Source organism: Flavobacterium sp. HJJ, from assembly GCF_015351475.1.
GTDB classification, from domain to species: Bacteria; Bacteroidota; Bacteroidia; order Flavobacteriales; family Flavobacteriaceae; genus Flavobacterium; species Flavobacterium marginilacus.
Genome location: NZ_JADKPR010000009.1, coordinates 115344 through 173014, shown reverse-complemented (window position 1 = coordinate 173014; position 57671 = coordinate 115344). Strand labels below are relative to the sequence as shown.

Genomic DNA, 57671 nt, shown 5'->3' with positions numbered 1-57671 from the left:
CTTGCTCCGGGCGATTATGTTTTTAAAGTAAAATCTGCAAATCGGGGAGGGGCCTGGAGTCAAAAGCCATTGGAATTAAAAATCACAATTCTGGCTCCATGGTGGAAAACATACTGGGCATATTTAGTGTATTTAATTATTGCAGTTTTGGGAGCCTATTATGTTATTACTTACTATCAGAATAAATTTAAGGCAAAACAGGCAATCAGTTTTGAAAGAGACAAGAGAATCCAGATTGAAAAACTGAATAATAAAAAACTGCAGTTTTTTACAAATATCTCTCACGAATTCAGAACACCGCTGACTTTGATAATGAATCCGCTGGATGATTTGCTTAAAAATAATGTATACAATTTAAATGGTGAGGTTCTAAACAAACTGAAGGTAATTCATAAAAGTTCTGATTTATTGTCAAGACTGATTAATGAGCTGATGGATTTTAGAAAATTACAGTTTAATCAGGTACAGCTTCAGGTTCAGGAAATTGAAGTAATCAGTTTTGTGAAAGATATTTTGAGTCACTTTGATGAAGAAGCTAATTTTCGCAAAATAGAGCTAACGTTTTCTTCTCCCCTTAAAAAATTAAACGATTGGGTTGATCCTAAAATGTTTGAAAAAATAATATTTAATATTTTGTCTAATGCTTTTAAGGTTACACCAGATTATGGAAGCATTAATGTAAGGATAAAAGAAAGCAATAAACCTGTTTACTTTCCTTTGGTAAATCTCGGGAAAGAAGTTAAAAGCTATGAAATAACTATTGAAGATACAGGATCTGGATTAGATAAAAAAGAACTCAAACGAATATTTGAACGTTTTTATCAGGTAAATAATTTAAACAAAACCTATTATGGAAGTACTGGTATTGGCTTAGAAGTTGTAAAAGAATTTATTGAATTAAATAAAGGAAAAATAGAAGTCGACAGTGTTTTGGGTGACGGTACAACTTTCCGAATTATATTTCCTTTGGGCAAAGATTTTTTTGAACCAGATGAATTTGCTAAGGTTTCCAATAAACCGGCATTGGAGAAAAAGAAGATATTGAGGGATATGACAGCAATGGAAAGCAATTCAGAGCTGCCTGCCAATGAGGTAAACCCAGAGAAGCCCCATACTGTACTGATTGTAGAAGACAATGCAGATTTAAGGAGTTATCTAAAAGCAGAACTAAAAAAGGAATATAAAGTAATCGTTGCCGAAAATGGACAAAAAGGATATGATTTAGCAGTGCATAAGCTGCCCGATTTGATTTTGACAGATGTCATTATGCCTGTTATGGACGGTCTTGAAATGTGTAAAAAGATAAAAGGAAATATTAAAACCTCCCATATTCCTTTGTTAATGCTCTCTGCAAAAGCATTAGTAAAAGACCGGTTGGAAGGCATAGATTCGGGTGCAGATTTGTATCTGAGTAAACCCTTTAATATGGATATTCTAAAATCAAGTCTTGCTCAATTAATAAATAGCAGACAAATTATCTTTAATAAGTTTTATGACGGCATAACTAAAAAAGCACAGCAGAAAACTACAACAATAGATAATGATTTTATGCAGAAGATATTAAATTATATTCATGAAAACATTAGCGAACCTGAACTTAGCGTTGAGCTGCTGGCTTCTATTGTTTTCTTAAGCAGAAGTCAATTGTATCGAAAAATAAAAACACTTACAGGAGTTTCTGTAAATGAGTTTATAAGAAATGTCAGGCTGGAGAAAGCTAAACAGTTTATAGAATTTGGGAATGATAATATTAATGAAATAAGCTATAAAGTTGGTTTTGCAACTCCTTCCTATTTTACTAAATGCTTTAAATTGAAGTTTGGTCATCTGCCAACAGAAGAGAAGAAAGTATAATTACTGAAAAGTAATTTAATAATTAACTATACTTTATTAAACTAAAATAGCTGCCTTAGTTTTAAAATTGAGGTAGATATTTTGGTTTTTTTTTGCTTTTGGGCCACTTCATTCTGTCCCAATTTATCCATCTTAATAAACAGATTCTGCATTTTAAAAAGCTTAATTCTTTTAATCAACAAGCAAAAATGTGTAATACTACAAAACCCTCTGCCTGTTTATTCATTCTTATATTTTAAAGAAAACATTTTATTGACCAAATTCTAGCTAAACCTTAAATTTTGTCAATTTTGATAAGTTTAAAATTTTAACATATTAATTTTTTATATCAAAAATTAAGTAAAATTTTTTTATTGATAATATATTTTTTAATTATTTAATGAATTAACGTAACATTCGGTAAATAGTAGGATTTTTGGTGTTTTTTGCAACATGCGTGCGGTAATATGCTTCATTTGTTGTATAAATACAACGTCCAAACAGAATAAATTTGTTAAAGTTTTTGTAAAAATTGTTTGATCATTTATTTTAAAGTTATGAAGAAATTTTATGCAAAAAAGAATGCATTTAATTTATCCTAAAATTATTTAATTGATAAACAAGACATAAAAAAAACTAATGAACACTTTAATTATTATAAACTAAAATCAATTTAAATGAAGAGAACCGCCTACTTCTAAATGTGAATTTAATATTCAAAAGAATTTTAAAAGATTAAAAACCAATTTTAAAAAATTAACCAAACTAACTATGAAATTAAAAATGAAATTCGCAATTATTGCACTGCTGTTTTTTTGTGCACAAGCTGTCTTTTCTCAGAGCAAGACAATAAATGGTGTTGTTTCTGACAAATCGGGTTTACCCCTAAGTGGTGTAAGTGTAAGTGTGCAAGGAAAATCTAGCAGTGCTATTACAGATTTTGACGGGAAATATGTAATTAATAATGTCGAATCAGACAATAAATTAGTATTTGCATATATAGGTATGATTTCTCAGGTTGTTGCTGTTGGAAGCAATAGTTCGATAAATATCACTATGCAGGATGCTTCCCAAGATTTAAAAGAAGTTGTTGTTGTTGCATATGGTGTTCAAAAAAGAGGAAATGTTACAGGTGCAATTTCAACAGTAAGCTCTAAAGACATAGCTGCCTTGCCTATAACAAATGCTGAATCTGCACTTCAGGGCAGAGCCGCTGGAGTTACGGTAATTAATAATGGTTCACCAGGATCTACTCCAGAGGTAAGTATTAGAGGTTTAGGAAGTCCAAATAACAATAGTCCATTGTATGTAGTGGATGGTGTTATTGTTGGGAATTTATCAAGTATCAGCCCAAATGACATTGAAAGTGTATCGGTTCTTAAAGATGCTTCTACAGCGGCACTTTATGGATCTCGCGGATCAAATGGTGTTGTTATTGTAACTACCAAAAAAGGTAAAAGCGGTGTAGGTCAATTATCTTTTAATACTTATACTGGTTTTCAGAAAGTAGGAAAAACATATGACTTGCTTAATTCAGAGCAATATCAGCAATATGCTAAAGATTGGGGGGTAACTATTAATAGGCCAGCAGATTTCTTGAAGAATAATGTAAATTATTTGGATGAAATTTTTACAACTGGAGCTATGCAGGATTATAATTTAAGTTATTCTAGTGGTACGGATCATTCTACTAACCGTTTTTCTGCAGAATATTTAAAGCAAGATGGTGTTATTGTTGATTCAGGTTATGAGCGTTACACCTTTAGAGCAAATAACACCCAGAAAATTGAAAAATTAAGATTAACAGTAGGTAGTAATATGGGGCTTTCTTTTGGAAAGCAAAATCCTGAGCGTATATCTGGCGGACGTACTTTAATCGAGCACGCTATAAAAGCTGCTCCTTATCTGCCGGTATATAATTCGACTAATTTGGGAGGTTTTCAAGGACCAAGTAATGCAGCAGACGGACAGGATGCTGAAAACCCTGTAAGAGTACAAAGTTTAGGTTATACAATCAATAAAACATTAGGTATAACGGGGAACATTTTTGCAGAGTTTGAAATTATTAAGGACTTGAAATTCAGATCACAAGTTTCTTTAGATTATTATGATCTTGATAATAGAAATTTTATTCCTTCTTATGATGATGATAGTGTTCCTAATGGTTCAACGCATTCTGCGGCTTATTCAGCTACAACAAGAGTTTATGGAAGCGGTCAGACTATCATGTTTAATAATAGTTTAAGCTATAAAAAAACAATAGCCGAAAAGCACAATTTTGACGCAGTAATACTAGTTGAAAATAATAAATCTAAAGGCGAACAAGTTAACGCTGGGAGCCGTTACTCAATATCTGATGAAATTGATCAGTTAAATAGTGCAACAGTAACAGCTTTAAGCAGTACTTCATTTGAAGATTATAGAGTTGGATATGTAGGAAGGTTGAATTATAATTATGATGAAAAATACCTTTTTGCTGTTTCTGGAAGAAGAGACGCTTCGTCTCGTTTTGGCAGCAATTACAGATGGGCCAATTTTTATTCTGTTGCAGGGGGCTGGAATATAGCTAAAGAAAATTTTCTTCAAAATACTCAAGTAAGTACTTTGAAATTAAGAGCCTCATATGGTACTACTGGTAACGATGAAATTGGACGTTATGCATATAGTGCTGCCTTGGTAGGGAATTTAATTTATCCTATAGCAGGTAATGCAGCTGTTGGTACTACAGCTGGATCATTGGCAAGTCCGGATTTGCATTGGGAATCTAAAACAATGAAAAACATAGGTTTAGATTTTGGGTTTTTAAATGATAAAATTACAGGTAGTTTTGAAATCTATGATAATAGAAGCGATGATTTATTATTAAACTTACCAGTTGCACCTTCAATTGGATCTTTTTCAGGAAGCCAGCCTAAAAATGTTGGATCAGTTAGTACCAAAGGGTTTGAAGTTGTACTAGGTTATAATGATAATGAAGGTGATTTTAGATGGTCTGCTAACTTTAATTTAGGTACTAGCAAAAACGAAGTGTTAGATTTAGGAGGAATTGATAAAATAGCTGGAGGAACTGCATTTAGAGCTGGAGGTGACGCCATTTCACAAACTACTGTTGGTGATCCGTTATTCTATTTTTATGGTTTAGTTGCAGACGGCATCTATAAAAATCAGGCCGAAGTTGACGCCGTTTTTACAGCCACACCAGGGCAGACTACAGTTAAACCAGGTGATATAAGATTTAAAGACTTAAATGGTGACGGTAATATAACATCAGCAGACAGAACTAAAATTGGTAATCCTCTTCCGGATATTACTTATGGGATGAATTTTAATGCTACTTATAAACAATTTGATTTTAATTTCTTCATAACGGGAGTTCAAGGAAATGACATTTTCAATACCAATCGTTATGATTTAGAAGGTATGGCAAAGTTGTTTAACGCTGGTACAGCCGTATTAGACAGATCAATTGTTGCAAATGGAGTCGTAACTAATCCGGATTCTACAATACCAAGACTTAACGGGGCAGTACAAAATACAGCTGTAAGCAGCCGTTTTGTTGAAGATGGTTCTTTTGCAAGATTAAAAAACATAAGCATCGGATATACATTACCAAGCAGCATCAGTAAATATTTTTCTAAGCTTAGAGTATATGCAAGTGGTCAAAACCTTGTAACAATAACTGATTACTCTGGATTGGATCCTGAAATAGGGAATGGAAATTCTAGTATTATTGGAGGGACTAATTATGACAAAGGTATTGATAGAGGAAACTATCCGCAGCCAAAATCGGTGTTACTAGGACTTGAAATTTCATTTTAATAAAATAAAACAAACATGAAAAATATAAAAAATATAAAATTTATCTTGGTAATATTCGCAGGAATATACATAATAAATTCTTGTTCAGATAAAGATTTAGAATTGACAAATCCTACTACTTTATCTCCTGAAACGTATTTCAAAACTAAAGACCAAGTAGAGTCATCTGTAAATGCAGCATATGCTAATTTGCAGACTACGGCACTTTATACGCGTTTGTATTTCTTTGAATTGGATAATATGTCTCATGAAAATGCAGGCAATCCACAGTTGGAAGCTGATAAAAAAGAATTTTTAGAGTTTTCTTTTGATTCAGGCTCTGCTGATATTTCAGATTATTGGACAGTTTGTTATTTGGGAATTAACAAATCAAATTTTGTAATTTCTAATTCAGACAAAATAAATGCAATCGATAATTCTATTCTGAATCAGGTTACAAAAGATAAATACATCGGTGAAGCAAAATTCATGAGAGCATTTTACTATTTTCTATTGGTTAAACGTTTTGGCGGGGTGCCATTATATGATGCACTTCCAAAAGGAGCAGATGATGTTAGGGCTAGAGCTACCGTAGCTGAAGTTTATAACTTAATCGTTTCAGATTTAAAAACTGCTGCTACTACTTTATTAAGCAGAACTGCTGAACAAAAAGGAAGAGCAACTAAAGAGGCTGCACAGGCCTTATTGGGGAAAGTTTTATTATATCAAAAGAAATATGATGAATCATTAGCTGCACTTAATGGGGTTACTGGATTTTCGCTTGAACCTGTTTACTATGATAATTTTGTTGAAGAAAAGGAACATGGAGTTGAATCTATTTTCGAAGTTGAGTTTGATGCAAAGCTGGGCACAGGAAACCTTTGGGGTGCAGGAAATGGAGCTCAAGGCGGTAATGAATCTACTTTAAGAGGTCAGGAATATGGTAATTTGAACTGGTTTAACGTGTATCCATCGGACAATATATTAGATGAATTTGAAGCTAATGATAAAAGATTTGCAGCAACATTTTATGTTGTAGGTGATAAGTATAATAATGGAAATAATACAATGGTAGCTGCCAATTTTGGATCTGGTGGCGGAACGAGAAGAGCGGGCTGGAAAAAATATTCAAACTACTATAAGAAAATTGATGAGGCAATCGACTCGGGAATTAACTTCAAAATCATTAGATACTCTGATATTCTGCTTATGAAAGCAGAATGTGAAAATCAAAGAGCAGGTGGTGATCAAGTTGCAGCTATTGGTTACATCAATCAAGTTCGTGCTAGAGCAGGTGTACCAGCATTATTAACTACTCTTACAAAAGATCAAGTATTTAAAGCTATCATTCACGAACGCAAAGTGGAGTTTGCAGGTGAGCAAAGCCGTTTTGACGATATAATCAGATGGGGTAATGCTGCTACAGAATTAGTTGGAACAAAGTTTAAAGTAGGTAAAAACGAACTTTGGCCAATTCCTAATAATGAGACAGGTAAAAATTCTTTGATTACAGGAAACAATCCAGGCTGGTAATTTTATTATTATAGTTTTTCTAAAATTAGGTTAGGTTTTGTTGTTAGGACAGCGTATGAAAATACGCTGTTTTTACTACTTAATTTGAGATTACGTTTTTTGTTTTCTTAAAGCAGTTTATGAAATTTTAAAATTACTTTTCTATTTGTTAATCTTCCATTTTTAGCTTATTACAGTAATAAAAAATTAGAAGCAGAATCCCAATTTGAAATTAAAACTTGATGGCTTCTGAACAGCCATTCTATGTTAATCCCAATTTCAGACCAATAAAAAAAATTGATAGAGACAGGCATGCATTTTAATATATAGTCAATAATGTTTCCTCTTTTTTGCCCAAAAATAAAATTATCAGAAAAAATAGATTCTTGAAATACTTTAAAAAAATAGCTGTCTTTTTTTTGCTCCTGACATTTTTCTATAATGTTTTAGGAGTATATGTGCTGGTTACTGCTCAGAAAGAGCAGACATGGGTGGCATCTATGGAAAATGCAGATGATTCTAAATTTCAGATAATTGAATTGAATATTAATCCTTATGCATATGTTGTAGATTCTGGTTTTGAAGAAGTAAATGAGGATATAATAATCGATCACACAGTGTATCATGTTTTTAAAAACAGAATACAAAATAATGTTTTAAAATTATATTGTTTAAAAAATACCCATCAGGCTGTTGTAAATAAAAAGTTAAGGGATCTTGTAGATAATCAGTTAATCGACACAAATTCAAATAAAGAAAATCCAGCAAAAAAACTTTTAAAATCATTTGAAAAAGATTACATCTCAAATGATGCTGCTGTTTATGAATTCAATTCTGAATTTATCCCTGATTCAATATCATTTTCGTTTGTTTTTAAAAATGATTTATTAGATGGGTTTTTTACTTCCCATTATCCCCCTCCAAATGTGGCTTAGATACTTTTTATGTTTCTGAAAATCATTATGCTTAATGATTATTTAGTGTGAATTAAATGCTTTGCTTCTGCAATTGCATGTCTTTTTACGTACACGATTTTTAGAACATTTTTCAATAATCAGCTTTATTGAAAAACAAATCATCTATTATCAACCACATTTAAAACTATCAAAATGAAGAATTCTTTTTCTTACTATATAATTGTTCTATTGCTTGTTTTCACTTCTAGTTTATATTCCTTTAATCCGGAAAAAAATATAAAAACACTTCCAGAACCTCTTGGTAAAGATAACATGGCCTATAGATGGGGGCAGATGGCAATACAGGCAACAGCAAATGATACCGAAAAATTCAGACCAAGACCCACAGTAACTTCCCGTCTTTTGGGACTTACTTTTGTTGCCATTTTTGATGCATGGAGCCGTTATGATAAAGCTGCAGTTCCTGTATATTTAACTGATACTGCAAGAAGACCTGATGAAGAACAAATCCTTAAAAATAAAGAGATCGCAATTAGTTACGCCGCTTATAATGCATTATGTGAGTATTTTTATTCAGACAAAGCATTATTTGCATCTTTTATGACTGAATTAGGATTTGACCCAAATAACAAGTCGCTTGATCCGTCAACTCCAGAAGGAATTGGCAATTTAGCTGCAAAGGCAGTAATTGAAGCCAGAAGACATGACGGGTCAAATCAATATGGAGATGAAAGCGGTTCAAACGGAACTCCTTATTTTAATTATGTTAATTATAAGCCAGTTAATTCTCCAGATGTAATGGTTGATATTAACCGCTGGCAGCCAAAATATTTCTCTGATGGTAAGGGAGGTAAATTTTCACCAAACTGTCTGACTCCTTTTTGGAACAAAGTAAAACCAGTAGGAATGCTGTCAGGCGATCAGTTTCGTCCGGTTCCTCCGCCGTTAGTTGGTTCAGAGCAGCTTAAGAATGAAGTAAAAGATCTTATTGACCTGCAGAATAATCTAACAGATGAACAAAAGGCATTAGTAGAATTTATGCGTGACGGCCCAAAATCGGTGCAGCAGGCAGGACACTGGTTAAAATTTGCTCAAGTTGTTTCAATACGTGATAATCATACATTAGATCAGGATGTAAAAATGTATTTTTTAAATCAGGTAACAGCTATGGACTGTTTTATAGCCTGCTGGGATGCAAAAATGTTTTATGATTTTGCCCGTCCTTATGCTCTTGTTCATTATTATTTTAAAGACCAGACTATAAAAGCCTGGGGTGGTCCAGATGTTGGCTACAAAGAAATGAAAGGACAGGAATGGAGACCTTATTCTCCGGATACTTTTTTATGTCCTCCTTTTCCAGGTTACGTTTCGGGACATAGCACCATAAGCGGCGGCTGTGCCGAAGCATTAAAATTATGGACAGGCAGTGATACTTTTGGCGATTCTGCAACTTGCATTCCGGGAGCAATGACTGAGCCAAATAACATTGGAAAACCTGTAGTTCTAAAATTCCCAACTTTTACTGAAACAGCTGAAATGGCAGGTATCTCAAGGGTAATGGGCGGTTATCATATTCAGGCTGATAATTTGGAAGGTCTGAAACTTGGCAGAAATGTAGCCCATGAGGTTTGGAAGTTTTATAATATTCATATTGGAAATAAAATAGTTGACTAAAAAGAGAGCTTTTATTTTTAGTAAACTCGAAATTTCGTTTTAAGATTAAAAAATTAAAAATATGAAAATAAAACTGTTATTGCTGTTATCCGCAGTATCCTTATTGATGCAGTCTTGTGACTTTTTTTCTAATCCAAATGACAAAATGGTTAAGGTCTTGGAAGCTAGAAGCAAGATGTATGATGTAAAAGACAATGTTTTTTCTCCAAAAGCAGAGATTGTTTTTTATGATTCAATCATTTTAAATTCATCTTATGGTCATTTTAAACTGCTGTATGAATTAAAGAAAGGGGAAAGTCTGCTGAAATTAGGGGATGAATATGATGCCGTAAAAATATTTGAGACGATGTCAAACTCACCAATAGTAAGCGGTGCTGAAAAATTTGAGATTTCCAAAAAATTAGCAATTGCCTACATGCGGCTTGGCGAGCGTCAAAACTGCTTAAAATCCCACGTTTCAGAATCGTGTATCATGCCGATAGTAAAAGCTGGAATTCATGAAAAACAATTAGGATCGCAAAAAGCTATAGAGGTTTATAAAAAGCTCTTAATCAATGATCCTGGAGATTATGAATCACAATGGCTGCTCAATATTGCTTATATGACACTGGGCGGTTATCCGCTAAAGGTTCCAAGCCAATGGCTGATACCAAATCTGGACAAAGATAATTCAGGATATTCCATAAAACCTTTTACTGACATAGTTTCGAATTTGGGCATAGTGAAAAAAAACATGGCTGGAGGCGTTATTTTGGATGATTTTAATAATGATGATTATTTGGATATAATGACATCTGATTGGAGTCTGGACGGGGTTATGCAATATTATCAGAATAATAAAAAAGGGGGATTTACTAATTTATCTAAACAATCTGAGATAGGACGGTTCAAAGGCGGACTAAACATGATTCAGGCTGATTATGATAATGACGGTGATACCGATTTATTTGTTTTAAGAGGAGCCTGGATGAATGTTTACGGAGTACAGCCCAATTCATTACTGCGTAATAATGGAGACGGCACTTTTACAGATGTAACTGTAAAAAGCGGTTTGTACTCAGAATTACCAACTCAAGCCGGAACTTGGAATGATTTTAATAATGATGGTTATCTGGATTTGTTTATAGGGAATGAATCAAGGCCTCAGGATAATTTTCCCTGCGAATTGTATATAAACAATCAGGACGGAACATTTACAAATGCTGCCAAAAAAGCAAATTGTGAAATAGTCACTTTTGTAAAAGGAGTCACTTCTAGTGATTATGACAATGATGGAAGAATTGATCTGTTTTTGTCCGGGATGAATAATCGAAAAACATTATTGAAAAATATGGGTTCCAAAAACGGCATTCCACAATTTATGGATGTGACCGAAAAAGCAGGACTGGCTAAGCTTAATGTCATGACTTTTCCAACTTGGTTCTGGGATTATGATAATGATGGCTGGCAGGATCTTTTTGTGTGCGGTTATCAGTTTGAAGGTTCTATTGCAGGAACGGTTGCCAAAGAGGCATTAAATATTCCGAACGAAGGCAGTAAAATGTATTTGTATCATAATAATCACAATGGTACTTTTTCGGATGTTTCAAAAGCAGCCGGGCTGAATAAGTGTGTATTTGCTATGGGTTCAAATTTTGGAGATATTGATAATGACGGATTTTTGGATATGTATCTTGGTACTGGAAATCCAGATTATAAATCGCTTATTCCAAATAAATTATATCGAAATATGGGAAATGGCAAATTTGCTGATGTTACTGTTTCTGGGCGTGTAGGAAATCTGCAGAAAGGTCATGCTGTTGGTTTTAGCGATATGGACAATGATGGAGATTCCGATATTTTTATAGAAGTTGGCGGGGCTTATATCGGCGATTCTTATACCAACTCCTTTTATCTTAACCCAGGTCAAAACACAAACCGCTGGATTGGTATTCAGCTCGAAGGAACTGACACTAACAAATCGGCAATTGGCTCAAGAATTAAGCTTAGTTTCAAAGAAAAAGGTGTTTCTCGAAATGTTTATCTCGAAATAAACTCAGGAGGCAGTTTTGGTTCATCGGCTTTAAGAAAAGAAATAGGAATCGGGCAGGCATCAGTAATTGATCAAATAGAAATTACTTGGGCGAAGAGCCATAAAAAACAATTTTTTAAAAATGTTAAACCCAATCAGTTTATTAAAATAAAAGAAGGGGATGAAGAATTTGTGAAAACGAATATTAAAAAGATTGTTTTTCCGACTGCCAAAATGAAATCTGCAATTTGTATTTAAAGAAATTTATTAAAATTTTAAAAATGAAAATTATAAAAATAAGAACTGTTTTTTTTAGCATTACATGCTTATTACTGCTTGTTAGGTGCTCCACAAAAGAATCAGAAAAAAAGATATTTACTGCTTTAGAACCTTCAGACACTGGAATTGATTTTAGCAACAATCTCACAGAAAATGATTCTCTGAATTATTTTACCTATTCATACATTTATATGGGCGGGGGAGTTGCTGCTGGAGATGTCAATAATGATGGATTGACAGACATTTTTTTTACTGGAAACCAAGTGTCTAATAAGCTGTATTTAAACAAAGGAAACCTTAAGTTCGAAGATGTTACCAAAAAAGCAAAAGTAGGAGGAGATTCCAGATGGTACACCGGAGCTACGATGGCCGATGTTAACGGGGACGGTTTCCTAGATATTTATTGCAGTGTAGGAGGAAAATTTGGTCCCCGAAACAATGAACTGTATATCAATAACGGGAACGGCACTTTTACCGAAAGAGCCAAAGAATATGGCATCGATGATGCCGGAAACAGTGTACAGGGCACTTTCTTTGATTATGATAAAGACGGAGATTTAGATTTATATGTAGCCAATTACCCGCCTACTAAGTTTAATATACCAACATTTGTTTACGTACAGCTGATGCGGAATGTAAAAGATGATGAATCCGGACATTTGTATAGAAATGACGGAAATCATTTTACCAATGTGACCAATGAAGCGGGAGTGAGAGCATACGGCTTGTCATTAAGCGGTACTATCGGGGATTTAAATAATGATACCTGGCCGGATATTTATGTGTCCAATGATTTCAATTCTCCTGATTTTATGTACATAAATAACCATGACGGCACTTTTAAAGAAGTTATAAAAGATGCTGCAAATCACACTTCTTTTTATGGAATGGGTGTGGATATCTCCGACTTCAACAACGATGGTTATTTAGATATTTTTCAGGTGGATATGGATGCCAAAGACAACCGTCGTAAAAAAGCAAATATGTCAAGCATGAATCCGCAGTTATACTGGGATATTGCTGATGCTGGATTTCAAATTCAGTACATGCACAACTGTATGCAGATGAACACTGGAATTGTTGAAAACGGAATTCCGCAGTTTGAAAATGTTTCGCGTATTACAGGAACTTCTTCAACGGACTGGAGCTGGGGACCATTGTTTGCTGATTTTGACAATGACGGTAAAAAGGATTTGTTTGTTACCAATGGAACCAGAAGAGAAATAAATAATAATGATTTCTTTCACAATATTGAAAGACAAAATTTGAAGCCTAAAGATTTACTAAAAGTAGCATTGGAAATTCCCAGCGAAAAAATCGACAATTTTATGTTCCAAAATAAAGGAAACTTTAAATTTGAACAGGTTAATAAGCAATGGGGAATTGAGTTCAAAGGATTTTCTAACGGTGTTGCTTATGCTGATTTGGATAATGACGGAGATTTAGAAATTATCATAAATAATATAGATGATTACGCTTCAGTTTTTGAAAATACCAGTTCCGAAACCAATAATTATTTGAAGGTAAAGTTCAAAGGAAGTTCAAAAAACAATCAGGGATTAGGAAATCGTGTGTACATAAAAACAAATGGTGATGTTCAGATGCAGGAACTTACTCTGACACGAGGATTCCAGTCGTCTGTAGCTCCAGAACTGCATTTTGGAGTTAATAAATTAAAGACAATTGATGAAGTGAAAGTGGTTTGGACCAATGGAAAAGTTCAGAAATTATTCAATGTAAAAGCAAATCAGACATTAACTTTCAAAGAACAGGATGCTAAAGAAGATACAGAAAAAACAGCTGTTTCAAAACCATTATTTACTACAGTAACATCCATTTTTCCAGTTTTTAAACACGAAGAAAATAAATATGATGATTTTAAAGATCAGGTTTTACTGCCACACAAGATGTCCACTTTTGGCCCTCCTATTGCTGTTGGCGATGTAAATAAAGATGGATTAGACGATTATTTTATTGGCGGTTCATCTACTTTTTCAGGGAAACTGTTTTTGCAGACAGCCAATGGATTTGTGGAGAAAAAAACGGGAGCTTTTGAAGCAGATAAAAAAAGTGAAGATGCTGGAGCTGTTATTTTTGATGCGGACAATGACGGCGACAATGATTTATACGTTGTAAGCGGCGGTTATGAATTTTTATTAAATGATCCCGCACTGCAGGACAGACTGTATATCAATAATGGCAAAGGTGATTTTACAAAGGCATCCAAAGAAGCACTGCCTGTAATGCTAACCAGCGGTTCCAAAGCATATCCTGTTGATTATGATAAAGACGGTAAACAAGATATTCTGGTTCTTGGCAGACAAGTACCTGGACAGTATCCTTCACCAGCAAATACTTATCTGCTGCATAATATAAGTACGGTCGGTCATGCACAATTTGAGATTTCAAAAAATGCTCCTAAAGAATTCAAAAATATTGGAATGGCAACAAGTGCTGCTATAACTGATTATAATAATGATACTTTTCCAGATATAATAATTGTAGGTGAGTGGATGCCGATCCGTGTTTTCGAAAATGTAAAAAACGGATTCAAAGAAGTATCTAACGGTTTAGGCTTGTCAATAGATACCACTGGCTGGTGGTGGAGCATTCAGCAGGGGGATTTTGATAAGGATGGCGATATGGATTATATCGTTGGTAACAATGGGCTTAACTATAAGTACAAAGCCACACCCGATGAGACTTTTGATATCTTCGTTAAGGATTTTGACAATGATAAGCATAAAGATATTGTATTGAGTTATTACAATGACGGTAAGCAATACCCTGTACGCGGTCGAGGCTGTTCTTCACAGCAGATTCCAAGCATAAAGAAAAAGTTCAAAAATTATGAAAGTTTTTCTCAGGCAACGCTAGTTGATGTATATACAGAGAAATCACTTAAAGAGGCTCTGCATTATAAAGTGAAATCATTTGCAAGTGTATACATGGAAAATAAAGACGGGAAATTTATTCTGCACGAACTTCCTGTTGAGGCACAGCTGTCCTGTATCAATCAGATTATAGTTGATGATTATGATAAAGACGGCAGTCTAGATGCTTTGATTACCGGAAACATGTTTAATTCAGAGGTTGAAACTCCAAGGAATGACGCTGGTCATGGCTTATTTTTGAAAGGGAATGGCAAAGGTAAATTCAAGCCGGTTTCTATGGTGAAAAGTGGATTTTTTACTCCTGGAGATGTTAAAAACATGGAAGAAATAAAAGTAAAAGACAAAAGTTATTTCTTGGTCACTAAAAACAACTCGTATCTGCAGAGCATTAGAATTAACTAATGTTTTTTAGAAAAAGTACCTATAACTGGGCGTTATGGCTCTAGAAATTACTTCCCAATAAACTGTAACAGATTATTTTGGAAAGGATAATTTTAGAGCTGTACACTCAGAGTCTTTCTAACGTGATAAAAAAATCTAAAATTTCATTCTCAAATATTGTTTCATCAGTTTTTGAAAACAATCAAGGCGGGTATTTTATGAATTAGAAAAATCAATCCATCATTTATGTCTTATGGGACGAATCAGAATTTATAAAAAACTGATTTGCAATTCTGTTTGGCAGTAATCAATACAAATATTTTGAGCTTTTTTATTGTAATGACTTTCTATAACTAAAATAGATATATCAATATTTATGCTCGTTCAAAATAAAACAAATCATGAAAAAAATTGATTCATTTTATACCGCATTCATTTTTATAATATTCATTTTAACTGCTTTTCAAACAGAAATAATTACTGCTCAGGGCTGTGTGGCAGTCCGGCAGATGGGCGGGCTTTATATGAATTCTGCCAGTTCTTATAATTTAGACAAAGGCGAATTTCAAGTAGGAACAAATTACCGTTATTTTCATTCCTGGAGGCATTTTATAGGTAAAGAAGAACAATTGGAGCGTCAGACGACAGGCGGCGGACATGATGCAAATGGAGTAGAGCAGGGCAATGCCGTAAACATTTATTCACATGCTGTAGATTTTAATTTTTCTTATGGAATAAGCAATAGAATCCAGATAAATGCCACTTTGCCTTATGTACACAATGAGCGCTCTCAGGTGCTGAGACAAACAAGCCCTGTAAAAGATACTATAAGGTACAGCGTTTATGCCCAGGGTTTTGCAGATGCAAGGCTTAGTCTAAATTACTGGTTTTTTGATCCAAAAACGGCTCATAAGGGAAATGTAATGTTAGGACTGGGATTGAAATTAAATACAGGAAGTCATGAGGAAATGGATGAAGCACCACAAGCTGACGGAACAACAAAAAGTGTGATAATGGATCAGGCTATTCAGCCTGGTGATGGCGGAGTTGGAATTTCGTCTGAGGTTCAGGTATTCAGACAATTAACAGGACGTCTTTACGGATTTGCAAATGGATATTATTTATTCAATCCAAAGGAATCAAACGGCACATTTAAATCAGCACCAAAAGCTGGTTTAGAAGGATATGAAATTTATGCCTGTCCCGACCAGTATTTTGCAAGAGCAGGATTATCTGCTGCAATTGATAAAAAAGAAAATTTTAATGTTTCGCTGGCAGGAAGAATCGAAGGTATTCCTGCATATGATGCTTTTGGAGGTCAGGTCGCTTATCGCCGTCCGGGATATGTTATAGCAGTAGAGTATGGTTTTTCATATCACATAGGGAAGCACACTTTGAGTTTATTCATTCCTTATAATATCGTAAAAAACCGCATTCAGAGTGCTGCAGATATTGCCAGCCAGGATCTGCAGAATTCTGTAATCACTAATCCTGCCAAGTATGTTCATGTACAGGGAGATGCCGCTTTCGCAGATTATTCTATAAATCTAGGATATTCCTATAGATTTAAATTGGGTAAAAAAATGACCGTAATGATGCCTAAATAGTTACTATTAAAAATTTTGAAACAGATGAAAACTATTTTTAATTCTTTCTATTTTTTATTAAGTAAAAAAATGGAAAAACACAGTATTAACTTGATGCGTATTGCTCTTGCGATTGTCTATATCTGGTTTGGTGCTTTGAAAATCTTCGGATTGAGCCCGGCAGGTGACTTAGTAGAGAAAACCGTTTTTTGGTTCAGACCAGAAATTTTTATTCCGATTCTTGGAATATGTGAAGTCCTGATTGGATTTGGGTTATTGATAAAAAGAATGATTCCGCTGACAATAATTTTTTTATTAGTGCATATGTCTGCAACCCTTTTTCCTTTTTTTATTTTAAAATCCAGCTGTTTTGACGGTTTCCCTTATGAACCGACTTTGGTTGGCCAATACATTATCAAAAACATTGTTTTGGTTGCGGGAGCGCTCGTTATTGCGGGAAAATATAATGAAGATTATTATGCAGAAATGAATTTTAAAAAAAGAATAAAAAATTCTGCAGCAAATGAAAACATTTCAACAAAGTATATTACCGATATAATAAAATGATAATTACAATTAATCCCCAAATCAGATTTTAATTTTTAATCAAAATATACAATATGTTACCAGAAAAATATATAAAATTACTGTTCTGTTTTCTCTTTTTGCTTACTGCACAGTCGTATGCGCAGCAGCAAAATTTGAAAGGGATAATAGTAGATGCCAAAACCAATTTGCCATTGGGCGGAGTGACGGTTAAGTCGGATGCTGAAGAAGTTACCGCCAATGAAAATGGTGAATTCGTTATTCAAAATCCAAAATTACCAATTACATTAAAATTGAGTTATATCGGATATAAAACACAGAAAATTGTGGTTCAGTCTTTTGATTTATTAACAATAAAATTGATTAATGACTCCAGTCAATTAGATGAAGTCCTTATTTCAAGCGGGTATTTGACCCAAAGAAAATCGGAGTTTTCGGGTTCAGTATCAACAGTTTCAGCAAAACAACTGCAAAATAGACCTGCCGCCAGTTTCGATCAATTATTGGGAGGACAAGGAACAGGAATAGATGTTATTCAGTCTTCGGCTGTACTCAATAATACGCCTGTTATCCGTGTCCGCGGTTTAAACACTATTACTTCAGGTCTTTTTCCTTTAATTGTTGTTGATGGAGTAGCCGTTTTTTCCGGTTCTTTAGGAGGATTTATTGGGAATAATCCATTGTCAGCGATTAATCCAAATGACATACAGTCTATAGATGTTTTGAAAGATGCTTCGGCAGCAGCAATTTACGGTTCCAGAGCTACTAATGGTGTTATGGTGATTACTACCAAAAAAGGTAAAAAAGGAGCAACAAGATTTAATTATAATAGCTGGTACAGCAGAAGCACGCCTTATAATTTGCCCGAATTATTGAATGCAGAAGATTATACCGCCATAAAAAATGAAGCTTTGGTCAATGCAGGAAAAGCGCCAGGTTTTTTCCTGTCAAAAAATCCGGATGGAAGTACAGTAGACACAAGCTGGTATGATGTTGCCTATGAACCGGGTTTATCGAGTAATCATAATATAAATATCTCAGGAGCAAATGAATCAACACAGTATTATTTTTCGGCAGACTACAGCAATCAAAATAGTTTTATAAAAAACAATACGTTTCAAAACTATATGGCACGATTAAACATTGGTCATGAAATTAATAAATACATTCGCGCTGGTGTTAATTTTTCTTATAGTAACGCCAAAAATGTAGGTCCAAATACTGGAGCCGTTGCTGGGAACACTATGTCGGCTTCTACTTACAATACAGAATATATTACCAATGAACCTTTGGGAAGAATGACCTATGTTTTGCCTCCTAATGTTCCTGTTTACAAACCAGATGGTTCTTATAGCATTCAAAACGGAATAAGTGTGGGTTACGGAAACAATATTCCATCCATTATTGGAACTATCAATGCCTACAATCTTGCAATGGTACAGGTTCTTGATTTAACAACTTCAGTGAGTAAATCCATTTTAGGAAATATCTACGGTGAGTTTGATATTTTGAAAAATTTGACTTTCAGAACTAGTTTTGGATTGAACAATATTGGCGTTGAGAACAAATTATTTTTAAACCCAACCCACGGCGGCGGGTATGCCTATAATGGTGTAGCAACAAACATAGAAACCGATCTTCTAAGAACCGATTGGGTAAATACACTTACTTATAAAGCTTCTTTAAAAGAGAACCACAATTTTGTAATGCTTTTGGGTTATGAGCGCATCAAAACGACGGTGGATAGCTGGGGAGCTTCGCAAAGTAATATAACTGACCCTTATTATACCAATTATCAAGGGAGTTATGCCAATATATCTCCAATAGGGAATGTATTAATGGAAAATGCCTTATTGTCTTATTTTACCAACCTAAACTACAATTACAAGAACAAATATTTTTTGAGTCTGAATTATAGAATCGATGGACTTTCCGCTTTATCTGAGGGAAATAAATATGGTGATTTTGGAGGAGGAGCTTTGAGCTGGAATGTTTTTGAAGAGTCTTTCTATAAAAATTCCGGTATTACTAAATACATTGATAAATTCAAAATCAGAACGAGTTACGGTATTGTTGGAAACAGCGAAATAGGCAATTATCCATCAATAGGAACTTATGATTCTTCTACTTATGCGGGGACTCCTACCTTGGGATATTCACAAACTGCTAATCCCAATTTAAAATGGGAAACCAGTTCAAAATTTGATTTAGGAATCAATTTTATACTTTTAAATAATCGTATTTCAGTCGAAATGGATTATTACAAAAACACCATAAAAGATTTAATTCTTAAAGCACCGCAGTCTCTTTCGGCTGGAATTCCAAACAATTACATCAATGAAAATGTTGGGGGAATGTACAATACTGGTTATGAGTTGGGTGTAAATGCTCTTGTTGTCAGTTCAAAAGATTTTGGTTGGAACTTAAATTTAAATCTTTCGACACTCAAAAACGAGGTAACTTCTTTGGTAAATGATGTTTTTGTTCCCAGCGTATTTGGAGTGCAAAACATGACAAGGGTAGGGTACTCAGTAGGTTCTATTTTCGCTGTTCCTTCTCATGGTGTAAATCCTGCTAACGGTCAGATGATTTTTGTAAACAGTGAAGGAAAGGAAGTTCAATACAATCATATTGGTTCTCCAAAATGGACTTATCTTGATGGATCAGCAGCTCCTGCGATAGACAATTACAAAGATGGAAGAATGCAGGGTTCGTCACTGCCTAAGGTTTTTGGCGGATTCAATAATACATTCAATTATAAGAATTTTGTTTTGGGAGTTAATTTGACTTTTTCAGAAGGAAATCAGCTCTACAATGGGACTAGAGCAACAATTTCGGATCAGCGTTATTTTAACAACGGAACTTTTATCAAAAACAGATGGACAACACCCGGTCAGATTACCGATATTCAGAAATTGTATTATGGGGACAATGTTTCGGCTGGATTTTCATTTTCGAGTACTTCCAAAGTGGAAGATGGCTCTTATCTGAAATTCAAAAATGTTTCTTTGGGTTACAATGTACCTGTTAAAGAGACTTTCTTGAAAAATGCTTTTACTTCGGTCTATGTTTATCTGCAGGGAAATAACCTGTATACGTTTACCAAATATAGAGGTTCGGATCCAGAGGTTTCCATCAACGGGAATTCTATCAATTCTGGGAAAGATCAAAACGTGCCGCCCAATGCACAGGTTTATACAGTTGGTTTAAATGTTGGGTTTTAATTTTAAAAGTATACAAAATGAAAAAATATATTCTAATCAGTTTGTTCTTTCTTGTGGCGATGACAGCCTGCAATGATGATATATTGGACACCGTTCCTGAGACAAGCATCCCAGAAGAAGCAGCATATAGTACACCTGGCAAAATTTTGGCACAGACCAATAATTTGTACAAACAGTTACAGAATCAAAATTATTACGGAGGAAGATTCATTATTTTTAATGAACAGAGAGCCGATCAGTTTGGGCAGAATGACGGTAATGCAGCAACAGGATCAGCTGTGTGGAATCAAAATGTGGCTTCGACAAATGATTTTGTAAACAATGTTTGGTCAGTTTGTTATACCGCTATAAATGCTTCTAATATTTTAATTAGCAAGCTGAACGGCACAACAGTAGTTTCAGAAGTATTGGCAAAAAACTACATAGCCGAAGCTAAATTCATCCGCGCTTTCTCTTACTTTAGTCTGATTCAGACGTATGCCAAACCATATAATTTGGACAAAAACGGATTGGGTTTACCATTGCGTCTGACGCCTATTACCACATCAGGGAACAATGATTTGGCGCGCAGTTCTATTGATGTTATTTATACCCAGATTCTAAAAGATTTGGATGAGGCCGAAATTGATCTTCCTATTGAATATACAACTCCGCTGTTAAATGTTTCCAGAGCCAAAAAAAGTACGGCAATAGCATTGAAAATCAGAGTGTATCTGGTGCAGGCCAATTATGATAAAGTGCTTGTGGAGTCTCAGAAAATAGTATCCGCAACAGCTCCTTTTCAATATAAGGCTGGAAATTTAACGCATAAACTCGAAGCTAATTTCGCTGTAATTTTTGGAGGAAGTTATACGGGAACAGAAGCTGTTTTCAGTATCCCTTTTGCGAATACCACAACCGAAACTCCTGCTTCTCAGTATGCATTGGCATTTAACTATCTGGCACAGCCAATTATATTTTTGACAGCAGCTGGCATTTCAAGTGATCCGGCCTTGAATTCAAGTGACGATGCTCGTTCGGGTTTGATTGGTATCAATTCAGCAAATCAAAAAGTGCTGAAAAAATTCAGTATTACAACTGCTCCGTTTCGTGACTATGTGCCGGTGATTCGATATGCCGAAATTTTATTGAATTACGCCGAAGCTGCTGCCAATAAGAATGATTTAGCTGCTGCGACAGCTTTATTGAAAGCGGTTAGAAATAGATCTAATCCGAGTTATGTATTTTCAAATGCTGAGGTTGGCACCAAAGATGCATTGCTGGCTTCGATATGGAAAGAAAGAGATATTGAACTTTTAGGCGAAGGTTTCAGACTAATGGATTTGCAGAGAAGACTACAAACTTTGCCGGCCAAAAAAGGGTCTATTGGTACAGCTCCATTGGTTTTGGTATCAAGCAGCAATTATATCTGGCCAATTCCTAGCGGCGAGATTTCAGCCAATAAATTGACGGTGCCTAATCCCTAAAGATATAATAAAACTTAAATTAAATTAAAATCTATAAAAATCAGCCATTAATTAATAAAGAAGTATTGGAGGAAAAGAATCAGTAGTTTGGGCTGTTTTATATATGTAAATGATATAAAATAGTTGTCTTTACTTTAAAAAAAGGGGAAGTGTAAGCCTGGCAGTTATTTTTTCTGCTGGGCTTTGCTTTTACTGTTATTTAGAAATATAAAATAATCCAATTTTACGTCTTCCTTTGTAGCCGCTATCTGGAAACACATCTAAAAAATAGAACACAGATTGAACGAATTTAAACAGATAGGATTCGTATATTCAAAGCTGACTATTTTTTTAGTACTAATTTTTTACGCATAAAGAATCCGTGTCATCTGTTCAATCTGTGTTATAATTTAACGCATAGCTATTTGTCCACACGACAGTCTTTGGAGAAGGCTAGGATTGAGCTTGAATTTTTAATACTGCAGTTTTGAAACTGCTTTTATAACATCAGTTTCTGGGAGTTTGCAGGCTCCTTCTACACAAATATAGATGTAGGTTTCATTTGGCATAAATCGGTCTTCCATGATGGGTAAACTGCTTTCTTTGGCTGATCCGGCAATCAGAATATTTGGCAGATAGTACGTTTGTAAGGTGTTAATTTTTGACAATGCTTCTTTTCCTGATACGGCAACTTCAAAATAATTTCCGGTGTAATTTATCATTAAGTTCAGCCAGTTGTAGTATTCTGTTGGAGATTTTACAGCATCATCAGCTACATTATGAAGCATTTGTCTGGCTGTTTTAGAATACAAAGCATTAGAATAATAATGTCCCAGAAGAAATAGATTTTGTGCAAAAACCGAGTTGGATGCCGGAATGACATCATCTCTTACTTCCATTTTTCGTGCAATCAGATTTTTAGAGCTGTTGGAAGTAAAATAAAGCATACTGGTTTTTTTATCGAGAAAATGGCGTAATGAATAATCAGTAAGTTCTTTGGCTTTTGTCAGCCATTTTTCGTCTAAAGTGATTTGATAAACAGCAATAAATGCATCAATAACATTTGCATAGTCTTCTGAAAAACCATTGATACTGCTTTTTCCGTCTTTATAGCTATGGTATAAACTGCCGTCTTTTTGGATTTGATTATTGAATAGGAACGAAGCATTTTTTATTGCTATTTCTTTATAATGCGGGTTTTTAAAACTGCGGTATGCATTAGTATATCCTTTTATCATTAAAGCATTCCAAGACGTTAGGGTTTTGTCATCAAGATGCGGACGAGATCTTTTTTCCCTTTGCTGTAAAAGAGTCTGTTTCCAGTTTTTGAGTTTAGTATTAAGTTCGATTATTGATATATTGTTTTCTTTTGCAAAATCAATATCTGATTGGGTTTTAAATAAGATGTATTTATTGTTTTCCCATAATCCGGTGGCATTGATATTGTAATACTTTTGAAAAAGCGTAAAATCGGATTTCAATATTTTCTGAAGTTCCGCTTTTTCCCAAGTGTAGTAGGCACCTTCTTCTAATTTGCCTGATTTGTTTCTGCTGTCAGCATCGATTGAAGAGTAAAATGCTCCATTGGAAGCCATCAGTTCCCGTTCTACAAAAGTAAGGGTTTCATCAGCCTTCTTTTTATACAATTCATTTTTGGTCACAAGATATGCATCCGAGTATAAGCTAACGAGCTGTGCATTATCATAAAGCATTTTTTCAAAATGAGGAATATGCCATTTTGAATCTACTGTGTATCTGTAAAAACCTCCGCCGATAGGGTCGTTAATCCCCCCGTTTGCCATATTTGTTAATGTTGTATTAAGATATTTTTGCAATTGCTTATCATTGTTTTGAACACTGTAACGCAATAAAAAGGGCAGTGCTTTTGGCATCGGAAATTTAGAATCACTTACTAAACCCCCATATTGAAAATCCAGTACTTCTTTCCAGTTTTTTACAGCTGTATTTACATTCGAAGCTTTAAAATCAATTGCATTAGTATTCAATTGAATCAGATCTGATTTTTTAATTCCTTCGATTAATTTGTCTGCATAGGATATTACTTTTTGAGGATTATTTTTGTATAAAGCAGCAATGTCGGTCAGCATTTTTGTCCATTCCTGTTTGGTAAAATAAGTGCCTCCAAAAATAGGACGTCCGTCAGGAAGTGCGATGCAGTTTAATGGCCATCCGCCTTTACCAGTCATCAGCTGTACCGCATTCATGTATATTTGGTCTATATCCGGACGCTCTTCTCTGTCCACTTTTATGCTGATGAAATTATCATTCATCAATTTGGCTACCGAATCATTTTCAAAACTTTCTTTTTCCATGACGTGGCACCAATGACAGGCAGAGTAGCCGACAGAGATGATAATCAGTTTGTTCTCAGATTTGGCTTTTGCCAGGCTTTTGGTATTCCAGGCCGTCCAGTTTACAGGATTGTGGGCATGCTGTAAAAGATAGGGACTTGATTCATTTATTAATTCATTTGTATGTTTGAACTGCTGTTTTTCTGCTGTTTTTTGATTACAGCTAATAAAAAAAAACACTGACAATAAAAGTAAAAGCTGACGAAGCATAGTATATTTGAAATTGAATTTTTATTAGGAATAACTAATATAAAGTATTTTCAGCTGTTACTGCTTATTTTTAAAAATATTTTCTAGTGCAAATAAAAACAATCCAAATAGCATTTTACAGATTTAAAATGGAGATCCTAAAATAAAATCCATATACAATAAAAGAATTCTCTAGTCAGATTACTCATTGAAAGAATAATATATACTGTTTTAGCAAATCAGCAGCAGACGGTTTTCTCCTTCATTCTCTACGGGGGCTCTATGAATACAGGCTGCGACCTGCTGTTCGGGATGATCTACCGCTAGACGCCAAAGATGTCTTAATCCTAAATTAACAGGTGATGCATTGGGTTTCGCCTGATAGTGCAGATCAAAATAATTTTCTTCCAGAAAGCTTTCAAAATCCTCGGATGATTCATCGTGCAGTTCTTTCAGCTTTTTCCGAATTTCAGGAATCAGAATTTTTTGTTCTGCCTGGTCATTCGAAATAATATCGCTTGCCACTCCGTGATAGGTACACAAAAATGTATCCGTTGCGATGGGTGACCGGTCAACATGGAACGAATACACATCAGTAGAGATAAAATCAAATTCATGATCCCGTTCGTAGCATTTAAGTAAATTAAGAGAAGGAGAAGCTCCGAAATCGGTTAATAACTGTAAATCATTTAAAATAATTTCCCTTGCTTTATTTCCCTGATCGGATAGTTGAAGTGCCAGTAAATCTTCAGAAGAAACCGCAGTTATATTTTCTTTTAGCTGCAGTTTTTCTGCAATCTCTTTAAAATCGCCTTCCAGTTCTCTAAACCAGCACAGGGCATTCATTTCTCCCTTAAAATCGGTATTAACAAGTTCCAAAAAAGTGTTTGCAATACCTATTTGACCGCTGTTAGAAAATATATTATTCATTAGTTGATTGTTAAGAAGCTAGTTGCTTCATCATTGCAAAAATAGGGAATTGCATAGAGCTGCAGAGTTATAATTGTTTTTACTTTACAAAACCAATATTATTTTCAATTGAAGTGTTTTCAGGAAGGCTCAGGCTTGCCAGTGTTATATAGAATAAATGGAGCCATTTCCTTTTAGTACTGAATAAAAAAAACACGTTCGGTAAAAGAACGTGTTTTTTGAAATGCGGATGATCTTTTTATTTGTCGATAGACCCTAAAACCCGTTTCATAAACGCATTAAGGGCTTCTTTTTTGTCAGTTCCCTGCTGTATCATTTTGTGAACTTCTAGGGCGCCGTACATATTCGAAATTAATTCGCCTATAACATCTAATTCCTCGTCTTTCAATGAAGGGATTTCAGTCATGGCTTCCAGTACTTCGATGGTTTCGATGAGGTAATCCTGATCGTTTTCTTCGATGAATTGGGTTAAGTGTTTTATTACGGGTAGCTTCATGTTTTGTTGTTTATTTGTTTAATCGTTTATGCGTTAATTCGTTTATTCTTTTGTCAATGATTTATTAGTACATTAAACGAATCAACGATTGACCGACTTAACGGTTAAACTATCTCATTAACCAATTCGATCAAAACTTCCTGCTTATTGGTTTGGGTTTCGTTTACTAATTTTCCGTTTACAAAAGTGGCAAATGTAGGCAGGTTGCTAACGTTAGCCAGTTTTCTTGATTCAGGAAAATTTTCAGCATCAACCAAAACAAATGAAATACTTTCGTTTTCTGAAGCTAGTTTTTTGAATTTTGGTTTCATGATTCTGCAGTTACCGCACCATGAAGCCGAAAATTGAACTACCACTTTCTCATTCTGAGCTACTACGGTTCCTAATGTATCTTCGTTTAATTCGATTAACATGTTTTTTGAGTTTCTAAGTTACTAAGTTTCTGAGCTTCTAAGTTTTTGATTATTCATGTCTTAGTGACTTGGAAAATCAAAAACTCAGAATTTTTGCTTATGTTTTTAAATCTTAGCGACTTGGAAACTTAGCGACTCAGAAACTTAAAAAAAATTAGTTTAGACTTAAATATTCTGCAGTACTTTTTCTGTCAGCATTCATCGCTTCTTTACCAGCTTCCCAGTTTGCAGGGCAAACTTCACCTTTGGTCTGTATGTGCGTGTAAGCGTCAACCATTCTTAAATATTCGTTTACGTTACGTCCTAATGGCATATCGTTTACGCTTTCGTGGAAGATTTTTCCAGTTTCATCGATTAGGTAAGTAGCTCTGTAAGTTACGTTTGAGCCTTCAATGATTACTGAATCAGTATCTTCACTGTAGCTTGTAGATTCGATATCAAGAATTCCTAAAATGTTAGCTAAGTTTCTGTTAGTATCTGCAAGAATTGGATACGTTACACCTTCGATTCCTCCATTGTTTTTTGGTGTGTTTAACCAAGCAAAGTGAACTTCGTTTGTATCGCAAGAAGCTCCGATTACAATTGTGTTTCTTTTTTCAAATTCCGGTAAAGCAGCCTGGAAAGCGTGTAATTCTGTTGGACATACAAAAGTGAAATCTTTTGGGTACCAAAACAAAAGTACTTTTTTGTTGTTTTTTACAGCTTCTTCGAAGATGTTGATTTTTAAATTATCACCCATTTCTGAGATAGCATCTACTGCAATACTTGGGAATTTTTTACCTACTAATGACATATTTATTAATTTTAGTTATTTAAATTTTTATTGGTGCAAATATAAGGCTGACACTCAGTGATAATGAATAAGTTTTTATTATAAATATTTATAAAGCAATAACTCTTGATTATTGCATGTTTTAAACGCCTGTAATCGAAACTGGTAAGATTCCTTTTCCTTTTTTATCTTCCAATAATTGTTCGGCTGCACTTATTTGAAATTCATTAAAATCCTGATACATCTCTACAATTCCAATAGTTTTTTCCAAATTTGGAATCACTTGTAAAGCATATGGATTTCCAAAAACATAAAGCACACATTTTTTGGTTTCAAATAATTCACTTAAAAATGCCAAAACAGTATCTTCTAAATCAAATTTATTAAGCGGTTTTGCTTTTGGGATAAATAATGAAATGAGTATGGTGTCAAATGAAGCCAGATCTTTTTTTATAGTTGTTTCTATTAAATCGGCTGCGTTTTCAACAGCATATTCAGGAGCTGGTAAAACCGTTGCCAAAGTTTTAAAGAAAGAATTATTAATCGATTTATAAATGCTTAATTTAGCAAGACGCTCTCTGTTTTTGGCATCAAAAAGAAGTATAGAACTATTTTTATCTTTGATTTCGGTAATGCAGTAGTCAGCAATTTTACGATTCAATTGTGAGCTGATCTCAAAATCAAAATTCTGGACTGCGGCTGAATCTGTGTCAAAAAGACCTGCTTTTTGTTTGCATTTCATGATACGGTCCAAACTAGCATCAATACGTTCAGGTGAAGCATTTTTTAGAATCTCCTGAATGCCTTCGGCTACGTTTTCGGCAAAGCAGAGCACATCATTTCCAGCGTTAAAAGCTTCCCATTCCAGCTGGCCTTTTACATCATACAATTTAGAAACGCTGTGCATGTTCAAAGCATCTGAAATAACTAGACCATCATATCCCAAACGCTCGCGTAAAAGAGACTCGATAATGTTTTTTGATAATGTAGCCGATGTTTCTTTTCCATCATTCAATGCGGGAACAGCCAAATGGCCTATCATAATAGAATCGACCTGATTTTCTATTCCTTTTATGAAAGGGACTAATTCATTTTCGAGTAGCTGTCCTAAATTTTCTTCTAGAACTGGCAGTCCCAAATGTGAATCGACACTCGTATTTCCATGTCCGGGAAAGTGTTTTAAACATCCCAAAATGCCCACGTCAGACATACCGCGGAGATATTCTAATGCGTACTGAGCCACTTTTTCTTTGTTGGAACCAAAAGAGCGATACCCGATTACAGGATTATGAGGGTTATTGTTAATATCTGCCAAAGGAGCCAGATTATAATGAATCCCCGCCGATTTTAAGTCTAGTCCAATTTGTTTTCCTACTTCATATACCAGATCTTTTTTTCTTTCAGGCAGTGCGCCAAGAGTAATGGCATAAGGATATTGCGGTGTTTTTTCGACACGCATGGCTAAGCCCCATTCGGCATCGATGCTCATTAGTAGGGGAGTAGATGCGCATTTTTGGTAACGAACAATCAGGTCTTTCAAACGCTGAAAGCTATCGTCGTTAAATTCTACTTTTTTCTTAGACTCATAATTGGTAGCAGCACTGGCCCGGCTGTGAAAAAATGTCAGTCCGCCAATGTTGTATTCTTTTATTAAACGCTCCATTTCCTGAATATTTTCTTCAGTGTCGTTGATAAAAACGGCAGGAAAAAAGAATTGTCCTATTTTTTGTTCTAGTGTCATTGTCTGCATATTAAGCTTCTGTTTTCTTTCCATAATCTTTTGGAAAAACTAAAAATCGAGATAGGATTATACCTGGAATAGTGGCTAATAATACCCAGATAAAAAAGTTGCCATAGCCCAAATATTGCTGGATATAACCGCTTAGCATGCCGGGAAGCATCATTCCCAATGCCATAAATCCAGTTGCAATAGCATAGTGAGATGTTTTAGATTCTCCCTCAGCTACATAAATTAAGTACATCATAAAACCAGAAAACCCAAAACCATACCCGAATTGCTCAATGATTACTACAGCACAAGTATAGGCATTAAGCGATGAATCTATTGCAAAATATTTTAAATTCAAATGTACATAGATGAGCTCATCTGGCTGAAAATGGGCCAGCATTACAAATCCAATAATGGGCAGATGCATAATCAGTATCATAGGCAATAGCCATTTAGTCAATCCATGTCTGGAAATCGCAATACCGCCAAAAATACCGCCAATAGTAAGTGCAATAAGCCCAAAAGTGCCATAAATGATTCCGACATCTTCGGTTCTTAAACCCATGCCGCCAATAGCAGTTTTATCTACTAGAAAAGGAGTAAGCATTTTCAGCAGCTGCGATTCTCCTAAACGGAACAAAAGAATGAAAGCAAGGACTATTCCGATTTGTTTCTTCTTGAAAAAACTGGCAAAAACAGTGGCGAAGTTTTTTTCTTCCTCTTTTCCTTCCGCAATAGGCAGCTCCGTTTTTGGAGTAGCAAAATAGTTGTAAATCGTTAAAAAACACATTACCAATCCAACAAAAATCATTGTATAGGACCACGCTTGCTTATTATCACCAAATTGATCTTCCAGATAGCCAGCCAATAGAATAACTAATCCATTTCCAGTGAGCATCGACGCTCTGTAAAAAGTACTTCGGATTCCCAAAAAGAAAGACTGCTGCTCTTTTTCCAAAGCAAGCAGATAAAATCCATCACTCGCCACGTCATTAGAAGCCGAAGCAAAAGCAGCGACCCAAAAAACAGCTAAGCTCAAGATGAAAAAATGGCTGGTTGGAATAATAAAACCTACAATTAGAAAGGCAATTGAAATAAATAACTGCATCGCTAGAAACCATTTTCGCTTAGTTCCGTGCAGATCTATAAATGGACTCCATAAAGGTTTTATAACCCAAGGCAAATACAATAAGCTGGTATAAAGCCCGATGTCTTCATTGCTTATTCCTAAATTTTTGTACATCAATACCGAAACGGAAATTATAATCACATACGGAAATCCCGAAGCAAAATTCAATAGCGGAATCCAATACCAAGGCTTGTTGTCTTTCATTATTTAGGGAGGTTTTTAATTGTTTTGTTTAAGGTTTAATTGTTTAAGGTTTAATTGTTTAAAGTTTAAAATTGTTTAAAGTTTAATTTTTTTGTAGTTAAATCATATTTAATCAACTTTAAACAAACTTTATTTCATTTGCGTTTCAGTTTCAAGATCAACCCCAGTTTCAGGACTTTCGTTGGCATAATAATCGATGTAAGTAAATGCAAAAGCAGCTTTACCAATCATTTTGTAAGCAGGGACTTCAATGCTGAATTCGTTATTTTCTTCGGTAACAGCAATTTTTTCTATGATTTGAGTGGCATCATTGGTTTTTATTTTGGACGAATTTTTAGCGCCATATACAACAATGTAGCGTACTTGTGCTGGAAGATTCGGTTTTTTAAAAGTAATATAATAATTGTCAGAATCCTTGGAGATTGAATTAATCAGCAAAGTTTCGGTAAGTGTTTTTTTAAAGTTGGGAACAGGCAGCGGCAGGGCAGGATATTTGTATTGGTTCTCTTTGAGATATTTTACCACATCCTGATTTTTATTGATAAACCATTTGGCACTAAAAAAACCATTTCCCTGCACATTTGGATAGTTTCGGGTAAGGTCAATCTGATTCGTAATTTCGTACATGTTATTCCAGTGTTTATCTGAATCTGATCTGATTTTATAAGAACTGTTTCCAATGTATAAGGCAGTATTGACAGGTACATTCTCAGACCACCATTTCATTAATTTGGCATACGAAGCTGTCTTGTGGTCAATACTCCAATACAATTGCGGAATAATATAATCGATCCAGTTGTTATTCATCCAGTCCACAGGATCAGCAAATAAATCATCATAATTGGTTTGTCCTGATTGTGTATCGGAACCTTTTGGATCAGCCGATTTATTGCGCCAGACACCAAACGGGCTGATACCAAACTGCACCCACGGTTTTAGTTTTTTAATACCAAAAGAAATATTTTTGACAAAAGCGGTTACATTCGAACGTCTAAAGTCTTCCAGAGAAAGACCGTTGCCATATTTTTGGTACGATGCTGTATCATTAAAATCAAGCCCTTTTATTTTGTATGGATAGAAATAATCATCAAAGTGTACAGCGTCAATATCATATTTAATTACCACTTCTTCCACGATTGCAGTTAAATGTTTTTGAACTTCTGGCAGCGCAGGATCGTAGTAATATTTACCGCCATACTCAATCATCCAATCGCGATGTTTATTATAATCATGATCAATACTTAAGTTTTCGGTTTTTAAATCCATTGTAGCGCGGTACGGATTCATCCAAGCGTGAAATTCAAAACCGCGTTGGTGGCTTTCTTCGATCATCCATTGGAGAGGATCAAAATTTCCGGCTGGGGCTTTTCCTTCAGATCCAGTTAAATAACGGGACCAAGGTGCTAATATGGTAGGATATAAAGCATCGCCTACTGAACGTATCTGTACAACGACTGCATTATAGTTAAGTTTTTGATACGTGTCTAAAATCTGGATAAAATCAGCTTTTTGCTTTTCTACCGAATCGCCGCTGCTTTTTGGCCAGTCAATATTGACAACGGTAGCAATCCAGACAGCTCGAAATTCATTTTTAGGATGCATCTCTCTTTTTTGGGCAAAACCAAAGACAGTAAAAAACAGGAGATATATAGTTGGAAATAACAGAGATTTCTTCAAAATCATTTTAATCTTTTTATAAAGAAATCAAAAGTAGTTTTTTTAGCTAAATTTATTAAATTAATTGCCAATAAATTTGGATTAGCGCTCATGTTTTGGATTATCTCTAAAATGAATAATAGTAATGTGCCTTATCCTGCTATCCGCTGTAGCTCTCCATTAGAACCCTTTTTTTACTTTCCCGTACAGGAGCTTCCGCTGGCCGCTCTGTAAAGGAAGTAAAAAATAGTGTTTTAATAAAATGAAAGCACTTACAAAAAAGTATTTAATTTTTGTAATTTAATTGCATTGCAATTAGCCAGCTGAACTTCAAAATTGGCATTGCGTTTCTAAAAGATTATTGTTTTCTATTAAAGTTTTTACAGCTGTTTCAGTATCTAAAGATATTTAAGAGAAAATAATGTTTTTTATATGATTAATTACAATTTGTATGTTATTTAATACTGCTTTTTTAAATTCAAAAATAAATTATATTTTATTTTAATGTTGGTTTTAAATATGTATTTGACTTTTTTTGGATTTAAAAAGGAAAATATTTTTTTTAGATCTCAAATATTGTAAAAAAATGAAATTTTGATTTTAAAGATTAAAGTTTTTATATTTGGACTTTATTGTTTTTTCTTTTAGATAGAAAAAATGTTGAAAAAAATGCAGCTTAACAGTGGTTTCTAACGATAAAATTAACAACATGGCATTAAAAGGACTTTTTAGAAAAAAAACAGTTCAGGATATTTTAAAGCAGGTCGAGAAAAATAATTTAGAAGGGCATGAAGCGCTTGGAAAACATCTGACTACGAAAGATTTAACTGCTTTTGGAATTGCCGCTATTGTAGGTGCCGGTATTTTTAGCACGATTGGGAAAGCCAGTTTTGATGGAGGCCCAGCTGTAATTTTTCTGTTTTTGTTTACTGCTATTGCCTGTAGTTTTGCCGCTTTTGCTTATGCTGAATTCGCTTCGATGGTTCCAGTTTCGGGGAGTGCCTATACGTATTCGTATGTAGCTTTTGGAGAATTAATTGCATGGATTATTGGCTGGGCTTTGATAATGGAATACTCCGTAGGAAATATAACCGTCGCCATATCTTGGAGTGATTATTTTACGGGACTGCTCTCCAGCGGAGGGATAGATTTACCGCAATGGGTACAGATGGATTATTTAACTGCTTCCAATGGTTTCAAAGATGCTGCTGCTTTGATGGAAGGAGGGAAGTCTTTTGAAAATTTAAGTGCAGGACTTCAAAATGCATATACTGCTTGGACAACATCTCCAGTAATTGGTTCTTTTCATTTTGTTGCCGATTTGCCCGCACTTTTAATCATCGTTTTGATTACAGCATTGATTTACCGTGGAATGAAAGAATCCCGGAATGCCAGCAACATAATGGTTGTAGTAAAACTTTGCATTGTTTTATTGGTAATCGCCGTTGGTATATTTTATGTTGATACAAAAAATTGGCATCCGTTTGCGCCAAATGGAGTTTCGGGAGTGCTAAAAGGAGTTTCGGCAGTGTTCTTTGCTTATATTGGTTTCGACGCTATTTCGACTACTGCCGAAGAGTGCAAAAACCCGCAGCGTGATTTGCCAAGAGGGATGATGTGGGCAATTATTATATGTACCGTTCTTTACATCGCCATTACATTGGTGCTTACCGGAATGGTAACTTATGATAAACTGGATGTTGGCGATCCATTGGCTTTTGTTTTTGATCAATTGGATTTAAAATGGATGTCGGGAATTATTGCCGTAAGTGCTGTGGTTGCAATGGCTAGTGTTTTGTTGGTTTTCCAGATGGGACAGCCGCGTATCTGGATGAGCATGAGCCGGGATGGTTTACTGCCTAAGAAATTCTCTAACGTGCATCCGAAGTTTAAAACGCCATCTTTCGCAACAGTTGTGGTTGGTTTTGTTGTTGCCGTGCCAGCATTGTTTATGAACCTGACGATGGTTACCGATTTATGCAGTATCGGTACTCTGTTTGCCTTTGTTCTGGTTTGTGCAGGTGTTTTGGCTTTGCAGAACAGAACTGATATTCCGAGAGGAAAATTCAAAACGCCTTATATTAATTCAAAATATATCTTTCCATTATTGATTGGAGTTTCTTTGATCATAGCTTTTACTTATAACAAAAAAGCAACTATGGATTTTATTACCAATGAAACCAAAATCAATGCACCAGAATTTATCATCACTTCCATAAATAAAGATGAAACTCAAAAAGTATATGATTACTTGCTGCATATTGAAGGAAAAACAAGTGTGACCGAGAAAATGGATGCTGAGCATTTGTTAAGCCAATATCAGGAAGATGATGCTAAATATGCTACTGTAGTTGCTGGCTTGCCAATTTCGGATTCTATAAAATACGAAAGCGGTTTTGATTTATTCAAGCACAAAATTCCGATGTGGATTTTCTTATTTGTGGTAGTTGGATTGGTATTTTGGTCTTGGAAAGAGAACTTGTCTTTGATTCCGCTTTTGGGTTTAATCTGCTGTTTGTATATGATGGCTGAACTTAGTGTTTGGAACTGGATTTACTTTACCATTTGGTTGATAATTGGATTGGTAATTTATTTCGGTTTCAGCCGTAAGAATAGTAAATTGAATTTAGATAGAGAGTAGGTTTTTTTAAAGAATATAGATGATAGAGGAAAGAAAATAGACTTTGACTTTGGGAGAGTATTATAAAACGCTGCTGGAAATGCTTTTCAGCAGCGTTTTTGTATTATGGAATTGCTAATTTATTAAGGAGATATAATGGAATGGTACATCTGTTTATTGTGGTGAATTTATCTTGAATATTTTAAAATCACTCCGCCTGTTGTAAGCTGTTGGGTTGAAACAAGAGATAGATTTTTAGGAACAATGCCTTCTCTGAATAGTGGCTGTCCATTGCCTAAAAGAACTGGTGCAATGCAAATTCGGTATTCGTCAAAAAGATCGTCATTTATAAAAGTCTCTGAAAGGTTTGCACTGCCAAAAACATACATGTCTTTTTCTCCTTGTTCTTTAAGTTTTTTAATTTCGGCAGCAGCGTTCTCACTGATAAGCGTTGTGTTGTTCCAATCGGCAGATTTTAATGTTTTGGAAACAACAATCTTTGGAATTCCATTCATCAAATCGGCAACTTCGCCTTCTTCGTTAGTCCAATAGGCTGCCATTCCTTCATAGGTTACTCGCCCGAATATAATGCAATCCGCAGCATTTAATTGTTCAATGCTTAATTGTTCAAGCTCTTCTCCATAAACAGTACCATTAAAGAATAAATCCCAATTTTGGTTTCCTTCAAAGCAGCCGTCGAGGGTCATTACGTTCCACATTATCAGTTTTCTCATTTTGCTGCTTTTTTAGAAATAGCTTTTTGCTTGTATATTTCTATTTTGTTTGAAAATGAATATCTTCACCTTTTGCCCTTGCCTTTCTGACCATTTCTTGTAAATCATTTGGCAATTCATATATAGAAACAAAAAAATCATCTACCGCTACCATTTCGTTAAAATCATCAAACATTGTTGTTATTTGATTGAATGGGTGTGATTCCATTATATTTTGTGTAGAAAACTCAGAATCAAAATGAGACAGTTTCAACATATCCCTAATTTCACGGGCTTTATTAGATACTGTTGCGTTTTTTGTTCCAAAGTAGTCGCTGATTTGATTTGCAGTGACATACGGTTCAAACGATTTGTCAAATAAAAAATTTATTGACCCTATGGCATAAATGACAGCTGCTGCCCAAATCTCAATTTTTCCTCTTTGAAAAGGGACATCTCTTTTTCGTCCAAGTTTTTTGATTAATTTTTCACATAGCTGGAAGTAATCGTCATCTAATTTTTGAGCGCAAAACGCTCCTGTCAGTTCTAGAAGTTTTTCTTCTATTTGTTTTATTTCTTGTTTGGTCATATTGTTCTTGCGTATTTTTCAATATTTTTAAAAGTATAAAACTAATAAAAGTCCTGACTTTTTCAGGTAAATTTTATTAAAAATGTGACTGTGACTTTTTTTAGAAAGAATTGAAATTAATTGGTTTGCAAAGGTTTTGCGAAAAGAGTCGGGAGACTTTTTGATTGATTTATGTTATTAGGTGCATTAAAAAAAACGCAAAGTCAGTCCCGAAAGCTTTCGGGATTGTGGAGTTTTTGATGACGACTTTTGTACATTTGGAAGAGTTGGAACCCGTTTTCGAAAGGGTATTTTGTTTGCCCACATCATTTATCCCAAATAAGCCCATGGATTACGTTTTGAACCCCATTTTTGGGGTTGTACAACCCCAAATTTTACGTCTCGAACTCTAAAATTGGCGTTTTGAACCCCATTTTTTAGGTTGTATAACCCCAAATTTGGCGTCTCGAACCCCATCGATGGGCTCTTTGACGTAAAATTTGGGGTTTTTTACTGTTTTTTTGCGTGATACGCATACTTGGTGGGGTGTGAGAACACTTCCTATTCTAAATCATTCACTGAAAAAGTCGGGAGACTTTTGACGGTTTTCTTGTTTTGGCTTGTTTTAATTGCTCAACTTTGTGGGAACGGATTGCAAATCCGCTCTATCGTTGCCGACATATCCGAGCGATAGGGCTTTTTATTTAATAATCCCAATATATCCTACTTCTCCATTCAATATTACCTCTGCTCGTCCATTATGAAAACTTTCCGCTTTGTTAAATTCAGGTTTAATAATCCATTTTCCGGTTGTGTCCATAAAACCCCATTTTCCGTTTTGCTCCACTCCTGCAAGACCTTCAGAAATAGTCAACACGCAATCATAAATAATTGGAACTATACAATTGCCTTTTCGATTTATAAATCCCCATTTATCATTTTTTCTTACTCTCGCTAAACCCTCAGAAAAACTATTAGCAAAATCATATTGGAGTGGTATTACTTGATTTCCTTTCCTATCAATAAATCCACAGCTTTTATCTTGACTAAAACCTTGGGCATTTTTGTTTATATGTACAGTTGCCAATCCCTCGGAAAATTCATCTATCCAATCATATATTGGTTTGATTACCCACTCCCCAGACTTATTTATATAGCCAAACTTATAGCCCTCCAAAGCTCTTGCTTTCGCCAATCCGTCTTTAAATTTATACGCAATACCCCGAAATTTTGGCTTGATTCGCCATTCTCCTTTTTTATTTATATAGCCAACCAATCTGTTTTTTGCAACACCTGCCAATCCCTCAGAAAATTTTACATAACAATAATCAAATGGAGGATTTCCATCAAATACAGGTTGAATGACCCATTTTCCCTTTTTATCAATGAATCCTAATTTATTATTTTGTTGGGCTGCGGCTAAGCCTTCAGAAAATTCTCCTATAATTTCAAATTGAGGTGGTATTACCCATTTTTCAGTAGTGTCAACCCCCCCCCATTTGCCATTTTTGTCTCTCACTCCGGCAAGCCCTTCAAAAAAAGGAGTGCGTGAAAATCCGCATCCAAAGGTTATATTCATAGTAGTTGATGGTGTTGTTACCCATCTCCATGTTACATCTCTTTGCGATCGAGCAATGAATCCGCTAGATAAGAGAATAAAAAAAATAGTGGTTTTGAGTATTTTCATAATACATATTTTAAAAAATGACACGTCAAAAGTTCTTCCCAAATTTTTTGATAAATATTTTTCTTTTAAACAACTGCAATTTATATAAATAACAACTTATATCAGTATAATAGAACCAAAATTGGATAGATTGTACTCCTTTGGAACAAAAACTAAAAAACTATATAGTTATTGTTTTTATTAGAAATTATCATGCAGACTTTTAATATGTTAACTTTTTGAACTTATTTAATTGGTTTTGTTATGAAATACAAAAGCTCCTAATCTAGCCCCGAAATGCAAATCCTTATAAACCGGGGTTCGGTTTATAAGATTGTAATGTAAAGCGGGACAAATCTTGTGATGAAAAGCCAAATTTCTGCTCCTAAAAATAATTAAGAATCGGTTTACTGAATTTGGTTGAGTTATTTAAAGGGTTTGTGGGGAATCCTTGAAGAAATCGTTATAATTCGAACAAAAAAGCTTAAATTTTAAACTTTAAACAAAACATTATTCCTTACTTTTGCTTCACTAAAAATATAAAAAACATACTATGAGTTCATTTGACGTAGTCATTATAGGTTCTGGGCCAGGAGGATATGTTTCGGCTATCCGTTGTGCACAATTGGGTTTCAAAACTGCAATTATAGAAAAATATTCAACTTTGGGCGGAACTTGCTTAAATGTAGGCTGTATTCCATCTAAAGCGTTGTTGTCGTCTTCACATCATTATGCTGAAATTAAGCATTTTGCCGATCACGGAATTGAAGTTTCTGGAGAGGTAAAAATCAATTTGGAGAAAATGATTGCTCGAAAACAAGCAGTTGTAGATCAGACATCTGGAGGAGTTAATTTTCTGATGGAGAAAAATAAAATTACCGTTTTTAATGGTTTGGGTTCTTTTGTGGATGCGACTCACGTTGCTGTTGCAAAAGCGGATGGAACGTCAGAAACTATTGAAGCTAAAAATATAATTATTGCTACCGGTTCGAAACCATCTTCTTTGCCTTTTATCAAAATAGACAAAGAAAGAATCATTACTTCAACAGAAGCTTTGGCACTTAAAGAAGTTCCGAAACACCTTGTTATCATTGGTGGTGGTGTGATCGGGATTGAATTAGGTCAAGTGTATTTACGATTGGGAGCTGCCGTTTCGGTTGTGGAATTCATGGACAGAATTATTCCAGGAATGGACGGTGCTTTGTCTAAAGAATTGACTAAAGTGCTGAAAAAACAAGGAATGAAATTCTATACTTCGCACAAAGTACAATCGGTTGAGCGCAAAGGTGATGCCGTAATCGTTCAGGCTGAAAATGCAAAAGGTGAAGTGATTACTCTGGAAGGAGATTATTCTTTGGTTTCTGTTGGCCGTCGTCCTTATACTGATGGTTTGAACGCAGAAAATGCAGGAGTTAAAATTTCGGATAGAGGGCAAGTAGAAGTGAATGACCATTTGCAGACTTCTGTTCCAAATATTTATGCTATCGGTGACGTGGTTCGTGGTGCAATGCTGGCTCACAAAGCGGAAGAAGAAGGAACTATGGTTGCTGAAATTCTTGCTGGTCAAAAACCTCATATTGATTACAACTTGATTCCTGGTGTGGTTTACACTTGGCCAGAGGTTGCTGCTGTTGGACAAACTGAGGAGCAATTGAAAGCTTCGGGAACAAAATACAAAGTGGGAAGTTTTCCTTTCAAAGCTTTAGGACGTGCTCGTGCGAGTGCCGATCTTGACGGATTTGTAAAAATCCTTGCTGATGAAAAAACAGATGAAGTTCTTGGTGTTCACATGATTGGTGCCAGAACTGCTGATTTGATAGCAGAAGCGGTTACTGCGATGGAATACAAAGCTTCTGCCGAAGATATTTCCAGAATGTCACATGCGCATCCAACATTTGCGGAAGCCGTAAAAGAAGCAGCATTGGCAGCAACGGACAACAGAGCTTTGCACGTATAATAGAAATGCACTGAGGATTTTTACAGCGGTAAATCTTTATAATTTTGCACAAAAAGCGACTCGATTTAAATCCGAGTCGTTTTTTTTGTTTTTAATCAGAGGTGAATTGTTTTTTGCATAAAAAATCACCTTATCTATTAATTTTGAGATGGATGATTTCTTTTATAAAAATGCTAATTACGCTTTGAATAAGCTTTTATAATTTTTCCAATAACTGTAGATTAGAAATAAATTACCCGAGAAAACAAAGATAGCTAATGGTATTCCGTTTGGATTTAGGAAAAAATTTATGAATAGTATATTTATGCTGACGGGGAGAACCATAATATTTGACAAAGTAACATACTTTCCTGTGATAAATGAAATGCCGCATAATAATTCCACCGTTTTAACCATTGGCATTAAATAGACTGCAGAAATTAAGCCCAATTGAAAAGCTTTAAAATCTCCGCTGCTTGAGAGATCTGGCATTAAATTAAAAAAATAGGCGAGGGATACTAAAACTAGCAATAAGCCAATTATTGTACGGATAAAGAAAGTAGCAGTTTTCATATTTTTTATTTTTTTTGGTTAAATGTTTAAGTGATAACTCAAGGGCAGCGGGAGTTGCTGCTGTAATGCCTTATTCATCCATTTACCATTGATAGTTTTTAGAGGCGGAAAAACTAAGTCCTTAATCTTCATAACAAATTTAGTTAATTTTTTTATTAATCTTTAATTTTAGAGTCTTTTTATTGTGAATAATATCTTAAAATTGAAGGTGTTATGTTTTTTGTCATTGATTTCTTGTTTAGCAGTTTTGTAAAACTTCTGCTTGAGAAGCGATATTTTTTGTTGTAATTTTGAATTTCATAAACAGATTGATTTTTGAGAACTTCTATTTACAAATTTATTGAGGATCCAATAGCTTTTAAGCGAAAGCTGGTGAGCTGGGGACAGCAGTTTCGGGAAATAACTTTTCTGGATAGTAATTCATTTTCCGATGAATATTCCAGATTTGATTGTGTTCTGGCCACTGATGCTTTTACTTCTATAAAAACCGATTATGATAATGCTTTTGATGATTTAAAGCAATATCAGCAGACAGCAAAAGACTGGTTATTTGGTTATTTGGCATATGATTTAAAAAATGATACAGAGCATTTAAAATCCGATAATTTTGATGGTCTGGATTTTCCGGATTTATTCTTTTTTCAGCCTAAAAAATTATTTCTGCTAAAGGAAGATCAGCTGGAAATTCAGTACCTCAATATGTGTGATGATGAAATTGAAGAAGATTTTGAAAACATCATTAATTACAAAATTGAGACAAATGTTCCTGCTGATGCCGTTTTGATACAGCAACGGATCTCAAAGCAGCATTATTTAGATAAAGTTTCTAAATTATTAGCTCATATTAATCAGGGAGATGTTTATGAGGTTAATTTCTGTATGGAATTTTTTGCAGAAAATGCCAATATAAATCCTTTGGAAAAATTTCTGAAACTTAATGAAATTTCGCAGGCACCGTTTACCGTTTTCTTTAAGAATAACAAGCAGTTTCTGCTTTCTGCCTCTCCTGAAAGATATATTAAAAAAGAAGGCGATATTCTCATTTCCCAGCCTATAAAAGGAACTTCAAAACGTTTTTTAGATCCTGTTGAGGATGAACTGTCTAAAAATAATCTGGCACAAGATCCTAAAGAAAGAGCAGAGAATATCATGATAACCGACTTGGTTCGTAATGATCTGTCGCATACCGCTCAGAAAGCATCTGTTATTGTAAAAGAGCTTTGCGGAATTTATTCTTTTTTGCAGGTGCATCAGATGATTTCTACGATCACTTCCAAAATGGATCCGAAATATGCACCCGTCGATGCACTCAGAACTACATTTCCTATGGGGAGCATGACTGGTGCTCCTAAATATGCTGCTATGGAAATCATAGAAAAGCTGGAGGAGACCAAACGCGGTTTGTACAGCGGTGCAGTGGGATATTTTTCGCCCAATGGAGATTTTGATTTTAATGTTGTAATCCGCAGTATTCTGTATAATCAGGAAAAGCACTATGTGTCTTTTTCGGTTGGAAGCGCAATAACTTCGCTGTCTATTCCTGAAAAAGAATATGAAGAGTGTCTGCTGAAAGCAAAAGCGATGCATGAGGTTTTGCAGTGAATGGCTTGATATGATATCTTATAGCTCTTTAGTGTATTTGTCTTTCACGTTCTAAGAAAGCTATCTTGAATTGCATAAACCAACACTAATTAATTTGTGCAATTTGTGGCAAATAAATACGCTCAACAATCTTTGCAGGCTTTATGTAAGCTAATCATATTATAGAATTTAAAATTCATAATTCATAATGGTTTATTTATTCCACGCATATTTGCGTTATCTGCAGACTATTTTGTAATTTTTGGATTAAATAATAATCAGTATTTTTGATGTATGAAAAACATTCTGCAAAACCATATCGATAATGAAATCCCGTATTTGAAGAAAAAAAAACTGCTTCTAGCCGTAAGCGGCGGTTTGGACAGTATGGTTTTATTGCGTTTGTTTCAGGAACTGCAGTATGATATTGCTATTGCTCACTGCAATTTTCAGCTTCGGGGAATGGAAAGTTTTGGAGATCAAAAATTTATTCAAGACTATGCAGATGCAAATAGAATTCCAATTTTTGTAACACAGTTCGATACACAGGCTTTTGCAAAAGATTATAGATTGTCAACACAGGTTGCGGCGAGAGAATTGAGATATAATTGGTTCTATGAACTGTTAGAAGCTGAAAAATTTGATTACCTGCTGACAGCCCATCATGCCGATGACAATCTGGAAACTTTTTTGATAAATCTCACGCGGGGAACCGGATTGGAAGGACTGACCGGAATTCCCGTGCAGAATAACAGAGTTGTAAGGCCTTTACTGTTTTTCTCCCGCCAGGAAATTGAAAATTATGCTATTGCAAATGCTGTTGAATGGCGTGAAGACAGCAGTAATGCCTCTGATAAATATGTGCGGAACAAAATCCGTCATCATTTGATTCCGGTTTTAAAAGAGCTGAATCCTAATTTCATGACCTCCTTTCATAATACCGAACGCTATCTGCAGGAATCTCTGGCAATGGTTGAAGATGCAGCTATTATGGTGTATCAGCAAGTAGCAAATGAAGTGGGTGATCAGATTCATTTTGATTTAAATCAATTGATGAAACTTCCCAATTATCAGTCGTATTTGTACCAATGGCTTAAAGAATTTGGCTTTACAGCTTGGGATGATATTTATGACTTGGTTCACAGCCAGTCCGGCAAGCAGGTTTTTGCTGCTGATTTTCGTTTGCTGAAAGACAGAGATTCTCTTATTTTATCGCCGATTGATGAAACTGAGGAAGTGGAGTTTTTGATTGATGAAAGTACGAAAGAAATTAAGATTCCCTTAAAAATGGCCTTTTCTAAAGTTACTGCCATTTCTGTTGCTTCAAATACAGTTATATTTGTGGACGCTGATCAATTAGTGTATCCATTGGTTTTGCGAAAATGGAAAACAGGTGATGCATTTATGCCTTTTGGAATGGGCGGAAAGTCAAAAAAAGTGAGCAAGCTTTATAAAGACGAAAAACTGTCTTTAATCGAAAAAGAGAACACCTGGCTTTTGTGTTCCAATAATCAGATTGTCTGGGTCATTGGAATAAGAGCAGACGAAAGATTCAGAACCATAAATTCGACCAAAAACATACTCAAAATAGAATTAATTTAGAAACTGATAATGAAGAAAATACTTTTTATACTGTTTGCTTTTCTAGCTTTCACCAAAGCAGATGCACAAGTTCTGGATCCTGCAAAATGGACAACATCTATTGAAAAAAAATCGGAAACTAATTACATTTTAACTTTTAATGCCGTAATCGAAAAGGATTGGCATATTTATTCACAGTTTACTCCAGACGGAGGACCGCTGCCTCTGGAAATTATTTTTAAAGACCAAAAAGGGAATTTTGATTTAGTAGGCAAAGCCAAAGAAAGCAAGACAACTAAGGCTTTTAACGATGTTTTTGGTGTTGATGAAATTTTCTTTCATGATAAAGCTCAGATTCAGCAGGAAATAAAGCTTATAAATACTAAAGTTACAGCTATTCAGGCAGAATTGAATTATCAGATATGTAAAGAGGTTTGTATCAATCTGGAAAAGAAATTTACTTTCAAAATTCCAGGAGCGGCAGCAACAGCAGTGACAACAGAAAAGCTAGCCGTTACAGATACAAAACTTGATAATGTTAAAACTGATACGGCAGCTGCAATTACCGTAACTGCAAAAGAAGATATAAAACCGGTTGAAAATAAAACTGCAGAGCAGCCAAAACCTGCCACAGAAAAAGGATTATGGTCGATTTTCTTTATAGCTTTCTTCTCTGGATTTGCTGCGTTGCTCACACCTTGTGTGTTTCCTATGATTCCAATGACGGTTAGTTTTTTTACTAAGCAGAGCAAAACTAAAGCAGCAGGAATTAGAAATGCCATTATTTATGGAATTTCAATTATTTTAATTTATGTACTGTTAGGGTTTGTTGTTACTTGGATTTTTGGGGCAGATGCATTGAATGCTCTCTCTACTAATGTGTATTTCAATATTATATTCTTCGTTTTGCTGATTGTTTTTGGAGCATCATTTCTGGGAGCTTTTGAGATTATGCTGCCTAATTCATGGGCGAATAAAGTAGATAGTCAGGCTGATAGAGGCGGAATCATTGGTATTCTGTTTATGGCATTAGCTTTGGCAATTGTTTCATTCTCATGTACCGGGCCTATTGTTGGGACACTTTTAGTTGATGCGGCTTCCAAAGGGGGAATTGCTCCGATAATTGGGATGTTTGGGTTTTCATTGGCATTGGCTTTGCCGTTTATGCTTTTTGCAATGTTCCCGGGATGGCTGCATTCGTTGCCAAAATCAGGAGGATGGCTTAATACGGTAAAAGTAGTGCTGGGATTTTTGGAGCTGGCTTTTGCTTTTAAATTTTTATCGAATGCTGATTTAGTTTTACAATTGCATTTGCTGGAAAGAGAAGTGTTTTTGGTAATCTGGATTGCTGTTTTTGGAACATTAGCTTTCTATTTGTTCGGAAAAGTAACACTGCCTCACGATAGTCCGTTAACGCATATTTCGGTTGGAAGATTGTCATTAGGGCTGCTGGTTCTGTCGTTTACAATTTATCTGATTCCCGGTCTTTGGGGTGCGCCGCTTAAACTGATAAGTGCTTTTCCGCCGCCAATGGAATATAGTGAAAGTCCGTTGGGTGTTGGTGGTTCTAACGCTGGAAATACTGCTTTGCCCGAAGGAGCGAAATTAGGGCCTAATCAAATTGTGGTGTTTGATGATTATGACAAAGGACTGGCATATGCCAAAACGGTAAACAAACCTATAATGCTTGATTTTACAGGGCATGCTTGTGTGAATTGCCGAAGAATGGAAAACAATGTCTGGTCAACAGTAAATGTGCTTCCGATTCTTAAAAATGATGTTGTGGTGATTTCCCTGTATGTTGATGACAAAAGACCATTGCCTAAAGACGAGCAGTTTACATCCAAATCCACAGGGGCAGAAATTGAAACGATAGGCGATAAGTGGACTGATTTTATGATTTCTAAATATAATACTAATACACAGCCTTTGTATGTGCTGACTGATTTGCAGGGAAATAATCTGAATGAAAAACAGCCAACAATTAGTTATGTAAGCGTTGAAGAATATGAGACTTGGCTAAAAGCTGGTATTTCAAATTTTAAGAAATAATTTTAGATGCAAGATTTATAAAAGCATTCCACTAAGAAGTAATTAAAAATTAGCTTTTTGGTGGAATGTTTTTTTTAAGAGAGATTTACTAATGTTGTAAAAGCATCGATAAATCTTAGTAAATCTTCTTTTGTTTTGTCGTCTGTGAGCTGTCCTTGCTCGTTAATTTTACCTTTCGCGCCTTGAATCAATAAAGTAGTCTCATCAGTGAATTTGGACATCAAAGTTCTCATAATAAGCTGTAGTTCTTCGTGTGCTTTTTCTCCGCTTGCAGAGGCAGTTATAAGTCCAGTTGGCTTGTCTAAAAAAACAGTTGTCGAAACACACCATTCAATTGCATTTTTTAATCCGCTTGGGATGCTAAAAACATATTCAGGAGTACATATTAATAAGCCATCAGCTTTATTAATGTTATTTCTGAACTCAGTTATTGCTTCAGGTGGGCTGTCTGCTGAAAGTTCCGGATCAAAATGAGGCAGTATTTTCAAATCTTTAAATACAGTAAAACTGAAAACGTCTTTAGTTAAACGGATGAAAATATCAGTTAATTTTTCGTTTACAGAATTTTTACCGGCACTTCCAATTAGTATAAAAATATTTTTTCTGCTGCTCATTGCAATTTTCTCTGGTTTATTTGTTTTGTGGCGTATGTGTTTCTATGCCAAATATTTTTGTATGGCTTCTTTTGGCTAAGATAACAGTTTATTGAAGAAAATTTGTAAATAAAACATTGGCAGATAGGCATAAAAAAAACACTCTGAAAATAAATTCCAGAGTGTTAATTTGTAGTATTTGATATTTGACTTTTATAAATATTCTCCGTGTTGCGAGATGTCTAATCCTAGTTCTTCTTTTTCTTCAGTAACTCTTAATGGAGTGATTTTATTCACAATAAAGAATAAAGCGTAAGAAGCAGTGAAAGCAAATATAGAAACGATAACTAATGCTTTTAATTGAATTAAAAACAAAGTAGGATCTCCGAAAATTAAACCTTGGTTATCACCCACGATTGGGTTAACAGCTTTTGAAGCAAAAACACCAGTTAAAAGCATACCTACCATACCGCCGACACCGTGACAGGCGAATACATCCAAAGCATCATCAATTTTTCCTTTAGGAAATTTGCTTACAACAAGATTACTTACAATACTTGCGATGATACCTATTGCCATAGCGTGAGGAATGCTTACAAATCCGGCAGCAGGTGTGATAGCAACTAATCCAACTACTGCACCGATAGAAGCTCCCATTGCAGAAAGTTTGTGTCCCATAATTTTATCTAGGAATACCCATCCCATTGCAGCAGCAGCAGCAGCTACAGTTGTAGTTCCTAATGCCTGTGCAGCAAGACTTCCAGATCCTACAGCAGAACCTGCATTGAATCCAAACCATCCAAACCATAATAAACCAGTTCCTAATAATACATAAGTAATACGGGCAGGGTTAGTCTTTTGAACTTTTCTTTTTCCTAAGAAGATTGCTCCAGCAAGAGCAGCCCATCCAGCACTCATGTGTACTACAGTTCCTCCTGCAAAATCCAATACTCCCCATCCAAAGAATAATCCGTCAGGATGCCAAGTCATGTGGCATAATGGAGCATATACAACTAATATAAATAAGACCATAAATAATAGGTAGGCCCAAAAACGAACTCTTTCTGCAAAAGCTCCCGTAACCAAAGCCGGTGTGATAATCGCAAATTTAGCCTGAAATAAAGCAAATAAAATCATTGGGATTGTCGGAGCCAATTCCCAAGCAGTGTTGGCGCTTACATTATTGAATAATAAGTTTGAGGACGGATCTCCGATAATACCTCCAATTGACGGTCCAAAGCATAATCCAAATCCAATTAGAACCCATAATACTGTTACCACGACCATTGCCATGTAGCTTTGCAGCATAGTACTGATGACATTCTTTTTGCCAACCATTCCTCCATAAAAGAATCCAAGTCCTGGCGTCATTAATAATACGAGGGCGGTTGCTACAATCATCCACGCTGTGTCTCCTGTGTCTAGTTTTAATTCAATAACATGAGCTCCTAATGTTTTGGATTCACTAAGAAAATGAATTGAAAAAATGGATAATACCAGAATTGTGATAAGTATCACACTTAAAATAATTTTTCGCATAGTTTTTTGATTTTAATTTTTTATAAATGTATCAAATGATTTAATAGCTACCAAAAAATAAGGGTGTAATGGGTTATTTTTACAAATATTCTATTTAGCACCCCAATATTTTGAGGGGTGTTTATTTTTTGAAGCAAAAAAGAAGAATGTGTTAATGAAGTTTTAAGTTTTTTTTAAGGTTTGTATTTTAATTAACAATTTTTGGGTGAAATAATCGCCTATTTTGGCAATTCAGCGAACATTTTGTTAATGATTACTTAAAATTGTTTCAAAAAGAAGATTGTTTAAATGTGGTTTAATCTTCCTTTTTAGGGAGGTTTGCAGGGGAAGAGGAGGTGTTTTTTAAGATTCAGACGCTTTATCATTATACTTAAATTTGTTAAATTTATTTAAAAAATGTTAAATAGCGTTGTTTTTTTATACTTATTTATCTGATTTATAGTGTTTTATTTGCTGTATGCGTTTTTGAATGAGTCTTTGTTGTCTGTTCTGAGAAAAGATTTAAATGTAAGCTAATAATTAGAGTAAAAAAAACACCCTGAATTTCAGGGTGTTTTTGTATGTGCTGGTGAATGAATATTTATAGGTATTCTCCGTGCTGTGTAATATCCAGTCCAAGTTCTTCTTTTTCTTCGGATACTCTTAGAGGAGTGATTTTGTTTACAATATAGAAAAGGAAATAAGACATTGCAAAAGCGAATAATGAAACTCCTGCTAAGGCAATTATCTGGTGTGTAAATAATTTAGTTTCGCCAAAAGCAAGGCCTTGATCGATAACAGCAGGATTGATGTCTCTAGAAGCAAATACTCCGGTTAGTACCATTCCGACCATTCCGCCTACACCATGACAGGCAAATACATCTAATGCATCGTCAATTTTGAATTTGTGAAATTTGCTGACAGTTATATTACTTATAACACTTCCTATAATTCCTATTGTTATTGCATGAGGCATGCTTACAAATCCTGCGGCTGGCGTGATGGTTACTAGTCCTACTACTGCGCCGATACAAGCGCCCATGGCGGAAAGTTTGTGTCCCATGATTTTATCAATAAATACCCAGGCCATAGAAGCGACTGCAGCAGCAACGGTTGTTGTTCCCAGTGCCTGTGCAGCAAGACCATTGGCTCCCATTGCTGATCCGGCATTGAATCCAAACCATCCAAACCATAATAAACCAGTTCCTAGTAATACATAGGTAATACGTGCAGGAGTTGGTTTTGGTGATTTTCTTTTTCCAAGAAAGATAGCGCCGGCTAATGCTGCCCATCCTGCGCTCATGTGTACAACGGTTCCTCCGGCAAAATCTAATACTCCAAAATTAAACAGTAATCCATCTGGATGCCAAGTCATGTGTGCTAATGGAGCGTAAACAAAAAGTATAAATAAAACCATAAACAACAGGTAAGCCCAAAAACGGATACGCTCTGCAAATGCTCCTGTTACGATAGCTGGTGTTATAATGGCAAATTTAGCCTGAAATAATGCAAATAATAAAAAAGGAATTGTAGGGGCAAGTTTCCATGAGGAGCCTATTCCTACGTTCTGAAAAAAGATATAAGGCACCGGGTTTCCGATTATACCTCCAATTGAGGGGCCAAAAGATAATCCAAATGCGATTAGTACCCATAAAACAGTTACGATAATCATTGCCATAAAGCTTTGCAGCATCGTGCTGATGACATTTTTTTTGCCGACCATACCGCCGTAAAAGAAACCTAAACCAGGTGTCATCAATAATACCAGCGCAGAGGCTACAAGCATCCATGCAATGTCACCAGTATCAAATTTTGAAATTTCGGAAAGATTTGTTGTATGGCTTGTTAAAAAGTAATTAGAGAAATAGGATAATACCAAAATTGTGACAAGTATCACACTTAAAACTATTTTTCGCATTGTATTTTAATTTTTTTTCTGCAAAAATAAAAAATCATTTCGAACACCTTGTTAAAAAGGGTGTGTGTGTGTTATTTTTGTCATTTCTGTATTTTACCTCCTGTATAATAGGGGTAGCTGATGTAAAAATGATTTAAAAATAATAATAATTTAAATTATTGCATTTTTTATTTAATATTAGTGATAGCGTTTTCTAAAAATTGTAGCTGTTAACTTAATTTATTAGGATTAAACAGTTTTGACGTTATGTATTCAATAATTATATAATGTATTGTTATAAAAAAATATCGTTTTTGGATTACAATACAAATCTCATGTCACCTTTTAAATCTGAAGTCAGCTGTGTGAAAATATTCAGCTGTTGAATCATTTTGTCTAGATCGGACAGGGTATGATGTGCGCTAATTACAATTCGGCTCAATTTTCCTGAAGCTGTTGGGTATGGAAACGAAGTTGGAATAATATTGTTTTCCAAAAGCATTTGGAGTAATTCTTCCTGATCAAAATAAATGACTGGATAATTTTTCGTAAAAGTCAAAGCAACATTAGGCAGTAAATGTTTGGCAGTATAATTTAAATTATCTTTTAGCTGCTGTCTCTGTGACTGATATAGTTTTTGTGCATTTACAAAAGTTTCCAAAAAAGCAGGATTCATTCCTGATGCCCCAATGAAATTCTGCTGTTTTTTTATTGCATCGATAAATTGAAAATCACCTGCGATAATTCCTCCTGAAAGTCCTAATGCTTTTCCTAGTGATGCAATGATTATTTTCTGCTTTACGTTTGGAAGTTCGTATTGATGCAGTACTCCTTGTCCTTGATTTCCAAGAACTCCAATACTGTGTGATTCATCTAAAAGGAGAACGATTTTTTTATCACTCGGAATACTTTGGAGTACACTCAAATCAATAGGAGTAACTTCCAGCGACGGAATCGCATCGGCAACAATCCCAATTCTAGTTACGGCAGGATCCAGAAGAAAAGAATTCAGTTTTCCGTTTTGAATAAGCGGTAATGAAGACGGATGCATTAAAGCAGGATGCGTGCTCGGAAAATGAAAGAGTAAATCGGTTGTATGCTGTAACTGCTCCAAAGCCAATTTTCCTGCAAGCATGCCTGATGAAACGGTAACTGCCGATTCCGTTCCAATTTGCTTGGCTAATAAATCTTCGGCTGTTTTATAAATTTCCAATTGAATATTGGCAGAACGGGAGCTCCCATAACTGGTTCCCCATTTTTGAAAACTTTTTAATAGAATATTTTGAAATTCCGGCAGAGTGGTTACGCCAAGATAATTAGTGCCTCCAAAGTACAGAAACTCTTCACCGTCTTTATGAAATACTCTATTTGGAATTTCGTTTACCTGCATTGGTTTAGTGTTTTATTAATGAAGCCCCAAGACCATTCGAATCTGCATAATGAACAATCCCATCGGTAATCGTAACACCGGTCGCAATATCTTCAGAAAGCAGTAAAGCACCATCCATATCAACATAATCCAGCTCTGGTAATAAATGTGCAATGGCCGAAATCCCAACAGTAGATTCTGTCATACAGCCCACCATCGTTTTCATGCCGTATTGTTTAGCCTCTGCAATCATTCTTCGGGCAGGAGTAAGACCGCCGCATTTTACTAATTTTACATTCACACCATGGAAATGATTATAGCATTTGGCAACATCTTCTTCTATAATACAGCTCTCATCAGCAACAATTGGCAGAACCGAGTGTTTAAAAACCTCCTTGTGCGCAGCCCATTGATCAGCTTTAATTGGCTGTTCCAAAAATTCAACGCCTAATTTTTTCAAAGCAACCGCATTATTGATCGTTTCGGTAACCGTCCATCCGCAGTTGGCATCAATCCGGAAACGGGCATCGGTGTGCTTACGCAATTCGGTAACAATCGCAATGTCGTCTTTGGTTCCCAACTTAATTTTATAGATTGGCCACGGCATTTCTTTGAGTTTCATTACCATTTTATCAATTTTGTCAATCCCAATGGTATAATCGGTTTTTGGATTGTGCAATGGAGAATTTCCCCAAAGCTCGTATAACTTTTTGCCTTTTTTCTTGGCATACAAATCATTGTAAGCCATATCCAAAGCACATAACGCAAACATATCATCCTTTAATAAAGCCGAAGCACTGTCCCAAAATTCCTCAGGAGTTTCATCATTATGAGATTCTATAAACGGAATAATGGCTTCCAGATTAGCTCTCATGCTATCGACGGTAATATTATAATACGGATTTGAAGTAGCTTCTCCAAAACCTGAAAAACCATCACTCTGCAGTTCTACAATAAGTGTAGGCTGTACATCGTGCGATTCTCTCGAAATCGTAAAAGTATGCTTTAATTGAAGCTTAAAAGTGCGGATGATTATTTTCATAGGATAAGTCCTTAGTGATTATTTATTGACTTTTAGTACTTAGTCCTTAGTGATTAATCTTGTACTAAGCGTACTAATAACTAAGGACTTAAAAAAAAGCTACTTCAATATATGCTGGCTCAAAATCTGATATACTTCATTAATATTATTCCCGCCTTTCCCAAATTGTTTTGAAATAGGCACATCTTCACCAGAAAGCCAAATCTTCAATTCGGCATCCATGTCTAGGATTCCGGCACTTTCCTTGGAGAATTTTTTAATAGAAGAATACGGAATCGAAAGATAATCCACTTTACTTCCCACCAATTGTTTTTCGACCAAAATCAGTCTTTTATTGGTGAAAACAAACATGTCCTTGATGACTTTATATCCCTTTTCGATTCTTTCGCCTTCAATCAGTAAAGGTTCAAATTCCTTCGATAGATTTTCAAGATTTACTTCAGATGCATTGCCAAGTATGGCATTAAATAGTCCCATGAGATTCTCTTTAATATTGTGAAAACCAAATTTAAAGATTTTAGTTGTCACAGCATTATAATTTTGCCCAAAATCATAAAAATCATCTAGGTGTAACCCCATCCCGATAAGAGGGCAAATTTACTTTGCGGTGATACGCCCTCTTTTCGGGATGCGGTCGGGCTATCCGCTCCGCCGCGGCGGATTGCTTCTATCCCAATGTCATTAAGTTAGGGGTTTCTTATTAAAGTTTGTCCAAGATATAATTCTCGCAAAGGCGCAAAGACGCAAAGAAATCCGATCTTAACTTTGCGCCTCTGCGTCTTTGCGAGAGTGAAATAAAGCTTAACTTAATAACATTGGCTTCTATCCCTTACACGGATAACGAGAAATTTAGTCTTTACTATCAATTTTAATTTCGATTAGAATTAGTGACAATTAGTGAAATTCGTGTTTAACTTTTTTTAAAAGCTAATGTCCTGCTGAAAAATCAGCATTTTAAATTTTGAAAAAATATTTAATACATTTGAAAAAAGTAATTTAAATTCAATGGAAAATACTTCAAAAATAAAATGGGGAATTGTAGGTTTGGGAAATATTGCCAAACAGTTTGCAAGTGAATTACAGCTGATTGATTCAGCCGAACTTTGTGCTGTAGCTTCAAGAAACATTGAGAAAGCACAAGATTTTGCCAGTCAGTTTCAATGTCCAAAAGCGTACGGTTCCTATGACGAGCTTTTTCAAGACGAAAATATCGACATTCTCTATATTGCCACACCACATGATTCGCATGCTGAGTTGACCATTAAAGCATTGGAAAACAATAAGAATGTCCTGTGTGAAAAGCCATTAGCCCTGCATTATTCCGATGTAGAACAAATGATTGCCGCTGCCAAAAAAAGTAACAAATTTTTCATGGAAGCATTCTGGACGCGTTTCAATCCTTCGATTCGTGAAACTTTGGAACATATTCAAAACGGTTCAATTGGAGAAGTAAAATACGTCAGTGCCGATTTTTCCATTAAATTCGAAAACCCAGATAATACCCGAATGACAGATATGAAACTTGGTGGCGGAGCACTTATGGATATTGGCGTTTATCCTTTGTTTTTGGCTTATTTGATATTAGGAAAACCTAAAGAAATTGTAGCAAAATCTAATTTTTATTCCACAGGAGCCGATACACAAACGTCTATTATTCTGCAGTATGAAAATGCACAAGCCGTACTGCATTGCAGTTTTTTATACACTTGCAATGTCGAAGCCACAATAAGCGGAACGAAAGGTAGAATCAATTTGGATCCGCTCTGGTTTATGACCGAATCTTACAGTTTGACTCATGGCACTTTGGTTGAGGGTGAGCAAAAATCAAAATTTGAAAGACCAACATTAGGCAAAGGCTATACTTATGAAATCGAAGAATGTCATGCCTGCCTCAGAGCTGATAAAACAGAAAGTGAACTCTGGTCTCATCAAAACAGTCTGGAACTTGCCGCAATTGTAGAGGCGGTTAAAAATCAGATTGGACTGATGTATTCTTAAAATTATTTTAATTCTATAAAAGAATATTTTTTGTGATATATTTTTATAAAGTAAGAATTTGATTAAATATTTTTGGTTTGAAGTAAAATAGTATTTACATTTAGAAAAACTATTTTATATGTTAATCAAAGTTTTCGGAAGTGCTGTTTTTGGAGTCGAAGCAACTACAATTACTGTCGAAGTCAATATGGATAAGGGAATTGGCTATCATTTGGTAGGTCTGCCGGACAATGCCATCAAGGAAAGCAGTTACCGCATTGCGGCAGCACTCAAAAATAACGGCTACGAAATGCCGGGCAAAAAAATCATTATCAATATGGCGCCCGCCGATCTGCGTAAGGAAGGTTCCGCTTATGATCTGACATTGGCAATCGGAATTCTAGTAGCCTCGGGGCAAATAAAAACTGATATTTACGAACAATTTGTAATCATGGGCGAGCTGTCCCTTGACGGCAGTTTACAGCCTATTCGCGGTGCTTTGCCCATTGCGATTAAAGCCAAAGAAGAAGGTTTTAAAGGTTTTTTTCTTCCTCTTGAAAATGTTAAGGAAGCAGCAATCGTATCAGGACTTGATGTATACGGCGTTTCCAATGTGCAGGAAGTGATTGATTTTCTGGAAGGAAAAGGAATGCTTGAACCCACTACTGTCGATACAAGAGCCGAATTTTATAAAACACTTGATTTTCCCGAATTTGATTTCAGCGATGTGAAAGGGCAGGAAAGCATCAAACGCTGTATGGAAATTGCGGCAGCCGGTGGCCATAATATAATTCTCATTGGGCCGCCGGGAGCTGGAAAAACGATGTTAGCCAAAAGACTGCCCAGTATTTTACCGCCAATGACATTACGTGAAGCACTGGAAACCACCAAAATTCACAGCGTTGCTGGAAAACTGAAAGAAGTTGGATTGATGAACCAGCGTCCGTTTCGGAGTCCGCATCATACCATTTCAAATGTTGCGCTTGTTGGGGGCGGAAGTTATCCGCAACCAGGAGAAATTTCGATGGCGCATAACGGCGTTTTGTTTTTGGACGAACTGCCGGAATTCAAGCGTGATGTTCTGGAAGTAATGCGCCAGCCTCTGGAAGATAGGGAAGTGACGATTTCCAGAGCCAAGTTTACAGTGACATATCCATCGTCGTTTATGCTGGTGGCAAGCATGAATCCAAGTCCGAGTGGTTTTTTTAATGATCCAGATGCTCCGCAGACTTCTTCACCTCACGAAATGCAGCGTTATTTGAGCAAGATTTCAGGACCATTATTGGACAGAATTGATATTCACATTGAAGTAACTCCTGTTCCTTTCGAAAAATTATCCGATGACCGAAAAGCTGAAAGCAGTGTTGATATTCGCAAAAGAGTAACTTCTGCCCGAGAAATACAGTCTAAACGATTTGAAGAAATGGAACATATTCATTACAATGCTCAAATGAGCACTAAGCATATTAGGGAACATTGCGCTCTTGATGATGCTTCCAAAGAGCTACTAAAAACCGCCATGGAACGGCTAAATCTTTCGGCTCGTGCCTACGACAGAATCCTAAAAGTTGCCAGGACTATCGCTGATTTGGATGATGCACCTCAGGTAGTTTCTGGACATATTGCAGAAGCAATTCAGTACAGAAGTCTGGATCGTGATGGCTGGCTGGGGTGATATTTAATGTTCAAACTGAAATGGATTACAAGTCCATTAGGTTACAATAAATAAAATCAGCTATTAATATTTAAACCATTTTTTACATATTTGTAAAAAATGGTATTCTAAGTTATATGATAATTTCTTCTTCTTAAGATTATCTAATCTTTGCTTAGTAATATGCATTTTGTCAGTTTTTGGACTAAATGTAAGTAGGAAAAATTTAGATATTAGATTGATTTTGCCATTGAAATTATATAATTTTACAGCATTAAAATCTCTTTATAAAATAACAGCAAAGTCTGCAAAAGTATATTAGCTTTTGCCTGATCGATTTTCTCTTTCGGAAAAGACGAACAGAAAATTTATGTTTAAAATTTTATAAAGAAAAAAATGAAACAAAATATAAAAGTTGCCGTCATAGGCGGTACCGGAAAGTCGGGAAAATACCTTGTAAGAGAATTAATCAGACAAGGTTTTCATATTAAACTTCTTCTAAGAAATCCTGATAATTTTTCAATTAAAAGCAGTCTTATAGAAACCGTAGCGGGAAACGCAGCCGATTATGATTCGGTTTATTCACTGCTTACTGATTGTCAGGCAGTCATCAGTACTTTGGGTTTGGGAATTCCTGCAAGTGAACCCATACTTTTTTGCAAGTCCAGTTCTAATGTTATTCAGGCAATGATCTCACTGGGTTTAAGCCGTTATATTGTAACCACTGGGTTGAATGTGGATACTTCTTCGGATAAAAAGAGTCCTAAAGTTATCTTTGCAACTGACTGGATGAAGAAAAATTATCCAGTTTCAACAGAAAATAAACAGGCCGAATATGAACTGCTGAAGGCAAGCGCAATAGATTGGACTCTGGTTCGGCTTCCTTTGATTGAGCAGACAGATGAACGATTTGATACCAATGTCAGTTTAGAAGATTGTTTAGGGGATAAAATCAGTGCCACTGATTTGGCAGATTTTCTTATTGAACAATTGTATGACAAAACATTTATTGGAAAATCACTGTTTTTGTCAAATGTTTAAACAAGATATTTAGGTTTTAACCACGAAGTTCACAAAGAATTACCAAAAGTTCGCAAAGCGTTATGTTCTTTGTGAGCCTAGTGGTTTAAATAACTAATTCAATTCCGAAAAAGTATTTCCTTGGTGGATATCTCCAGTATTGTACCCTTTCATAAACCAGTATTTGCGCTGCTCAGAGGTTCCGTGGGTAAAAGATTCTGGAACAATATGTCCTTGCATTCTTTTTTGTATTGCATCATCTCCAACTGCTTGTGCTGCACTCAGTGCTTCGTCAATGTCACCAATATCAAGATTTTCCTGATTGTGTTTTGCCCATACTCCAGCATAAAAATCAGCCTGCAGTTCTAAGGCTACAGATAATTTATTTGCTTCAGCCTCATTTTTTCCTTGCTGGGCTTGACGCATTTTTGCAGATGTACCTAACAGTGTTTGTATATGATGCCCTATTTCGTGTGCAATAACATAAGCTGTTGCAAAATCTCCTCCTGAGGCTCCAAATTTTGTTTGTAATTCATCAAAAAAAGCCAAATCCATATATACTTTTTGATCTTCTGGACAATAAAATGGACCAGAGGCTGACGATGCACCGCCACACGCAGTTTCTACAGAATTTGTAAATAAAACCATTTTTGGTTTTATGTATTCCATATTGTTTTCTTCAAATATTTTAGCCCATACAACTTCAGTATCTTTAAGGACAACTTTAGGAAACTCTCCTAATTTTTTTTCCTCTTCGGTCAATGGCTTGCTTTCAGTCTGTGTTGTCTGCAGCTGGTTAAACTGTTCTAATATTGGAGTAATCATTTGAGCATTTTCTCCGCCAAAAGCATTTATAAGTAAAATAATAATCCCAATTATTCCTCCGCCTACAATAGTTTTACCTCCGCCAGACATTCCTCTGCGGTCTTCAACATTGTCGCTTTGTCTTCTTCCAATCCATTTCATTGTTAGTATAATTTATTGGTTAGTCTTTAAAAATTAAGATGTTTTTAAAATAAAGATAAAGCTTATAAAATGGTATTTTTTGTTTTTAGCCATTTTTCTAAAATATCTTCAAGCGTTTTCTTTACAATAGGTTTTGAAACATAGTCATTCATGCCGGCTTCTATGCATTTTTCTTTTTCACCCATTATAGTTCCCGCAGTGAGGGCAATGATAATAGTATTTTGTAATTGCTGTATTTTTCTAATCGCTTTTGTGGCTTCATAACCATTAATTAAGGGCATCTGAATGTCCATGAAAATGATGTCCGGCATAATTTCCAAGACTTTTTCTAATGCTTTTTCTCCGTTACTAGATT

Annotated in this window: 39 protein-coding genes (2 of these 39 cut by a window edge); 19 read left to right on the top strand and 20 right to left on the bottom strand. The window is 35.3% G+C overall.

The window, feature by feature from the left end; translation table 11 throughout:
• From IRZ80_RS09535 to IRZ80_RS09485, 11 genes are all read left to right on the top strand, one after another.
• On the top strand, nucleotides 1-1854 hold the final stretch of the coding sequence (locus tag IRZ80_RS09535) for a hybrid sensor histidine kinase/response regulator transcription factor (protein ID WP_194641331.1). 2301 nt of this gene lie to the left of the window's left edge; 1854 of the gene's 4155 nt are visible here — the last part of the coding sequence; the start codon falls outside the window, past its left edge; it ends in the stop codon at nucleotides 1852-1854.
• A gap of 762 nt (nucleotides 1855-2616) precedes the next feature.
• Nucleotides 2617-5652, top strand: a complete 3036-nt coding sequence (locus IRZ80_RS09530) for a SusC/RagA family TonB-linked outer membrane protein (RefSeq protein ID WP_228520857.1) — start codon at nucleotides 2617-2619, stop codon at nucleotides 5650-5652.
• Nucleotides 5653-5667: 15 nt separating this feature from the next.
• On the top strand, nucleotides 5668-7164 hold the full coding sequence (locus tag IRZ80_RS09525) for a RagB/SusD family nutrient uptake outer membrane protein (RefSeq protein WP_194641329.1): 1497 nt from the start codon (nucleotides 5668-5670) through the stop codon (nucleotides 7162-7164).
• Nucleotides 7165-7529: 365 nt separating this feature from the next.
• Complete coding sequence (locus IRZ80_RS09520; protein ID WP_194641328.1) at nucleotides 7530-8078, top strand: hypothetical protein; 549 nt, start codon at nucleotides 7530-7532, stop codon at nucleotides 8076-8078.
• A 174-nt stretch (nucleotides 8079-8252) separates the two neighbouring features.
• Nucleotides 8253-9734: a vanadium-dependent haloperoxidase gene (locus tag IRZ80_RS09515; protein ID WP_194641327.1), complete on the top strand. Its 1482-nt coding sequence runs from the start codon at nucleotides 8253-8255 to the stop codon at nucleotides 9732-9734.
• 61 nt (nucleotides 9735-9795) lie between these two features.
• Nucleotides 9796-12003, top strand: a complete 2208-nt coding sequence (locus IRZ80_RS09510) for a CRTAC1 family protein (RefSeq protein ID WP_194641326.1) — start codon at nucleotides 9796-9798, stop codon at nucleotides 12001-12003.
• A gap of 23 nt (nucleotides 12004-12026) precedes the next feature.
• Entirely contained in the window at nucleotides 12027-15320 is a 3294-nt protein-coding gene (locus tag IRZ80_RS09505; RefSeq protein WP_194641325.1) for a VCBS repeat-containing protein, read from the top strand.
• 380 nt (nucleotides 15321-15700) lie between these two features.
• Nucleotides 15701-16906 carry a hypothetical protein gene (locus tag IRZ80_RS09500; protein WP_194641324.1) on the top strand — a complete coding sequence of 402 codons (1206 nt, stop codon included), beginning with the start codon at nucleotides 15701-15703 and terminating at the stop codon, nucleotides 16904-16906.
• Between the two features lie 69 nt (nucleotides 16907-16975).
• A complete protein-coding gene (locus IRZ80_RS09495) occupies nucleotides 16976-17452 on the top strand; it encodes a hypothetical protein (protein WP_228520856.1) in 477 nt (158 codons plus the stop codon).
• Nucleotides 17453-17505: 53 nt separating this feature from the next.
• Nucleotides 17506-20655 carry a SusC/RagA family TonB-linked outer membrane protein gene (locus IRZ80_RS09490; protein ID WP_194641322.1) on the top strand — a complete coding sequence of 1050 codons (3150 nt, stop codon included), beginning with the start codon at nucleotides 17506-17508 and terminating at the stop codon, nucleotides 20653-20655.
• A 17-nt stretch (nucleotides 20656-20672) separates the two neighbouring features.
• Entirely contained in the window at nucleotides 20673-22121 is a 1449-nt protein-coding gene (locus IRZ80_RS09485) for a RagB/SusD family nutrient uptake outer membrane protein (RefSeq protein ID WP_194641321.1), read from the top strand.
• Between the two features lie 452 nt (nucleotides 22122-22573).
• Here the strand turns inward: IRZ80_RS09485 and IRZ80_RS09480 are convergent, their stop codons facing one another.
• The 8 genes from IRZ80_RS09480 to IRZ80_RS09445 all read right to left on the bottom strand — a co-directional run bounded on the left by IRZ80_RS09480 (nucleotide 22574) and on the right by IRZ80_RS09445 (nucleotide 32017).
• Nucleotides 22574-24652, bottom strand: a complete 2079-nt coding sequence (locus IRZ80_RS09480) for a thioredoxin domain-containing protein (protein ID WP_317174751.1) — start codon at nucleotides 24650-24652, stop codon at nucleotides 22574-22576.
• Between the two features lie 240 nt (nucleotides 24653-24892).
• Nucleotides 24893-25591, bottom strand: a complete 699-nt coding sequence (locus IRZ80_RS09475) for a DUF1826 domain-containing protein (RefSeq protein ID WP_194641319.1) — start codon at nucleotides 25589-25591, stop codon at nucleotides 24893-24895.
• Between the two features lie 238 nt (nucleotides 25592-25829).
• Nucleotides 25830-26087 carry a DUF6952 family protein gene (locus IRZ80_RS09470; RefSeq protein ID WP_194641318.1) on the bottom strand — a complete coding sequence of 86 codons (258 nt, stop codon included), beginning with the start codon at nucleotides 26085-26087 and terminating at the stop codon, nucleotides 25830-25832.
• 104 nt (nucleotides 26088-26191) lie between these two features.
• Nucleotides 26192-26500 (bottom strand): thioredoxin family protein, encoded by a 309-nt coding sequence (locus IRZ80_RS09465; RefSeq protein WP_194641317.1) that lies wholly within the window; start codon nucleotides 26498-26500, stop codon nucleotides 26192-26194.
• 154 nt (nucleotides 26501-26654) lie between these two features.
• Nucleotides 26655-27293 (bottom strand): peroxiredoxin, encoded by a 639-nt coding sequence (locus IRZ80_RS09460; protein ID WP_194641316.1) that lies wholly within the window; start codon nucleotides 27291-27293, stop codon nucleotides 26655-26657.
• A gap of 121 nt (nucleotides 27294-27414) precedes the next feature.
• Complete coding sequence (locus IRZ80_RS09455; protein WP_228520855.1) at nucleotides 27415-29046, bottom strand: glycoside hydrolase family 3 protein; 1632 nt, start codon at nucleotides 29044-29046, stop codon at nucleotides 27415-27417.
• On the bottom strand, nucleotides 29024-30334 hold the full coding sequence (locus IRZ80_RS09450) for an MFS transporter (protein WP_194641315.1): 1311 nt from the start codon (nucleotides 30332-30334) through the stop codon (nucleotides 29024-29026). The genes IRZ80_RS09455 and IRZ80_RS09450 overlap by 23 nt, the downstream gene beginning before the upstream one ends.
• A 129-nt stretch (nucleotides 30335-30463) precedes the next feature.
• Nucleotides 30464-32017, bottom strand: a complete 1554-nt coding sequence (locus IRZ80_RS09445; RefSeq protein WP_194641314.1) for a glycoside hydrolase family 10 protein — start codon at nucleotides 32015-32017, stop codon at nucleotides 30464-30466.
• A gap of 682 nt (nucleotides 32018-32699) precedes the next feature.
• Between IRZ80_RS09445 and IRZ80_RS09440 the strand changes: the two genes are divergently transcribed.
• Complete coding sequence (locus tag IRZ80_RS09440; protein ID WP_194641313.1) at nucleotides 32700-34631, top strand: amino acid permease; 1932 nt, start codon at nucleotides 32700-32702, stop codon at nucleotides 34629-34631.
• Between the two features lie 167 nt (nucleotides 34632-34798).
• Here IRZ80_RS09440 and IRZ80_RS09435 read toward each other — a convergent pair whose 3' ends face one another.
• From IRZ80_RS09435 to IRZ80_RS09425, 3 genes are all read right to left on the bottom strand, one after another.
• Nucleotides 34799-35344: a dihydrofolate reductase family protein gene (locus IRZ80_RS09435; RefSeq protein WP_194641312.1), complete on the bottom strand. Its 546-nt coding sequence runs from the start codon at nucleotides 35342-35344 to the stop codon at nucleotides 34799-34801.
• A 40-nt stretch (nucleotides 35345-35384) separates the two neighbouring features.
• Nucleotides 35385-35912 (bottom strand): DUF6398 domain-containing protein, encoded by a 528-nt coding sequence (locus IRZ80_RS09430; RefSeq protein WP_194641311.1) that lies wholly within the window; start codon nucleotides 35910-35912, stop codon nucleotides 35385-35387.
• A gap of 679 nt (nucleotides 35913-36591) precedes the next feature.
• On the bottom strand, nucleotides 36592-37578 hold the full coding sequence (locus IRZ80_RS09425) for a WG repeat-containing protein (RefSeq protein ID WP_194641310.1): 987 nt from the start codon (nucleotides 37576-37578) through the stop codon (nucleotides 36592-36594).
• 532 nt (nucleotides 37579-38110) lie between these two features.
• Between IRZ80_RS09425 and lpdA the strand changes: the two genes are divergently transcribed.
• A complete protein-coding gene (lpdA, locus tag IRZ80_RS09420; protein ID WP_194641309.1) occupies nucleotides 38111-39514 on the top strand; it encodes a dihydrolipoyl dehydrogenase in 1404 nt (467 codons plus the stop codon).
• A 177-nt stretch (nucleotides 39515-39691) separates the two neighbouring features.
• Here lpdA and IRZ80_RS09415 read toward each other — a convergent pair whose 3' ends face one another.
• A complete protein-coding gene (locus IRZ80_RS09415) occupies nucleotides 39692-40066 on the bottom strand; it encodes a DoxX family protein (protein ID WP_194641308.1) in 375 nt (124 codons plus the stop codon).
• 315 nt (nucleotides 40067-40381) lie between these two features.
• Here IRZ80_RS09415 and IRZ80_RS09410 point away from each other — a divergent pair, with 315 nt between their 5' ends.
• From IRZ80_RS09410 to IRZ80_RS20975, 3 genes are all read left to right on the top strand, one after another.
• Nucleotides 40382-41668 carry an anthranilate synthase component I family protein gene (locus IRZ80_RS09410; protein WP_194641307.1) on the top strand — a complete coding sequence of 429 codons (1287 nt, stop codon included), beginning with the start codon at nucleotides 40382-40384 and terminating at the stop codon, nucleotides 41666-41668.
• Nucleotides 41669-41941: 273 nt separating this feature from the next.
• Nucleotides 41942-43249, top strand: coding sequence for a tRNA lysidine(34) synthetase TilS (tilS, locus tag IRZ80_RS20980; protein WP_228520854.1), 1308 nt, complete (start codon nucleotides 41942-41944; stop codon nucleotides 43247-43249).
• A gap of 9 nt (nucleotides 43250-43258) precedes the next feature.
• Nucleotides 43259-45280, top strand: a complete 2022-nt coding sequence (locus IRZ80_RS20975; protein ID WP_228520853.1) for a protein-disulfide reductase DsbD family protein — start codon at nucleotides 43259-43261, stop codon at nucleotides 45278-45280.
• 74 nt (nucleotides 45281-45354) lie between these two features.
• Here the strand turns inward: IRZ80_RS20975 and IRZ80_RS09400 are convergent, their stop codons facing one another.
• The 6 genes from IRZ80_RS09400 to IRZ80_RS09375 all read right to left on the bottom strand — a co-directional run bounded on the left by IRZ80_RS09400 (nucleotide 45355) and on the right by IRZ80_RS09375 (nucleotide 52176).
• Nucleotides 45355-45894: an NADPH-dependent FMN reductase gene (locus tag IRZ80_RS09400; protein ID WP_194641306.1), complete on the bottom strand. Its 540-nt coding sequence runs from the start codon at nucleotides 45892-45894 to the stop codon at nucleotides 45355-45357.
• Between the two features lie 192 nt (nucleotides 45895-46086).
• Nucleotides 46087-47412, bottom strand: coding sequence for an ammonium transporter (locus tag IRZ80_RS09395; protein WP_194641305.1), 1326 nt, complete (start codon nucleotides 47410-47412; stop codon nucleotides 46087-46089).
• A 580-nt stretch (nucleotides 47413-47992) separates the two neighbouring features.
• The gene (locus IRZ80_RS09390) at nucleotides 47993-49309 is read right to left on the bottom strand and encodes an ammonium transporter (protein ID WP_194641304.1); all 1317 of its coding nucleotides are present in this window, start codon (nucleotides 49307-49309) and stop codon (nucleotides 47993-47995) included.
• A gap of 298 nt (nucleotides 49310-49607) precedes the next feature.
• Nucleotides 49608-50678, bottom strand: a complete 1071-nt coding sequence (locus IRZ80_RS09385; protein WP_194641303.1) for an aminotransferase class I/II-fold pyridoxal phosphate-dependent enzyme — start codon at nucleotides 50676-50678, stop codon at nucleotides 49608-49610.
• Nucleotides 50679-50682: 4 nt separating this feature from the next.
• Nucleotides 50683-51699, bottom strand: coding sequence for a dipeptide epimerase (locus tag IRZ80_RS09380; protein ID WP_194641302.1), 1017 nt, complete (start codon nucleotides 51697-51699; stop codon nucleotides 50683-50685).
• A 99-nt stretch (nucleotides 51700-51798) separates the two neighbouring features.
• Complete coding sequence (locus IRZ80_RS09375; protein ID WP_194641301.1) at nucleotides 51799-52176, bottom strand: PH domain-containing protein; 378 nt, start codon at nucleotides 52174-52176, stop codon at nucleotides 51799-51801.
• Between the two features lie 528 nt (nucleotides 52177-52704).
• On the opposite strand from IRZ80_RS09375, the gene IRZ80_RS09370 reads away from it, so the two are divergent.
• The 3 genes from IRZ80_RS09370 (at nucleotide 52705) to IRZ80_RS09360 (ending at nucleotide 56371) form a co-directional block, all read left to right on the top strand.
• A complete protein-coding gene (locus tag IRZ80_RS09370; RefSeq protein WP_194641300.1) occupies nucleotides 52705-53697 on the top strand; it encodes a Gfo/Idh/MocA family protein in 993 nt (330 codons plus the stop codon).
• Nucleotides 53698-53815: 118 nt separating this feature from the next.
• The gene (locus tag IRZ80_RS09365; RefSeq protein WP_194641299.1) at nucleotides 53816-55351 is read left to right on the top strand and encodes a YifB family Mg chelatase-like AAA ATPase; all 1536 of its coding nucleotides are present in this window, start codon (nucleotides 53816-53818) and stop codon (nucleotides 55349-55351) included.
• A gap of 375 nt (nucleotides 55352-55726) precedes the next feature.
• Nucleotides 55727-56371, top strand: a complete 645-nt coding sequence (locus IRZ80_RS09360) for an NAD(P)-dependent oxidoreductase (RefSeq protein ID WP_194641298.1) — start codon at nucleotides 55727-55729, stop codon at nucleotides 56369-56371.
• A 93-nt stretch (nucleotides 56372-56464) separates the two neighbouring features.
• Here the strand turns inward: IRZ80_RS09360 and IRZ80_RS09355 are convergent, their stop codons facing one another.
• Together IRZ80_RS09355 and IRZ80_RS09350 are read right to left on the bottom strand one after the other, a co-directional pair.
• A complete protein-coding gene (locus IRZ80_RS09355; RefSeq protein ID WP_194641297.1) occupies nucleotides 56465-57316 on the bottom strand; it encodes a neutral zinc metallopeptidase in 852 nt (283 codons plus the stop codon).
• A 62-nt stretch (nucleotides 57317-57378) separates the two neighbouring features.
• Nucleotides 57379-57671, bottom strand: partial view of a PAS domain S-box protein gene (locus IRZ80_RS09350; protein WP_194641296.1) — the 3' end only. 3100 nt of this gene lie beyond the right edge of the window; 293 of the gene's 3393 nt are visible here — the last part of the coding sequence; its start codon lies beyond the right edge, outside the window; it ends in the stop codon at nucleotides 57379-57381.

What these genes read in the sequence shown, in the direction of transcription:
- IRZ80_RS09530 (WP_228520857.1), top strand. Translation starts at nt 2,617, where the DNA reads ATGAAATTCGCAATTATTGCACTGCTGTTTTTTTGTGCACAAGCTGTC.
- IRZ80_RS09525 (WP_194641329.1), top strand. Translation starts at nt 5,668, where the DNA reads ATGAAAAATATAAAAAATATAAAATTTATCTTGGTAATATTCGCAGGA.
- IRZ80_RS09515 (WP_194641327.1), top strand. Translation starts at nt 8,253, where the DNA reads ATGAAGAATTCTTTTTCTTACTATATAATTGTTCTATTGCTTGTTTTC.
- IRZ80_RS09510 (WP_194641326.1), top strand. Translation starts at nt 9,796, where the DNA reads ATGAAAATAAAACTGTTATTGCTGTTATCCGCAGTATCCTTATTGATG.
- IRZ80_RS09505 (WP_194641325.1), top strand. Translation starts at nt 12,027, where the DNA reads ATGAAAATTATAAAAATAAGAACTGTTTTTTTTAGCATTACATGCTTA.
- IRZ80_RS09500 (WP_194641324.1), top strand. Translation starts at nt 15,701, where the DNA reads ATGAAAAAAATTGATTCATTTTATACCGCATTCATTTTTATAATATTC.
- IRZ80_RS09495 (WP_228520856.1), top strand. Translation starts at nt 16,976, where the DNA reads ATGGAAAAACACAGTATTAACTTGATGCGTATTGCTCTTGCGATTGTC.
- IRZ80_RS09490 (WP_194641322.1), top strand. Translation starts at nt 17,506, where the DNA reads ATGTTACCAGAAAAATATATAAAATTACTGTTCTGTTTTCTCTTTTTG.
- IRZ80_RS09485 (WP_194641321.1), top strand. Translation starts at nt 20,673, where the DNA reads ATGAAAAAATATATTCTAATCAGTTTGTTCTTTCTTGTGGCGATGACA.
- IRZ80_RS09475 (WP_194641319.1), bottom strand. Translation starts at nt 25,591, where the DNA reads ATGAATAATATATTTTCTAACAGCGGTCAAATAGGTATTGCAAACACT.
- IRZ80_RS09470 (WP_194641318.1), bottom strand. Translation starts at nt 26,087, where the DNA reads ATGAAGCTACCCGTAATAAAACACTTAACCCAATTCATCGAAGAAAAC.
- IRZ80_RS09465 (WP_194641317.1), bottom strand. Translation starts at nt 26,500, where the DNA reads ATGTTAATCGAATTAAACGAAGATACATTAGGAACCGTAGTAGCTCAG.
- IRZ80_RS09460 (WP_194641316.1), bottom strand. Translation starts at nt 27,293, where the DNA reads ATGTCATTAGTAGGTAAAAAATTCCCAAGTATTGCAGTAGATGCTATC.
- IRZ80_RS09455 (WP_228520855.1), bottom strand. Translation starts at nt 29,046, where the DNA reads ATGGAAAGAAAACAGAAGCTTAATATGCAGACAATGACACTAGAACAA.
- IRZ80_RS09450 (WP_194641315.1), bottom strand. Translation starts at nt 30,334, where the DNA reads ATGAAAGACAACAAGCCTTGGTATTGGATTCCGCTATTGAATTTTGCT.
- IRZ80_RS09445 (WP_194641314.1), bottom strand. Translation starts at nt 32,017, where the DNA reads ATGATTTTGAAGAAATCTCTGTTATTTCCAACTATATATCTCCTGTTT.
- IRZ80_RS09440 (WP_194641313.1), top strand. Translation starts at nt 32,700, where the DNA reads ATGGCATTAAAAGGACTTTTTAGAAAAAAAACAGTTCAGGATATTTTA.
- IRZ80_RS09435 (WP_194641312.1), bottom strand. Translation starts at nt 35,344, where the DNA reads ATGAGAAAACTGATAATGTGGAACGTAATGACCCTCGACGGCTGCTTT.
- IRZ80_RS09430 (WP_194641311.1), bottom strand. Translation starts at nt 35,912, where the DNA reads ATGACCAAACAAGAAATAAAACAAATAGAAGAAAAACTTCTAGAACTG.
- IRZ80_RS09425 (WP_194641310.1), bottom strand. Translation starts at nt 37,578, where the DNA reads ATGAAAATACTCAAAACCACTATTTTTTTTATTCTCTTATCTAGCGGA.
- lpdA (WP_194641309.1), top strand. Translation starts at nt 38,111, where the DNA reads ATGAGTTCATTTGACGTAGTCATTATAGGTTCTGGGCCAGGAGGATAT.
- IRZ80_RS09415 (WP_194641308.1), bottom strand. Translation starts at nt 40,066, where the DNA reads ATGAAAACTGCTACTTTCTTTATCCGTACAATAATTGGCTTATTGCTA.
- tilS (WP_228520854.1), top strand. Translation starts at nt 41,942, where the DNA reads ATGAAAAACATTCTGCAAAACCATATCGATAATGAAATCCCGTATTTG.
- IRZ80_RS20975 (WP_228520853.1), top strand. Translation starts at nt 43,259, where the DNA reads ATGAAGAAAATACTTTTTATACTGTTTGCTTTTCTAGCTTTCACCAAA.
- IRZ80_RS09400 (WP_194641306.1), bottom strand. Translation starts at nt 45,894, where the DNA reads ATGAGCAGCAGAAAAAATATTTTTATACTAATTGGAAGTGCCGGTAAA.
- IRZ80_RS09395 (WP_194641305.1), bottom strand. Translation starts at nt 47,412, where the DNA reads ATGCGAAAAATTATTTTAAGTGTGATACTTATCACAATTCTGGTATTA.
- IRZ80_RS09390 (WP_194641304.1), bottom strand. Translation starts at nt 49,309, where the DNA reads ATGCGAAAAATAGTTTTAAGTGTGATACTTGTCACAATTTTGGTATTA.
- IRZ80_RS09385 (WP_194641303.1), bottom strand. Translation starts at nt 50,678, where the DNA reads ATGCAGGTAAACGAAATTCCAAATAGAGTATTTCATAAAGACGGTGAA.
- IRZ80_RS09380 (WP_194641302.1), bottom strand. Translation starts at nt 51,699, where the DNA reads ATGAAAATAATCATCCGCACTTTTAAGCTTCAATTAAAGCATACTTTT.
- IRZ80_RS09375 (WP_194641301.1), bottom strand. Translation starts at nt 52,176, where the DNA reads ATGGGACTATTTAATGCCATACTTGGCAATGCATCTGAAGTAAATCTT.
- IRZ80_RS09370 (WP_194641300.1), top strand. Translation starts at nt 52,705, where the DNA reads ATGGAAAATACTTCAAAAATAAAATGGGGAATTGTAGGTTTGGGAAAT.
- IRZ80_RS09365 (WP_194641299.1), top strand. Translation starts at nt 53,816, where the DNA reads ATGTTAATCAAAGTTTTCGGAAGTGCTGTTTTTGGAGTCGAAGCAACT.
- IRZ80_RS09360 (WP_194641298.1), top strand. Translation starts at nt 55,727, where the DNA reads ATGAAACAAAATATAAAAGTTGCCGTCATAGGCGGTACCGGAAAGTCG.
- IRZ80_RS09355 (WP_194641297.1), bottom strand. Translation starts at nt 57,316, where the DNA reads ATGAAATGGATTGGAAGAAGACAAAGCGACAATGTTGAAGACCGCAGA.